The sequence below is a fragment of the Mameliella sp. LZ-28 genome, assembly GCF_012274245.1.
Taxonomy (GTDB): domain Bacteria; phylum Pseudomonadota; class Alphaproteobacteria; order Rhodobacterales; family Rhodobacteraceae; genus Antarctobacter; species Antarctobacter albus.
Window position 1 is genome coordinate 221,597 of record NZ_JAANYX010000035.1, and the last position, 54,737, is coordinate 276,333.

General features: G+C 64.5%; 53 protein-coding genes, 2 tRNA genes, 1 pseudogene and 1 riboswitch (2 of these 57 running past the window's edge). Of the genes and pseudogenes, 21 read left to right on the forward strand and 35 right to left on the reverse strand.

Annotated features, from left to right (window positions below):
• Positions 1-237: the end of an amidohydrolase family protein gene (locus G9Q80_RS23285; protein ID WP_198549991.1), read on the forward strand. Its footprint begins 600 nt before the window's first position; the window shows 237 of its 837 coding nt (coding positions 601-837); its start codon lies off the left edge, out of view; the stop codon is at positions 235-237.
• A 40-nt stretch (positions 238-277) separates the two neighbouring features.
• On the opposite strand, the pseudogene G9Q80_RS23290 reads toward G9Q80_RS23285, so the two are convergent.
• Positions 278-999: pseudogene (locus tag G9Q80_RS23290) on the reverse strand (IS5 family transposase); the annotation flags it as partial.
• A gap of 395 nt (positions 1,000-1,394) precedes the next feature.
• On the opposite strand from G9Q80_RS23290, the gene G9Q80_RS23295 reads away from it, so the two are divergent.
• The 8 genes from G9Q80_RS23295 (at position 1,395) to G9Q80_RS23330 (ending at position 12,672) form a co-directional block, all read left to right on the forward strand.
• Positions 1,395-3,641 (forward strand): helix-turn-helix transcriptional regulator, encoded by a 2,247-nt coding sequence (locus G9Q80_RS23295; protein ID WP_088715583.1) that lies wholly within the window; start codon positions 1,395-1,397, stop codon positions 3,639-3,641.
• A 105-nt stretch (positions 3,642-3,746) separates the two neighbouring features.
• Positions 3,747-4,775 (forward strand): ABC transporter permease, encoded by a 1,029-nt coding sequence (locus G9Q80_RS23300; RefSeq protein ID WP_088715582.1) that lies wholly within the window; start codon positions 3,747-3,749, stop codon positions 4,773-4,775.
• On the forward strand, positions 4,775-5,647 hold the full coding sequence (locus G9Q80_RS23305) for an ABC transporter permease (RefSeq protein WP_088715581.1): 873 nt from the start codon (positions 4,775-4,777) through the stop codon (positions 5,645-5,647). The genes G9Q80_RS23300 and G9Q80_RS23305 overlap by 1 nt, the downstream gene beginning before the upstream one ends.
• A gap of 3 nt (positions 5,648-5,650) precedes the next feature.
• Positions 5,651-7,327 (forward strand): dipeptide ABC transporter ATP-binding protein, encoded by a 1,677-nt coding sequence (locus tag G9Q80_RS23310; RefSeq protein WP_088715580.1) that lies wholly within the window; start codon positions 5,651-5,653, stop codon positions 7,325-7,327.
• Between the two features lie 16 nt (positions 7,328-7,343).
• A complete protein-coding gene (locus tag G9Q80_RS23315; protein ID WP_074623282.1) occupies positions 7,344-8,900 on the forward strand; it encodes a hydantoinase/oxoprolinase N-terminal domain-containing protein in 1,557 nt (518 codons plus the stop codon).
• Entirely contained in the window at positions 8,893-9,996 is a 1,104-nt protein-coding gene (locus G9Q80_RS23320; protein ID WP_083242191.1) for an S-methyl thiohydantoin desulfurase family protein, read from the forward strand. Before G9Q80_RS23315 ends, G9Q80_RS23320 begins: the two co-directional genes overlap by 8 nt.
• Positions 9,996-11,096: an S-methyl thiohydantoin desulfurase family protein gene (locus G9Q80_RS23325; protein ID WP_088715579.1), complete on the forward strand. Its 1,101-nt coding sequence runs from the start codon at positions 9,996-9,998 to the stop codon at positions 11,094-11,096. The genes G9Q80_RS23320 and G9Q80_RS23325 overlap by 1 nt, the downstream gene beginning before the upstream one ends.
• Positions 11,097-11,112: 16 nt before the next feature.
• Positions 11,113-12,672 carry an ABC transporter substrate-binding protein gene (locus G9Q80_RS23330; protein ID WP_088715578.1) on the forward strand — a complete coding sequence of 520 codons (1,560 nt, stop codon included), beginning with the start codon at positions 11,113-11,115 and terminating at the stop codon, positions 12,670-12,672.
• A 200-nt stretch (positions 12,673-12,872) separates the two neighbouring features.
• Here the strand turns inward: G9Q80_RS23330 and G9Q80_RS27935 are convergent, their stop codons facing one another.
• Positions 12,873-13,040, reverse strand: a complete 168-nt coding sequence (locus G9Q80_RS27935) for a zinc-binding dehydrogenase (protein ID WP_246870578.1) — start codon at positions 13,038-13,040, stop codon at positions 12,873-12,875.
• Between G9Q80_RS27935 and G9Q80_RS28785 the strand changes: the two genes are divergently transcribed.
• The gene (locus tag G9Q80_RS28785; RefSeq protein WP_210426237.1) at positions 13,039-13,302 is read left to right on the forward strand and encodes a hypothetical protein; all 264 of its coding nucleotides are present in this window, start codon (positions 13,039-13,041) and stop codon (positions 13,300-13,302) included. The two genes, G9Q80_RS27935 and G9Q80_RS28785, sit on opposite strands and share 2 nt — an antisense overlap.
• Before the next feature lie 189 nt (positions 13,303-13,491).
• Here G9Q80_RS28785 and G9Q80_RS23340 read toward each other — a convergent pair whose 3' ends face one another.
• The 3 genes from G9Q80_RS23340 to G9Q80_RS23350 form a co-directional block, all read right to left on the reverse strand.
• Positions 13,492-16,479, reverse strand: coding sequence for a DUF4214 domain-containing protein (locus tag G9Q80_RS23340; protein ID WP_133066418.1), 2,988 nt, complete (start codon positions 16,477-16,479; stop codon positions 13,492-13,494).
• A 766-nt stretch (positions 16,480-17,245) separates the two neighbouring features.
• Entirely contained in the window at positions 17,246-17,476 is a 231-nt protein-coding gene (locus G9Q80_RS23345) for a hypothetical protein (protein WP_133065734.1), read from the reverse strand.
• A gap of 16 nt (positions 17,477-17,492) precedes the next feature.
• A tRNA-Arg gene (locus tag G9Q80_RS23350) sits at positions 17,493-17,569 on the reverse strand.
• 121 nt (positions 17,570-17,690) lie between these two features.
• Here G9Q80_RS23350 and G9Q80_RS23355 point away from each other — a divergent pair.
• Positions 17,691-18,716, forward strand: coding sequence for a LacI family DNA-binding transcriptional regulator (locus G9Q80_RS23355; RefSeq protein ID WP_261394874.1), 1,026 nt, complete (start codon positions 17,691-17,693; stop codon positions 18,714-18,716).
• 33 nt (positions 18,717-18,749) lie between these two features.
• On the opposite strand, the gene G9Q80_RS23360 is transcribed toward G9Q80_RS23355, so the two are convergent.
• The 14 genes from G9Q80_RS23360 to miaB form a co-directional block, all read right to left on the reverse strand.
• Complete coding sequence (locus G9Q80_RS23360; RefSeq protein WP_043144984.1) at positions 18,750-19,364, reverse strand: (d)CMP kinase; 615 nt, start codon at positions 19,362-19,364, stop codon at positions 18,750-18,752.
• A complete protein-coding gene (locus G9Q80_RS23365; protein WP_088715576.1) occupies positions 19,361-19,780 on the reverse strand; it encodes a GFA family protein in 420 nt (139 codons plus the stop codon). Before G9Q80_RS23365 ends, G9Q80_RS23360 begins: the two co-directional genes overlap by 4 nt.
• A gap of 73 nt (positions 19,781-19,853) precedes the next feature.
• Positions 19,854-21,197 (reverse strand): 3-phosphoshikimate 1-carboxyvinyltransferase, encoded by a 1,344-nt coding sequence (gene aroA, locus G9Q80_RS23370; protein WP_069207901.1) that lies wholly within the window; start codon positions 21,195-21,197, stop codon positions 19,854-19,856.
• 90 nt (positions 21,198-21,287) lie between these two features.
• A complete protein-coding gene (trmB, locus tag G9Q80_RS23375; RefSeq protein ID WP_088715575.1) occupies positions 21,288-22,001 on the reverse strand; it encodes a tRNA (guanine(46)-N(7))-methyltransferase TrmB in 714 nt (237 codons plus the stop codon).
• A gap of 60 nt (positions 22,002-22,061) precedes the next feature.
• Entirely contained in the window at positions 22,062-22,601 is a 540-nt protein-coding gene (locus G9Q80_RS23380; RefSeq protein ID WP_088715574.1) for a histidine phosphatase family protein, read from the reverse strand.
• Positions 22,601-23,344 carry a dienelactone hydrolase family protein gene (locus G9Q80_RS23385; RefSeq protein WP_088715573.1) on the reverse strand — a complete coding sequence of 248 codons (744 nt, stop codon included), beginning with the start codon at positions 23,342-23,344 and terminating at the stop codon, positions 22,601-22,603. Before G9Q80_RS23385 ends, G9Q80_RS23380 begins: the two co-directional genes overlap by 1 nt.
• A 151-nt stretch (positions 23,345-23,495) precedes the next feature.
• Complete coding sequence (gene metK, locus G9Q80_RS23390) at positions 23,496-24,674, reverse strand: methionine adenosyltransferase (RefSeq protein ID WP_043145042.1); 1,179 nt, start codon at positions 24,672-24,674, stop codon at positions 23,496-23,498.
• Between the two features lie 7 nt (positions 24,675-24,681).
• Positions 24,682-24,728, reverse strand: a riboswitch (SAM-SAH riboswitch).
• A 40-nt stretch (positions 24,729-24,768) separates the two neighbouring features.
• Positions 24,769-26,313, reverse strand: coding sequence for an apolipoprotein N-acyltransferase (gene lnt, locus G9Q80_RS23395; RefSeq protein ID WP_232788233.1), 1,545 nt, complete (start codon positions 26,311-26,313; stop codon positions 24,769-24,771).
• Positions 26,306-27,268 carry a hemolysin family protein gene (locus tag G9Q80_RS23400; RefSeq protein ID WP_043144970.1) on the reverse strand — a complete coding sequence of 321 codons (963 nt, stop codon included), beginning with the start codon at positions 27,266-27,268 and terminating at the stop codon, positions 26,306-26,308. The genes lnt and G9Q80_RS23400 overlap by 8 nt, the downstream gene beginning before the upstream one ends.
• A 14-nt stretch (positions 27,269-27,282) precedes the next feature.
• Complete coding sequence (ybeY, locus tag G9Q80_RS23405) at positions 27,283-27,804, reverse strand: rRNA maturation RNase YbeY (protein WP_167648317.1); 522 nt, start codon at positions 27,802-27,804, stop codon at positions 27,283-27,285.
• Between the two features lie 74 nt (positions 27,805-27,878).
• Positions 27,879-28,847 carry a PhoH family protein gene (locus G9Q80_RS23410; protein ID WP_043145040.1) on the reverse strand — a complete coding sequence of 323 codons (969 nt, stop codon included), beginning with the start codon at positions 28,845-28,847 and terminating at the stop codon, positions 27,879-27,881.
• A 189-nt stretch (positions 28,848-29,036) separates the two neighbouring features.
• Positions 29,037-29,345 carry a hypothetical protein gene (locus G9Q80_RS23415; protein ID WP_043144967.1) on the reverse strand — a complete coding sequence of 103 codons (309 nt, stop codon included), beginning with the start codon at positions 29,343-29,345 and terminating at the stop codon, positions 29,037-29,039.
• Between the two features lie 19 nt (positions 29,346-29,364).
• Positions 29,365-29,961, reverse strand: coding sequence for an OmpA family protein (locus G9Q80_RS23420; protein ID WP_229754958.1), 597 nt, complete (start codon positions 29,959-29,961; stop codon positions 29,365-29,367).
• Between the two features lie 219 nt (positions 29,962-30,180).
• Positions 30,181-31,491: a tRNA (N6-isopentenyl adenosine(37)-C2)-methylthiotransferase MiaB gene (gene miaB, locus G9Q80_RS23425; protein WP_088715572.1), complete on the reverse strand. Its 1,311-nt coding sequence runs from the start codon at positions 31,489-31,491 to the stop codon at positions 30,181-30,183.
• Between the two features lie 114 nt (positions 31,492-31,605).
• On the opposite strand from miaB, the gene G9Q80_RS23430 reads away from it, so the two are divergent.
• On the forward strand, positions 31,606-32,475 hold the full coding sequence (locus tag G9Q80_RS23430) for a hypothetical protein (protein ID WP_088715571.1): 870 nt from the start codon (positions 31,606-31,608) through the stop codon (positions 32,473-32,475).
• 45 nt (positions 32,476-32,520) lie between these two features.
• Here the strand turns inward: G9Q80_RS23430 and G9Q80_RS23435 are convergent, their stop codons facing one another.
• Genes G9Q80_RS23435 through fabB form a run of 4 tightly spaced genes read right to left on the reverse strand, consistent with a single transcriptional unit; the run spans position 32,521 to position 35,622 of the window.
• Positions 32,521-33,195: an FAD-binding oxidoreductase gene (locus G9Q80_RS23435; RefSeq protein WP_088715570.1), complete on the reverse strand. Its 675-nt coding sequence runs from the start codon at positions 33,193-33,195 to the stop codon at positions 32,521-32,523.
• A 56-nt stretch (positions 33,196-33,251) separates the two neighbouring features.
• Positions 33,252-33,578 (reverse strand): hypothetical protein, encoded by a 327-nt coding sequence (locus tag G9Q80_RS23440; RefSeq protein WP_043144961.1) that lies wholly within the window; start codon positions 33,576-33,578, stop codon positions 33,252-33,254.
• Positions 33,579-33,584: 6 nt separating this feature from the next.
• Positions 33,585-34,373, reverse strand: coding sequence for an enoyl-ACP reductase FabI (locus tag G9Q80_RS23445; RefSeq protein WP_088715569.1), 789 nt, complete (start codon positions 34,371-34,373; stop codon positions 33,585-33,587).
• Positions 34,374-34,392: 19 nt separating this feature from the next.
• Entirely contained in the window at positions 34,393-35,622 is a 1,230-nt protein-coding gene (gene fabB / locus G9Q80_RS23450) for a beta-ketoacyl-ACP synthase I (RefSeq protein WP_088715568.1), read from the reverse strand.
• Between the two features lie 298 nt (positions 35,623-35,920).
• Here fabB and G9Q80_RS23455 point away from each other — a divergent pair, with 298 nt between their 5' ends.
• Positions 35,921-37,357 carry a P-loop ATPase, Sll1717 family gene (locus tag G9Q80_RS23455; protein WP_133066417.1) on the forward strand — a complete coding sequence of 479 codons (1,437 nt, stop codon included), beginning with the start codon at positions 35,921-35,923 and terminating at the stop codon, positions 37,355-37,357.
• An 852-nt stretch (positions 37,358-38,209) separates the two neighbouring features.
• Here the strand turns inward: G9Q80_RS23455 and fabA are convergent.
• Positions 38,210-38,719: a bifunctional 3-hydroxydecanoyl-ACP dehydratase/trans-2-decenoyl-ACP isomerase gene (fabA, locus tag G9Q80_RS23460; protein WP_069210334.1), complete on the reverse strand. Its 510-nt coding sequence runs from the start codon at positions 38,717-38,719 to the stop codon at positions 38,210-38,212.
• Between the two features lie 176 nt (positions 38,720-38,895).
• Here fabA and irrA point away from each other — a divergent pair, with 176 nt between their 5' ends.
• Positions 38,896-39,321, forward strand: coding sequence for an iron response transcriptional regulator IrrA (gene irrA / locus G9Q80_RS23465; RefSeq protein WP_043144954.1), 426 nt, complete (start codon positions 38,896-38,898; stop codon positions 39,319-39,321).
• Between the two features lie 7 nt (positions 39,322-39,328).
• On the opposite strand, the gene G9Q80_RS23470 is transcribed toward irrA, so the two are convergent.
• The 3 genes from G9Q80_RS23470 to G9Q80_RS23480 form a co-directional block, all read right to left on the reverse strand.
• Complete coding sequence (locus G9Q80_RS23470; RefSeq protein WP_088715566.1) at positions 39,329-41,206, reverse strand: bifunctional sugar phosphate isomerase/epimerase/4-hydroxyphenylpyruvate dioxygenase family protein; 1,878 nt, start codon at positions 41,204-41,206, stop codon at positions 39,329-39,331.
• The gene (locus G9Q80_RS23475; protein WP_088715565.1) at positions 41,203-42,051 is read right to left on the reverse strand and encodes a shikimate dehydrogenase family protein; all 849 of its coding nucleotides are present in this window, start codon (positions 42,049-42,051) and stop codon (positions 41,203-41,205) included. The genes G9Q80_RS23470 and G9Q80_RS23475 overlap by 4 nt, the downstream gene beginning before the upstream one ends.
• A 98-nt stretch (positions 42,052-42,149) precedes the next feature.
• Positions 42,150-42,234 (reverse strand) — tRNA-Leu (locus tag G9Q80_RS23480).
• 123 nt (positions 42,235-42,357) lie between these two features.
• On the opposite strand from G9Q80_RS23480, the gene G9Q80_RS23485 reads away from it, so the two are divergent.
• Positions 42,358-43,725, forward strand: a complete 1,368-nt coding sequence (locus G9Q80_RS23485; protein WP_088715564.1) for a COG3904 family protein — start codon at positions 42,358-42,360, stop codon at positions 43,723-43,725.
• 9 nt (positions 43,726-43,734) lie between these two features.
• Here G9Q80_RS23485 and G9Q80_RS23490 read toward each other — a convergent pair whose 3' ends face one another.
• Together G9Q80_RS23490 and G9Q80_RS23495 are read right to left on the reverse strand one after the other, a co-directional pair.
• Positions 43,735-44,274 (reverse strand): tetratricopeptide repeat protein, encoded by a 540-nt coding sequence (locus G9Q80_RS23490; RefSeq protein ID WP_043144950.1) that lies wholly within the window; start codon positions 44,272-44,274, stop codon positions 43,735-43,737.
• A 30-nt stretch (positions 44,275-44,304) separates the two neighbouring features.
• Complete coding sequence (locus G9Q80_RS23495; protein WP_069210339.1) at positions 44,305-44,781, reverse strand: Lrp/AsnC family transcriptional regulator; 477 nt, start codon at positions 44,779-44,781, stop codon at positions 44,305-44,307.
• Between the two features lie 161 nt (positions 44,782-44,942).
• Between G9Q80_RS23495 and putA the strand changes: the two genes are divergently transcribed.
• On the forward strand, positions 44,943-48,374 hold the full coding sequence (gene putA / locus G9Q80_RS23500; protein WP_088715563.1) for a bifunctional proline dehydrogenase/L-glutamate gamma-semialdehyde dehydrogenase PutA: 3,432 nt from the start codon (positions 44,943-44,945) through the stop codon (positions 48,372-48,374).
• Positions 48,375-48,378: 4 nt separating this feature from the next.
• Here the strand turns inward: putA and G9Q80_RS23505 are convergent, their stop codons facing one another.
• Entirely contained in the window at positions 48,379-48,774 is a 396-nt protein-coding gene (locus G9Q80_RS23505) for a lysozyme inhibitor LprI family protein (protein WP_232788231.1), read from the reverse strand.
• A 143-nt stretch (positions 48,775-48,917) separates the two neighbouring features.
• On the opposite strand from G9Q80_RS23505, the gene G9Q80_RS23510 reads away from it, so the two are divergent.
• Both G9Q80_RS23510 and G9Q80_RS23515 read left to right on the forward strand, forming a co-directional pair.
• On the forward strand, positions 48,918-49,697 hold the full coding sequence (locus G9Q80_RS23510; protein WP_074623463.1) for a rhomboid family intramembrane serine protease: 780 nt from the start codon (positions 48,918-48,920) through the stop codon (positions 49,695-49,697).
• On the forward strand, positions 49,694-50,062 hold the full coding sequence (locus tag G9Q80_RS23515) for a GFA family protein (RefSeq protein WP_043144946.1): 369 nt from the start codon (positions 49,694-49,696) through the stop codon (positions 50,060-50,062). The genes G9Q80_RS23510 and G9Q80_RS23515 overlap by 4 nt, the downstream gene beginning before the upstream one ends.
• Before the next feature lie 6 nt (positions 50,063-50,068).
• Here G9Q80_RS23515 and G9Q80_RS23520 read toward each other — a convergent pair whose 3' ends face one another.
• The 3 genes from G9Q80_RS23520 to G9Q80_RS23530 form a co-directional block, all read right to left on the reverse strand.
• Entirely contained in the window at positions 50,069-50,860 is a 792-nt protein-coding gene (locus tag G9Q80_RS23520; protein WP_043144945.1) for an inositol monophosphatase family protein, read from the reverse strand.
• Between the two features lie 85 nt (positions 50,861-50,945).
• Positions 50,946-51,236 (reverse strand): hypothetical protein, encoded by a 291-nt coding sequence (locus G9Q80_RS23525; RefSeq protein ID WP_088715561.1) that lies wholly within the window; start codon positions 51,234-51,236, stop codon positions 50,946-50,948.
• A gap of 94 nt (positions 51,237-51,330) precedes the next feature.
• Positions 51,331-51,525, reverse strand: coding sequence for a hypothetical protein (locus tag G9Q80_RS23530; RefSeq protein WP_223306275.1), 195 nt, complete (start codon positions 51,523-51,525; stop codon positions 51,331-51,333).
• A gap of 243 nt (positions 51,526-51,768) precedes the next feature.
• Between G9Q80_RS23530 and G9Q80_RS23535 the strand changes: the two genes are divergently transcribed.
• On the forward strand, positions 51,769-52,227 hold the full coding sequence (locus G9Q80_RS23535; protein WP_069210343.1) for a YHS domain-containing (seleno)protein: 459 nt from the start codon (positions 51,769-51,771) through the stop codon (positions 52,225-52,227).
• Positions 52,228-52,488: 261 nt separating this feature from the next.
• Here G9Q80_RS23535 and G9Q80_RS23540 read toward each other — a convergent pair whose 3' ends face one another.
• On the reverse strand, positions 52,489-52,890 hold the full coding sequence (locus tag G9Q80_RS23540; RefSeq protein ID WP_069210344.1) for a hypothetical protein: 402 nt from the start codon (positions 52,888-52,890) through the stop codon (positions 52,489-52,491).
• Positions 52,887-54,089: a pyridoxal phosphate-dependent aminotransferase gene (locus G9Q80_RS23545; RefSeq protein WP_088715560.1), complete on the reverse strand. Its 1,203-nt coding sequence runs from the start codon at positions 54,087-54,089 to the stop codon at positions 52,887-52,889. The genes G9Q80_RS23540 and G9Q80_RS23545 overlap by 4 nt, the downstream gene beginning before the upstream one ends.
• 88 nt (positions 54,090-54,177) lie before the next feature.
• On the opposite strand from G9Q80_RS23545, the gene G9Q80_RS23550 reads away from it, so the two are divergent.
• The gene (locus G9Q80_RS23550; RefSeq protein ID WP_043144936.1) at positions 54,178-54,570 is read left to right on the forward strand and encodes a helix-turn-helix domain-containing protein; all 393 of its coding nucleotides are present in this window, start codon (positions 54,178-54,180) and stop codon (positions 54,568-54,570) included.
• A 1-nt stretch (position 54,571) separates the two neighbouring features.
• Positions 54,572-54,737: the 5' portion of an FAD assembly factor SdhE gene (locus G9Q80_RS23555; RefSeq protein ID WP_043144934.1), read on the forward strand. It continues 107 nt past the right edge of the window; only the first 166 of its 273 coding nucleotides appear in the window; its start codon is at positions 54,572-54,574; its stop codon lies off the right edge, out of view.

Genomic DNA, 54,737 nt, shown 5'->3' on the forward strand with positions numbered 1-54,737 from the left:
GTGACCGCCTATGCGGATGCCAACTGGACGCTGGACACGCTCCGCCCCTGGGTCGAGCATGTCATCGCATGCTTTGGATGGGACCGCGTGGTCTGGGGGTCGGACAGCCCGGTCTGCACCGTGAACGCTTCGCTCGACCAATGGGTGGCGGTCACGCATAAGATTCTGTCGGAGGCCTCGGCAGAGGAAGCCCGCGCGATCGCCTCTGAAAACGCCGTTCGGATCTGGTCGCTATAGGGTCAGGACCCATTGATTTCCGTTGGGTTGCGTGATTCACGGCGAGAGCGATTGCCGAGAGAAAGACCTTCGGGCACCGGTCGTAGCGGGTGGCGACACGCCACCAATCCTTCAGCCTGCCGAACATGATCTCGATCCGATTGCGGCGCTTGTCGTATTTGACGGTTGTCTTCCGCTGTGTCCGGCCGGGGATGCAGGCGCGGATCACCTTGCCTTTCAAAGCTTCCCGGAACCAGTCGGCATCGTAGCCGCGATCTCCGAGTAGCCGGCCGCCATCCGGCAGACTGCCGCAAAGCGCCCGCGAACCGATCCAATCGCTGACTTGTCCTGCCGTGACGAACAGGTTGAGGGGGCGTCCCAGGCTGTCACAGACGGCGTGCAGCTTCGTATTCATGCCGCCCTTGGTCCGCCCGATCAGGCGACCGCCCCCCCCTTCTTGGCGCCCAGACTGGACGCAGTTCGGTGAACCTTCAGATAGGTAGCATCGATCATCACCGTCCTTTTCTCGCCGTGCTGGGCAGCCAGGCCAGCCACCATCTACGCAAAGAAGCCCTTGTCGCTCCACCGCTTCCAACGGTTGCAAAGCGTCTTGTGCGGGCTGTATTCCCCCAGCGCATCTTGGCACCTTAAACCATTGCAATTGATTAATATAATTCGGTTCGAGACTCGCCGGTTAGCAACCGGCGGCTCGCCGTGGGACTTCGGGAATCAGGGTTCCAGACGCACCATCTGCGCATCGCTCAACCAGAAAAGACCTGACATGTTCACCGCTCGTTTTCGAAAGGTGACTCACGCTCGCCCAACCAAATCAATGCGTCCTGACCATAGATTATCCGCCTGATTGCGGGTCGAACAGCACCCGCCTTCGCGTGCCGCCTTCGAGGCGCCGGGCAATCACACAAAGCTGTCATCATAAGCGCCGCCTGAAAGCTCGTTAGAAACGCGAATGTCCTCAGCCAGGCAAACGGTCCGTGGACATCAGGTGCTCAGCCGTTGACCGCCCGAGACCATGATCCGGATGGAAACCAGGCGGTTTTTGCACTAACAGGGAAAATGGCCTTGGCAGACCGGACAATTCAGATCGTCGCATCGCAAGGCTGTGCCCGGCGCCAGAACGGCCTGCTTCCGATGGCCCTCACATTCATTCCTCTGGCCGCATGAGAACAGCCGACCTTCCCTTTCTGGCCGAACACAGCGCGGATTTGGTGCTGCTGATCGATGCCTTGCCGGGAACCGGCAGGGCAGAAATCCTCACGGCGATGCGCCGCAAACTGGGCGGACCGGACGGGGGTTGCCAATGCTCCATGTTGTCGACAGAGGATCCGCCCGTCGTGATATCCGCTGCCCCGGCGGTGATATGCGCCGAGGCCGACCAGGTGGCGAACCTGTCCGCGCTACGGGACATGGGCCAAGTGCAGGAGATCGGCAACCGCGACCTGTTCCTAGGACCGGGACAGGATCCGCATTTCGCCAAAACCGGCGGCTGGCCCGCATTGTCCGACCACCTCGCCCAAGTGCCGCTGGATGACAGCGCACTGACGGAAAAAGCGCGTACCCTGTTGCGCCGAACCCCAAGGGCCATTCGCGACATCGTGGCCCGGCTCTGCCGCGCCGAAGGCGGGTTTGACGACGCCGAACTGCCGGCGGAGCAGCGCAAGTTGTTGCATTGGCTGGACCCCCTCTCGGAATGTCGCGGCGGCACTTGGCGGATCCGAACGCCGGGACTGGCAGCCGTCCTGCGCGCGGCGACCGACGCCTGGTCCGCGGCAGCGCTTGCGGCGCCACCCGCCCCCGGCGCCGCGAAAGCCGCGCGGATCGCGGCGCTGCTGCACGCCGGGGATCGCGCCGGGGCCCTCGATCTCCTGCACCGTGAAGGTGGTCAATATTTCATGCACTTGCACGGGATGGAGGCCGGGCGCCGGGTCGCGGATGCCTTCGGAGAGGATCCAGCGCCTGCGGTCATGGCCCTGCAGTTCATGATCGCCGTTAAATCCGGCGACATCGAACGGGCCGCCTATATCCTCTCGGGCTATGAAAACGGTGCGCTGCTCGACCTCGGGCGACGGATGCCGCGCGCCGGCGACGTGCCGGTGCCGCTGGCGTTCTGCCGGATCGAACTAGCGGTTTTTCGTGGCGAGGCACGGGGCTATCACATCACAGACGAGGCATCGGACCTGCTGGCCAGGACCGATCCGCGCGCGCACCTGATGCGTGGCGGCATCTACAACCTTCTGCTCGACCACCACATTCGCGGAGAACGCTTTGCCGCGGCCGAAGAGGCGGCCACGCGGGCGCTGGCGCATTACGAGGCGGCGGATGCGCCCTACCTGAGTTTCTTCATTCACCTGCACCGATCCATCATCAAGGTGCGCTCTGGAGAACCTGCCGCCGCGGCGCCGCACCTGCAGGCGGCGGAAAAGGCCCTTGCGAAAACGCCTTTTGAGATACCGCAGGACGCCCGTTTCCTGGCACTGATGCGCGCGGTCACCGCCTATGAGACGGGGGACGCGTTGCCGATGGTGGACTTTGCAGAATCCGCGTTCGAGGGGTTCGCCTACGGGGAGATCTGGCCCTCCATCGCCGCGCTGGCGCTGGCGCATGGCGCGGAGGCACTGCTTCAGGAGCGGGGGTTGCAAGCGGCGACTCATTATATCGACAGCTGGCGGGTGCCCGCCTGGCGCACGCGGAATTTCCAGGTGATGGTGGCCCAACGCAGGGTTGCCACGCTGCAAAGCGCGCGCCGTTGGCGCGAAGCTCGCCAGCAACTAGAAAGCATGGCATCGCGGATCGGGTTCCTCTGGATGGAAAGCTCCGGCGCCAATCTCGCCGATCTGCGCGCACCAGAGGACATCTCGCAAGCCCTCCTCTGGCTGCGCCAGCAGGTCTTCGAGACGCCGCGCAACCCGGCCCTGAACGAGCGGTTGGCGGCCATGATGGACAGCACGCATGTTTCGACGCGACAAAGGCTGTGCCTACGCATCTGGAAATCCTGGGTGGATCGCCGCCAGAACCGGCCCGGCCAGGCCAGACGCGGGCTGGCGGACCTGTTGCAGCTCTGCGCCAGCCGGAATTCCTTTGCGCCGGTTCTGGAAGAACGCGCGTTTGTGCTGCCCTTGCTGGAAGATCCACGGGTCATGCAACGCGAGATGATCGAGGCGCCCTTGCCGCGCAACCTGCGCCGTGGCGCTGTCATGGCGTTCGGAACCGGCCCCCTGTCAAGGCAAGAATGGCGCGCATTGCTGCTGCTGGGGGAAGGCTGTTCGAACAAGGATATTGCCCGCGAGATGGCGGTCAGCCTGCCGACGGTGAAATTCCACCTCAAGAATCTGTTCAAAAAGCTCGAGGTCAGTGATCGCCGAGAGGCCGTGGAAGAAGCCCGACAGCGCGGAATGTTGTCCGAGTAGGACAAAACCTACCCCTTTTTTCAAAAAACCTATTCCCAACCTCTATGGATCGGCCGCGGGTGCAGGCGGCAAACTGATCCAAAGCTGGATGGGAGACCCCGCAACATGACTTCTGGATTTGCAGAGTTCTTACTTCGGCGCATCGTCGGCTTTGCCGGTGTGCTGCTGGTCCTGGCTCTGATGATTTTCATTCTCGCCCGGGTGGTCCCCGGCGACCCCGCGCGGATCGCCCTGGGACCGACGGCCAGCGCCGAACAACTGGCCGAGCTGCGCGAGGAAATGGGGCTGGATGATCCGCTGCCGCTGCAATTCGTGAATTTCCTTGGCGGGGCCATACGCGGGGATTTTGGCAATTCGCTGATCTCGGGCCGGCCCGTGGCCGAGGAAATCGCCGGACTGTTGCCCGCGACGCTTGAACTGGTGCTGGCCACCTTGATCATCATGCTGGCGCTTGGCCTGCCTCTGGGGATCCTGGCGGCGCGTTATCGAAACAGCTGGTTCGACGCCGTGCTGCGGATCGTCTCGCTTGCCGGTGTGACGATGCCAAGCTTTCTCTTCGCCATTCTGCTGCAACTCGGCGCCGCCTACTACCTGACGGACTGGCCCATCCTCGGGCGCATGTCGCGCGAGTTCTCCGATTTCTCCGGCGCGACCGGGCTCCTGACCATTGACGGCCTGCTGGCCAGACGCCTGGACATCACGCTGGACGCGCTGCGGCACCTCGCCTTCCCGGCCCTGGCGCTGTCGATGTCCGGCATCGGGCAGATCATGCGGATCACCAGGTCCGCCATGATCGAACACCAGCGCCGCGACCATGTGCAAACCCTGCGCAGCTTTGGCGTGCCGGGCCGCGTAGTCACCTTCCGGTACCTGCTGAAACTCTCGGCCATCGCACCGCTGACCATCATGGGCCTCGAATTCGCGTCGCTGATCGGCAACGCCTTTGTCGTCGAGATGGTCTTTTCCTGGGGTGGGTTCGCCTCTGCCGGGCTGGAGGCCGTGATGCAGAAGGACTTGAACGCCGTGATGGCGGTGGTGCTGGTCTCGGGCTGCTTTTTCGTGGTGGCCAACCTGCTGATCGACATCCTGATCGGCCTGATCGACCCCCGCCTGCGCATGAAGGAGGCCCGCTGATGTCCGCAAGCTCCGAAGAAATCAAGGTGCTCTCCGCCCGCCGCATGGCCTGGATGCGGTTCAGCGCCAACCCCGTGGCGATCATGGGCGCGCTGATGGTCGCCTCGGTGATCCTGGCCGCCATCTTTGCCCCGGTGATCGCCCCGTTCCCGGACCACGCCGGGGCCGTGATCGACTTTCGCAACAAGCACGCGGCCCCCGACGCCACCTATCTGCTGGGGGCCGACAAGGTCGGGCGCGACATCCTGAGCCGGGTGATCTTCGGCTTTCGCGTCTCGCTCTTGCTGGTGGCCGGTGTCCTGATCGTCGCGGTGCCGATCGGCGGCGGCCTGGGCCTGTTGGCCGGCTATTTCTCGGGCAAGATCGAGGCCGTGATCACCGGCTTCACCAACGTGATGCTGGCGATCCCGCCGCTGGTGATGGCCCTTGCGGTGGGCAACGTGCTGACGCCCAGCCTGACCAACGCCATGATCGCAATCGCGCTTTTGTGGTGGACCTGGCACACGCGGCTTGTCTACCGGGTGTCGAAATCCGTCGCCGCCGAGGATTTCGTCGAGGCCGCGCGCCTGGCCGGGGCCTCGAACTGGCACATCCTGACGCGAGAGATCCTGCCCAACTGCATCGCGGTGATCTCGGTCAAGACGACGCTGGATGCGGCTTTCATCATCCTCTTCGGCGCCACGCTTTCGTTCCTTGGCCTGGGTGTGCAGCCGCCGACACCGGATCTCGGCACGATGGTCGCCGACGGGCGGCAGTTCCTGCCGGAACGCTGGTGGGGCGTGCTGGCGCCGGGCCTGGCCATTTTTTACGCAACGCTCGGGTTCAACCTGCTTGGCGACGGGCTGCGCGACATGTTCGACGTGGAGGTCTGAGACATGGATCTGCTTGAAATCCGCAACCTCGATCTCTCTTTCACCAGCTACAAGCAAACCGCCCATGTTCTGAAGGATGTCTCGCTGAAGATCGCCGAAGGCCAGCGCGTGGCGCTGATCGGCGAGACCGGGTCAGGCAAGTCGGTGACCTCGAAGGCAGTTCTGAACACATTGCCTGGCAATGCCTCGGTCGACGCGGGCCAGATCCTCTGGCGCGGCGAGAACCTGCTGGACAAGACCGAGGGTCAGCGCGAGGCGCTGAAGGGCATCGAGATGTCGGTGGTGATGCAGGACCCGCTGTCCTCCTTCAACCCGGTCTTTACCATCGGGCGGCATCTCGAAGACGTGCTCTACTGGGCCGACCGCCGGTCCGGTCGCAAATCCACGAGCAAAGACAGGCGAGAGCGCATCGCCCAGACCCTGCTGAAGGTTCAGCTGGCCGACCCGGAACGGGTGATGCGCGCCTACCCGTCGCAGCTCTCGGGCGGGATGCGGCAGCGCGTTCTGATCGCCCTCGCCCTGATGAACAAACCGGCGCTGCTGATCGCGGATGAACCGGGCACCGCGCTGGACGTGACCACCCAGGACGAGATCCTGCGCCTGATCAACGAACTGGTCGCCGAAGAGGGCCTGTCGCTGCTGATGATCACCCACAACCTGGGCGTCGTCCGCATGACCGCCGATTATGTCTACGTCATGCGAAAGGGCGAAATCGTCGAGCACGGGCCTTTGAACCAGATCTTCGACAACCCGCAGACCGACTATGCGCGGGAATTGATCGGGGCCATCCCGCCGCTCTATGGCGAGGGCGTCAAGGATCAGCCCGCCTCGTCCGAGCCGCCCATGCTGCAGCTCGAAAACGTCACCAAGACATTCACCGCCAAACATATTCTGCGGCCCGATCACGTCACCAAAGCGGTGCAGGACGTCAGCCTCGACATTCGCAAGGGCGAGATATTCGGCCTTGCCGGCGAAAGCGGGTCCGGGAAAACGACTGTCGCGCGGATGCTGATGGGCATCATGCAGGCCAGCAGCGGGCGCATCACCATCGACGGCGTGCCGCTCGAAGCGATGCAGGGCGGCCGCGTCGACCGCGCGCTGGCGCAGATCGTCTACCAGAATCCGGGCACCTCGCTGAACCCGAAACGCACGGTGGCGCAGACCCTGTCGGTGCCGCTGAACTTTTCGGGTCTGGAAAAGCGCGCACACAGCCACCGCATGGAAGAACTGCTGGAGCTGGTCGGCCTGCCCCGACATTACCAGGCGCGCTACCCGCATGAATTGTCGGGCGGGCAGAAACAGCGCGTGGCGATTGCCCGGGCGCTGGCGGCCAATCCGCGACTGCTGGTTCTGGATGAACCGACCTCGGCGCTGGATGTCTCGGTTCAGAAGCGGGTGATCAAGCTGCTGGAGGACCTGCGCGGAGAACTGGGGCTGACCTATCTGTTCATCAGCCACGACCTCTCGCTGATGCGCAACTTCTGCTCGCGCATCGCCATCATGCTGCGCGGAGAACTGGTCGAACAGGGCACCCCGCGCGAGGTCTTTGCCGACCCGCAGCACCCCTATACCCGCGCGTTGATCGCGGCGATCCCGGTCATCACCGAAGCTGAGGAAGCCGCCAAACCGCTGGTCACACCTGAAGAAAAGCAAAGGTTCCTCGTGTCCTCGGCGGCATGAGAGAAGAGGAGAAAACATGGTTTTGAGACTGGGAATCGACGTTGGCGGGACCAATACCGACGCTGTGATCCTGCGTGGCCGCGAGGTGCTGGCAGGGGTCAAGAGCGCCACCACCGAAGATGTCATGAGCGGCATTTCCAACGCGTTGGAAGCCGTGCTGGAAAAGGCGGGGGTCGCCCGCGAGGCAATCGACGTCACGATGATCGGCACCACGCATTTCACGAATGCCGTGGTCGAACGCAAGGGGCTGGACCAGGTTGCGGCCATCCGGCTGGGCCTCCCCGCGACCGCCTGCCTGCCGCCGATGGTGGACTGGCCCGAGGACCTTGTCGAAATGGTCGGCGGGCACCGCTACCTGCTGCGTGGCGGCTATGAATTCGACGGGCGCGAGATTGCCGCGCTCGATGAGGACGAGTTGATCCGCATCGCCGGGGAGATCACCGAGAAGGGGATCAAGGCCGCGGCCATCTCCTCGGTGTTCTCGCCGGTGAACCGGGACATGGAGGAACGCGCCCGCGACATCCTGCAGGAACACTGCCCCGGCCTGCCGGTGGTCCTGTCCTGCGAGATCGGCCGCCTTGGCCTTCTCGAGCGGGAAAGCGCGGCGATCATGAATGCCTCGCTTCTCAGCCTGTCGGACCGTACGGTCGAGGCCTTCGGCCGCGCGCTGTCCGAGGCAGGCCTGACCTGCCCGTTCTACGTCACCCAGAATGACGGAACATTGATGGCCGCGGACATGGTGCGCCGTTTCCCGGTGCTGACCTTTGCCTCCGGCCCCACCAACTCGATGCGCGGGGCGGCCTTCCTGACCGGCGTGAAAGAGGCCATCGTGATCGACATTGGCGGCACCACGACCGATGTCGGCTCGCTGCATCACGGCTTTCCGCGGCAGGCGGCCACCGTGGTCGACGTGGGCGGTGTGCGCACCAACTTCCGGATGCCCGACGTCTTTTCCATCGGGCTCGGCGGCGGCACGATGATTACCGGCGATGCCGATAACCTTCAGATCGGTCCGAAATCCGTCGGCTACCGCCTGCCGCAGGAGGCGCTGGTCTTTGGCGGCAAGACGCTGACCACAACCGACATCGCGGTACGGGCCGGCATGGCCGAGGTGGGCGATGCCGCCAAGGTTGCGGAAATCGACCCGGCACTGGTCGAGGCCGCAAAGGCGCAGATCGCGGAGATGCTGGAAATGGCCGTCGAACGCAGCCGTGTCAGCCCCGATCCGATCCCGGTCATCGCCGTCGGCGGTGGCTCGATCCTGGCGCCCGACCGGATCGGCGACCTGGAGGTCCTGCGGCCCGAGAACTTTGCCGTCGCCAATGCCGTCGGCGCTGCGATTGCCCAGATCTCCGGCGAGGTCGACCGGATCTATGCGCTCGAAGGCACGACCCGCGAGGAATGTCTTGCCAATGCCGAGCGCGAGGCAAGCGATGCCGCGGTCTCTGCGGGCGCCAAGCCGGAAACCCTGATCGTGATCGAACGCGAGGACGTGCCGCTGGCCTACCTGCCCGGCAATGCCACCCGCATCCATCTCAAAGTCGTCGGTGAAATGGGAGAGAACCATGCGTGACTATCAAAGCCAATGCCGGGTCTTGACCGAAGAGGACATCGACGCGCTGGAGATCGGCTCGGGCATCCTGGGCACCGGCGGCGGCGGCAATCCCTACATCGGCAAACTGCGTGCCCGCCAGGCGATCCGCGAAGGTCATGAGCTGAAGATCCTGCCCATCGAGGCGCTGGAGGATGATGCCAGGATCGTCGCGCTTGGCGGCATCGGCGCGCCGCTGGTCTCCTTCGAACGCCTCAAGGAAGGGCGTGAAGGCGTCCGTTGCCTGCGCGCGCTGGAGGAACGGCTCGGGTTCAAGGCGGACGCGATCGGCTGCGAGGAGATCGGCGGCCAGAATTCGATGGAACCGCTGATCACCGCCGCCTTTGCCGGGCTGCCTGTGGTCGACGGTGACGGCATGGGCCGCGCCTTTCCCGAGATGCAGATGACCACCTATGCGATCTACGGCCATAATTCGACGCCCTCGGTCATGTGCGACCCGCATGGAAATGCGGTCTGCTTTGAACATGCCATCACCGAGAAATGGCATGAAACCATGGCGCGGGCCTGTGTCATTGCACAGGGCGGGGCCTCGGTTCTGGCCTCGGCCCCGATGAGCGGGGCCTTCTTCAAGGCGCACGCGATCCCGCACAGCTATACGCAGGCCATCGGCCTTGGCCAGGCGGTGCTGGACGCGCGCCGGGCGCATGAGGATCCGATCAAGGCGATCTGCGAACGCGAGGGCGGCAAGCATGTCTTCTCGGGCAAGATCAACGACCTCAAGCGGCACTTCGAACGCGGCTTCAACGTCGGCGTGGCCAGCATCGAGGGGCTGGACGATTGCCGCGGATCCGTGGGTGAGATCACCATTCAGAACGAATTCCTGATCTTCCGCCGCGACGGAGAGATGCAGGCCTGCGTGCCCGACCTGGTGGTTGTCCTTGACCTGGATAGCGGCCTGCCGATCACCACAGAGGTTCTGCGCTACGGCCAGCGGGTCGCGGTCCTCGCCCTGCCCTGCCACGAGCTCTTGCGCACGCAGCAGGCGCTCGACGTGATCGGCCCCGCGGCCTTCGGCTTTCCGGAACTGGTCTACCGCCCACTTGCGGAAACCGCGTGATGGGGTTCACGGTATCCTCTGCCGACATGGAGGCCATCGCCCTTGGCGGTGCCTTCCTCGGCACCGGGGGCGGTGGTGATCCCTACATCGGCAAGCTGATGGCGCAGGCCGCGCTGGACGCGCACGGCCCGGTCACCGTTACCGACGTGGCGGAAGTGCCGGACGATGCGGTTTGCGTGCCTGTCTGCATGATGGGCGCGCCGACCGTCATGGTCGAGAAACTGCCCAACGGTGAAGAGGCCGCTGCCGCGCTTACCGCGCTCGAAGCGTATCTCGGAACCAAGGTCGATTACCTGATCTGCATCGAGGCGGGCGGCCTCAACTCGACCATTCCCTTTGCGGTCGCCGCGGCGACGGGGCTGCCGCTGCTGAACGGTGACGGCATGGGCCGCGCCTTTCCCGAATTGCAGATGGTCAGCTTTACCCTGCATGACATCAAGGCCTCGCCGATGGCACTGGCCGATGACAAGGGCAACACCTCGATCCTGAACGCGATCAGCAACCAATGGACCGAACGTCTTGCCCGCGCGCAGACGGTCGAGATGGGCGGTGCCGCGCTGGTGGCGCTCTATCCGATGACCGGGGCGCAGGCGAAACAGGGGCTTCTGCGCGGCACCCTGGGCCTGATCCGCGAACTGGGCGAGAGCATCGCCGCCGAACGGCAGGCCAACCGCCACCCGGGTGACGCGCTGATCCGCCGCTGCGGCGGGATGCAGCTGTGTACGGCGCGCGTGGTGGACATCGAACGCCACACCACCGGCGGTTTCGCCCGCGGACGGGCGGTTCTTAAGGGGCTGGACGAGGACCAGGGCCGCAGCTTCACCCTGGATTTCCAGAACGAATTCCTGTGCCTCGAAGACGGAGAGGGCCAGCCGATGGCCCTGACCCCCGACCTGATCTGCGCACTGGATGCGGACGGGGGCCTGCCGGTCACCACCGAAAAGCTGCACTACGGCCTTGGCCTGCGGCTGATCGGCCTGCCAGCGGATCCCCACTGGCGCAGCGCGGGTGGGCTGGATCTCGTTGGTCCCGGCTACTTTGGCTACAGCCACGCCTTCGCACCACTCGAAACACTCAACCCAACAAATACCAACACCTGAACAGGAGGTCTCTGACATGAAAAACCTACTTGCAGCAACGGCGCTGGCCGCGCTGACCGCCCTTCCGGCGGCGGCCCAGGACGACAAGGTGGCGATCACCGTCAATGCCGTGCAGATTTTCGGCACGATCGACCCGGCCAAGATCAACGACTACACGGAATACATGGCCGCCGTGAACCTGTACGACGCGCTGACCACCGTGGATGCGGCGGGCAACGTGATCCCGCAGCTTGCCGAAAGCTGGGACATCTCGGACGACAGTCTGACCTATACCTTCCACCTCAAGGACGGGGCGGCCTTCTCCGATGGGACGCCGGTCGACGCGCAGGACATCCTCTATTCGATCCGCCGCCTGCTGGCGATCAACGAGGGTCCGTCCTACCTGTTCTCGGACCTGATCGACGCAGAGTCCGTGACCGCCCCCGATGACCGGACCGTGGTCATCACGCTCAACAAGGTCTATGCGCCCTTCATCTCGATCACCCCGCTGCTGCTGGCGGTGAACGAGGAAGCGGTCCAGACCAATAGCGACGACCCCTGGGGCGAGACTTTCCTCGCGGCGACCCCGGCCGGCGCCGGCCCCTACACCCTGTCCAGCTGGGACCGCGGCGCGCAGATGACCCTGGCCCGCAATGAGGCCTATCACGGCGGCTGGCCCAACGCGCGGCCAATCGACGAAGTGCGCTTTGTCGTGACCCGCGACGAGGCCACGGTGCGCGCATTGGCACAACGCGGCAATCTGGGCATCTCCTCGCAGTACCAGTCGACCGAAACCTACGAGGGCATCGCCAAGCTCGACGACTACGTCACGCTGACCACGCCGACCGCGACCGGCCTCTACATCAAGCTGAACAACCAGGTCCCGCCGACCGATGACGTCCATGTGCGCCGTGCCATCGCGATGGCGATGGATTATGCCACCGTGCGCGAAGTGATCTATCCGGGGGCGCCGCTGCGTGGGCCGCTGTCGGACATCTTTGCCGCCGCCGTGCCCGAAGACGCCGCAGAGCCGGTCTTTGACATCGCCGCGGCGCAGGCGGAACTGGCCAAGTCGAAATACGCGGGCCAGGGGCCGATTCAGCTGACCCATACCTATGTGGCCAAGACCGCCTTCGAGGAAGAAATCGCACTGCTGCTGAAATCGACGTTGGACATGATCGGCTTTGACGTGACCATTCAGCCGGAACCCTGGAACCGGATCACGGATCTGGCCACCTCGGTCGAGACCACGCCGCATACCACACAGGTGTTCTACGGGCCGACCTACCCCTCCCCGGACTCGGTTTTCTACGTCCAATACGCCTCCAGCGCCGCAGGCAACTGGGCCAGCATGGACTGGGTGCAGGACCCCGAGATCGACCGCTTGATCGAGGTGTCGCGCGCGGAAACCGACACCGCCAAGCGCAACGGCATCTACCAGGACATCTACCGCAAGCTGGTGGACGACCAGCGCTCTGTCTGGCTGCTGGCACAAGAGCGCCGCTTCTCCGTTCACAAGTGCCTGAAGGGCTATGAATGGGTGCCGATGCAGAGCTGGGACTTCGACTTTTCGCGGATGAGCTGGTCCTGCGAGTGATCCCCAAGGTCTGCCCGGTCGCCAGTGAAATGCGTGACCGGGCAGAGCCGTGACACGGCATCCGCCCCAGGGCCGAAGCCTGTGAGATCCGGTCGGCGCGAATGGCCCTTTCGCTAACAAGCGCCGCCCGGCCCCGGTCGCTGCTGCTAAGCCCCCCGCCGTGGCAAGGGGCCGCCAATGGGCAGCGACTCTGGGTCGCGTCAAACCGTCAGGACGATCTTCCCGATATGTGCGCCCTTGTCCATCCGGGCATGTGCCGCCCGAACGTCATGCAATGCGAAGGTCGAATCGATCACCGGGATCGCCTTCCTGTCACGCAGCAATGGCAAGACATGCTGTTCAAGTTCCGCGGCCAGTTCGGCCTTCATGCTCACCGGTCGGGCCCGCAGCGTCGATCCGATCAGCGCCAGCCGTTTGACCAGGATGGGGCGCAGGTCGAACGAACCTTTCGATCCGCTGAAAAACGGCGATCCGGCCATCAACCGCCACCACTACCGCGAGAGCCCCGGCAACATCACGCCCGCCGACGTCTATCGCGGAAGGGCTGAAACCATCCTCAAACGACGAAAGGAAATCAAAGCCAAGACCATCGAGAAGCGCCGCTTGTTGCATCGCCAGACTGCGTCATAGACTGAAATCCAAACGAGCCAGGCCCTCCGCTCCAGATCAGGCCATCTTGTCCCGAATCATCTGACGACGGACACGCCTTTGTAGCATGAGCAGAATTCCGCTTTGTCGAAGAATGCGCGCAAGCGATGGCGCGCAAAACGTCTCGAACTGGCTTTGCGTGGGGGTTCGCCGGGTCTGGATCGACAGCATTCAGGCAACGTCGATCATTTCCAGCGTGATTTCTGACAGCTCTGTGTTGGCGAAGACGACCATCTCGCCATCCAACGACAGGACAACGTCCCGCCCCTGCTGGACCAACGCATCAAAGATCTGCTGCTTTGTCGCCCCAAACCCCCGGAAGGAAAGCGTATCCCAGGCTTCCAGGTCCGTAACCGTTACCGTGCTGGCCTCTCCATCGCTGCTAAAGATGAAGGTGTCCATGTAAAGCCCTCCGGCAACCAGACCGCCATCCGCACCCGCATCAAGAACATCATCTGCGCCGCGGGCCGCGATGTATGCCAGGAAATCGGGCTCCATGTTGCTGACGAATTCGGGCGACTCCATGAAGAACCTGACCAAGGTTGCGCGTTCCATCCCGTTGTCCAGCGCCTCGACCCATCCGGCCAGCCCGCCCGGGTCCGGATTGCGTTTGAGCACGTTGTTATACAGAAGCGTGACAAATGCATCGTTGGTCGTATCGCTGTAGGTGGCCTGAAATTCGGGCGAGTTCATGAAGTTCTCGATCACGTCCGGCAAGGACGTGCTGCCGCTTGCCAGCGCGCGCACCCAGCCCTCAAAGCCGCCCGGCTCGGGCTCGCGATCAAAGATCGTGCGATACAGGCGATAGACGTCGTCGGCCCAGGTCGTGATGTCTCGCGTATCTTCGAAGTCATGCAGAGCCACGGCGGTCTTGGCCCGATGTTCCGGCCCTTCGGAAAAGAGCAGCAATACTCTTTCGCGCGTCAAATCTGTCGACAGCCGATCCACCCAGTAGTCAAGGTCCTCTGTAGTGGGCGCCCGGTTCAGGACGTTCATGTACAGCAAGGTCACGAAAGCCGCGTCGGTGGTATTGCCATAGGTTCTCTGGAACTCCGGCGAGGCGACGAAAGCCGCCGCCACGTGTTGCAGCGTCTGCTCGCCCGAAGACAATCGTGCCAACCATCCCTGATGTCCGTTCACCCCGGGTTCGCGATCAAAGACGCTATCGTAAAGCCGATAGACCTCTGCGGAATGTGCCGTGTGAAAAATCCCGGTTCCGTCGCCGACCAGCATGTCGAACCCGGCGCCCCCCTCGAGGATTTCCGCCGCTCCGGTCGAGCCCGTGAGACTGTCATTGTCCGTTCCGCCACACACATGTTCGATGCTGGTCAGTTCGTGCCGGAATTGTTCCCCCAGGTAAGAGCCCGTGGCACTGCCCTGTTCCAGATTGACAAGAACCCCGCCATCCTGAGCCAGGCGGTCATACAGCACCAGGTCGGTGCCTCCTCGCCGGTCGACCGAGTCGTTCCCGCCGCGAGGGACGAACCGGTCATCGAATGCGCTGCCCAGCAGGCTGTCGGCATGTCGTGTCGCATTGATCTGGAGGCGCACAACCCCGACCCCGGAAATGACATCCTGGCCGCACGTGCCATCGTCCAGGACACGTCCGGCAGCCAGGTCGATCCGAATGCCGCCGGGCGCCTGCTCCGAGGCCTCGGTGCCACGAAAGAACAGGTCCACCAGGCCGTCGGACGGCGCAAGATCAAAGAAATCATTTCCTCGCCCGCCGTTCAGAACGACGGTCCCGCCAGGTGCGGCCGTGACGTGAAACGTGTCGTCCATCGCGGTGCCGAAGATGCCCAGGAACCCTTCGTTCATCGCCGCAACGGCTCCAAGCACTGTCGTTGTACCAGAGGCCCCCTTGTCGATCTGTACCGTATCGGACATGCCATCGACCCAGACTGTGACCGGGTCGGGGATGAACCGATTGGTGATATAGGTATATCCCGGCGTGCCAGCGCCAACCATGACCGTATCGTTTCCCGGTCCCGGATCGACACCATCGGACTCGGCATAGGCCAGGGCGCCCCCGGTATCGATCAGGTCGTCGCCGGGGCCGCCTTCGATCAGGTCGGCGCCCAGCCCGCCCCGGATCGTGTCATTGCCTTCATCGCCAAATAGCCGATCGTCCCCTTCGCGCCCGACGATCAGATCGTCGCCGAAACTGCCTTCCAGAAAGTCGTCCAGCGGTCCCCCGTACAGTTCGTCATCCGCGGAGGACCCGGCCACGATCTCGAAATTGCTGAGCGTGTAGTTCAGCGGACTGCCGTTCCATGTTCCCGCAGCGGTGCCCGCCGCCAGATCCACAACCAGGTTCTCATAGGTTCCAAAGCGGAACAGCAGGCGGTCGCGGCCACCGCCGGCGTCAACGGTGTCGTCTCCGCTGTAGAGCAGAAAGCTCTCGTGACGGTGGGACCCGATGATATGGTCGGACAGGAAGGCTGCCGAAATTTCCACGCCTGTATCACTGTCCGTCAGGTAGTTAATCTGATCCCTGGACCCGAACCCGTCGTTCAGAACCTCTCCGCTACGTAGGTCGATCTGGACGCCGAAACTTGGCGGTGCCGTGATCCAGTAGTTGAACTCCAGCGTCGCAAGGGAGCCCAACGTCAGATTGAAGACATCATTCCCTTCGAAACCGGCAAGGAGGACGTGCTGGCCGTTGGCCAAGGAGACGTTGAAGACGTCGTCGCCGCTGGAGGCCAGGATGCCCACGCCGTCCGCCCACATCGCCCCGGCGATCCCGGTTATGGTGTGATTGATTTGCGGTCCAAGAATACCGCCCGTGTCGTTGATCCCGTCCGCGTTGAATTCCATCGGAACGGCCATCTGGCGGAAATCCAGCATGTAATAGGCCAATGGACTCGTGCGTGTAAAACTGTACCAGTCCTCCCCCAAAGAGCCGAGGATCACCGTAAAGGAATAGTCGTCCTGATCCGCCGCGACTGCCAAAAAATCGTCGCCTGCAGCGCCCAAGTACACCCCGGGAAGACCCCGTGAGTTGACGGTGATCGGATTTTCATAGTCGCGCAGGATACCGCCCCAATCCTCCGACATGTCGAAGGGATGTTCGCCTTGCACACGAACACGAAACTCGTCGCCATGATAAGACTCGTCTCCGGCCAGCCAGGCCCCCAATCTCTCCGGATTCGATCCCAAGGCGTCCAGGGCCCGTTCCAGTCCTGCGATGTCAATACGCCCTCGATCCGGGCCTGCACGACACCGTCCTGTTCGAATGTCATGGACGTGATCTCGCCCTCGGCAAAATAGCCGTACCGATTATGCGGATCCAACCGGTAGAGCAGGCCGGTCCCCTCGACCCGCAAAGTCATGTCCGAAAACAGATTGTGAAGAACAACCAGGGTTGGTCGTTGGCTGATCAATTCCACCGGGGACCGAGAATCGCCAAAAGGGTAGACGAACATATCGCTGAAAAATGAACTGTTCGTACCGTAGAAATAAAGCCTCATCGCAAATGATTTCCCTTTCCGGCGGTGCTCCGGCAAATGCGCCTGCGGACACCCTACTCAATACTCATTCGACGGGCTTCCTCCGACATTCCCCAAGTGAAACGCCGTCCCGTTCAACTTGACGTCAGTGTTTAGGCTGATCAAGCTTTCAGTGCCTGTTACTCCGTGTTCCGACAGCTCGCGCCCAGGCTCAGGACTGAATAGCCCCGTCTATCGTGGACGCCTTCTTTGCTAATTTTGAGGTAAGGAGGCCATGATGAGTGGCTCGAAGTCCAGCGGCGAGTTCTAGCGGGATGCAGTCGCGCAGATCGCCGTGAGAGGTTGCCCGGTCAGGGAAGTGGCGGAGTGCTTGGGTGTCAGCCCATACCTAGGCGCGCAGTTCAGGACCAACAGACAATAGATGAAAGTGTATCATCAGGTCTTGACCCAAGATGCCCTGCTGCTGCCTAGAGGCATCAAAACTTGAGCGTTTCGGCGGCAAGCTTGACCCGCGCCTTCAGTAGAAATGGCTGCAAAGCTTGTAAAGAATTGCTTGGAAGTACTGTCTCCGCTTGAGCCGATTTTGGGCAGACGCGCCGCAAACAGCTGAAAGGAATCGACAAATCCGCAAACAGAAAATGTCGATGGCGAAAACCAACGGCAACCAGAACAAAAGCATGACAGAAAGAATTGTCAAAATTATCCATTTAAACAATTTCTTATTGGCGACCCCGGCAGGATTCGAACCTGCAACCTGCCCCTTAGGAGGGGGCTGCTCTATCCAGTTGAGCCACGGGGCCGTCCGCGCCTCCTTACCCTGCCGCGCGGGGCTTGTCATCCCGGATGGTTGCAGAGCATACCGCTCTTGCGCAGCGCCCTGATTGCGGTAACGTATCCCCATCTCACGAAAAGGATTTGCCCTTGGCCGCCGACGACTCCCGCCCGCTTACCCTTCGCGATGTCTCAGAGGCGTCCGGCGTCTCGGAAATGACCGTCAGCCGCGTGTTGCGCAACCGCGGCGACGTCAGCCAGGCGACCCGGGAAAAGGTGCTCGAAGCGGCCAAGACGCTGGGCTATGTCCCCAACAAGATCGCAGGCGCCTTGGCCAGCCAGCGGGTGAACCTGGTGGCGGTCATCATCCCCAGCTTGCGCAACATGGTCTTCCCAGAGGTGCTCTCGGGCATTTCCAGCGTCCTGGAAGAGACCGAGCTGCAGCCCGTCGTCGGTGTCACCGACTACCTGCCCGAAAAAGAAGAGCGTGTTCTCTACGAAATGCTCTCGTGGCGGCCCTCCGGCGTGATCGTCGCGGGCCTCGAACATACAGAGGCCGCGCGCGCCATGCTCAAGGCCAGCGGCATCCCGGTGGTCGAGATCATGGACACCGACGGCAAGCCGATCGATTGCGCCGTGGGCATCAGCCACCGTCGCGCCGGGCGCGAAATGGCCCGCGCGATCCTGAAACAGGGCTATCGCAACATCGGTTTCATGGGCACCAAGATGCCGCTGGATCACCGCGCGCGCAAACGTTTCGAGGGCTTCACCGAGGCGCTGGCCAAGGAAGGCGTCGAGGTCATCGACCAGGAGTTCTATTCCGGCGGGTCGGCCCTGGCCAAGGGCCGCGAGATGACCAAGGCCATGCTGGAGCGTGAGCCGGAGCTCGATTTCCTCTATTATTCCAATGACATGATCGCGGCGGGCGGACTCTTGCACCTGTTGGACGCGGGCATCGACATCCCCGGCCAGATCGGGCTTGCCGGGTTCAACGGGGTCGAGCTGCTGGACGGGCTGCCGCGCAAGCTGGCGACGATGGATGCCTGCCGGGCCGAAATCGGGCGCAAGGCGGCGCAGATCATCGCGGGCCGCGTCGACAACCCGGAGGCCGAGTTCGAACCGATCATCGAACTGGCGCCCAAGCTGGATTACGGCGACACGCTGAAACGGCGCTGACCCCGTCCCGGACCTGCTCCGGGACCCCGCGCCCTAGCCCGATGCGCCCGCCCGTTCCACGATGGCGATGGCCTCGGCCACAGCATCCGCGATGGCCATTTTCGACGTGTCCAGCGTCACCGCATCCTCGGCCGGTTTCAGCGGCGCGTCGGCGCGGTTCATGTCCCGCGCGTCGCGCGCCAGCACATCCGCCAGCACCTCGTCCTGCGTGACCTCATGACCAGAGGCGACCAGCTCGCGCCAGCGCCGCTCGGCCCGCACCTCGGCGCCGGCAATGACAAACAGCTTGGCCTCCGCCTCGGGGCAGATCACCGTGCCGATGTCGCGCCCGTCCAGTACCGCGCCGCCCGACCGCCGGGCAAAGGCGCGCTGCACGTCGACCAGCGCCGCGCGCACCTCGGGCAGCGCCGCCACCTTCGAGGCCGCCTGCGCCACCTCCGGCCCGCGCAGCGCCTGCGCGTCCAGCCCGGTCACGTCCAGCCCCTGCGCTGCCTCCAGCGGCGGCACGCCCAGCAGCATCTGCCGCCCAACCGCCCGGTACAGCAACCCTGTGTCCAGATGCGCAAATCCGAAATGCGCCGCCAACTGGCGCGCGATGGTGCCCTTGCCGCTGGCGGCGGGGCCGTCGATGGCGATGGTAAAGCTCACGCGATCACCTGTGTCGTCAATGCGGGGTCGGCGCCTTCGGCCCGGGGCACTCCCACGCCGATGTCATAGTAATCCCTCTTGTCCGCGCAGAAAATGTGTCCGGTCAGGCGCAGCCCGGTCGGCCCGTCGATGGTTCCGGCAAAGATCGACAGATGCGTGCCCGGCCCGTCCCAGAACAGGTTGCTGCCGCAGGTCCCGCAGAACCCCCGCCGCGCCGTGTCGGACGATCCGTACCAGGTCACCTCACCCGTCACCTCCACGGTCTCACGCAGGGCAGAGGTCGCCGCCACGTGATGCCCCGAGGTCTTGCGGCACTGGCTGCAATGGCAGGCGATCACCGGGCGCAGCGCGCCGCTCACGCGGTACGTCACCGCCTTGCAGAGGCATCGCCCCGTCACTCCAGCCGCAGCCTGCATCGCACACTCCCTCTCGATCCCTCCCGAGGCCTAGCAAGAGCGCGCCCCGGGGGAAAGCCCCAGCCGCTCTGGCTCAGTCGCGGGTGATCTCGGCCCCGAGGGTGCCCATCAGGGTTTCGAAGATCGGGAAGGACGTGGCAATCGGCCCGCCGTCATCCACGCGCATCGGCCTGGTCGAGGCAAAGCCCATGACGAGGAAGGACATGGCAATACGGTGATCGAGATGGCTTTCCACGGTCACGCCGCCCGCAACGTTGCCATGCCCGCGGCCCTCGACCGTCCACCAGTCCTCGCCCTCCTCGACGTGGACACCGGCGGCGCGCAGCCCCGTCGCCATCGCGTCGATCCGGTCGCTTTCCTTGACCCGCAGCTCCTTGACGCCCGGCATATGCGTGCGCCCCTGGGCAAAGCTCGCCACCACGGACAGCACCGGGTACTCGTCGATCATGCTGGCAGCACGTTCGGCAGGCACCTCGATCCCCTTGAGGTCAGGAGAGAAGCGCGCCCGCAGGTCGGCCACCGGCTCGCCCCCCTCTTCGCGCATGTTCTCGAAGGTCAGATCGGCGCCCATCTCCTGCAAGGTGAAAAACAGCCCCGCCCGCGTCGGGTTCAACCCGATGTTCGGCACCAGCACATCCGACCCTTCGGTGATGATCGCCGCGCAGACCGGGAAGGCCGCAGAGGACGGATCGCGCGGCACGACGATGGTCTGCGGCTTCAGCTCGGGGCGGCCCTGCAGGGTGATGACCCGGCCCTCCTCCGTGACCTCGGTCGAGATCGTGGCGCCGAAACCGGCCAGCATCCGTTCCGAATGGTCGCGCGTCGCCTCGCGCTCGATCACCACGGTCTCGCCCGGCGCGTTCAGCCCGGCCAGCAGCACCGCGGATTTCACCTGCGCCGAGGGCACCGGCACCTCGTAGCGCACCGGCAGCGGCTCGGCGGCGCCGACGATGGTCATCGGCAGCCGCCCGCCCGACCGGCCGTAGGCCCGCGTCCCGAACAGGGCCAGCGGATCGGTCACGCGGGCCATCGGGCGCTTGTTCAGGCTGGCGTCACCGGTGAATGTCGCCACGATGGGCGAGGTCGCCATCGCCCCCATGATCAGCCGCACCCCCGTGCCCGAGTTGCCGCAATCGATGACGTTCTCCGGCTCGCCAAAACCGCCGACCCCCACGCCATGCACATGCCAGGTGTCGCCGATCTTCTCGACCTGCGCGCCAAAAGCCTGCATCGCCTTAGCCGTGTCCAGAACGTCCTGCCCTTCCAGCAAGCCGGTCACTTTCGTCTCTCCCACCGCCATCGCGCCCAGGATCAGCGAGCGGTGAGAGATCGACTTGTCGCCGGGCACATGCGCCTCGCCCACCAGGGGGCCGGAGGCACGCGAAGTCATCGGGATCGGGGCGCCGTGGGCGGACATGGGGGCTCTCCTGCAAAATCGTCGCCGCCTGATAGCAAGCGGCACTGGCAAGGTCCATCGCGCTCGTGCAGCGCCGCGCCCCCTGCCCGCTCACCGCCTGTGGAAGGTCAGGTAGTGCGGCACGCGCCCCTCGCGCAGGGCCTTCTGCTCGTAGCGGGTCGAATACCAGTCGTCCCAGGGCTTCCGCCAGTCCTCTGGCCCTTCGGCGGCCCATGTGAACCCGGCCTTCGGCACCTCGACCAGTGTCTGCCGGACATAGTCGGGAATGTCGGTGGCCACGCGGAACTCTGCCCCCGGTTTCAGCACCCGGTGCAGCGGCTCCAGGTGCTCCTGCGTCACAAAGCGCCGCCGGTGGTGTTTCTTCTTCGGCCAGGGGTCCGGATACAGCAGAAAGGCCTTCGAGATCGACTCGTCCGGCAGCACGTCGAACAGGTTGCGCGCATCGCCGGGGTAGACCCGAAGGTTCCCGGCCCCCGCCTCCCGGATCTTGCCCAGGAGCATCGCCACGCCGTTTATGAAGGGCTCGGCCCCGATGATGCCCACGCCCGGATTCCCGACCGCCTGGTGCACCATGTGCTCGCCCCCGCCAAAGCCGATTTCCAGCCAGACCGGCGCGCCATCAAACAACGCCTCCAGGTCCAGGGGCACCCGGTCCGGGTTCTCCTCCCAGTCGACCGCACCGGGCGACAGCCGGTCCAGGTCCTCCTGCAGGTACTCTTCCTGTTTCGGCCGCAGGGTCTTGCCCTTCACGCGGCCGTAGAAATTGCGCCAGGGGGCGCCGGGGTGCTTGTTCGACGTGGTCATGGCCCGGGCGCTTAGCCTCCGGGAACGGATCGCGCAAGGCTCCTGCGGCCTCGCGGGCGCTCAAGGGGCGATCAGGATGCTGCCCAGCACCTCCAGCCCGTCGCCATTGCGGCGCACAATCAGCACCTCGCCCGACCGCGTGCCGCGTCCGGTCAGCGCGCTGATGTTGACCTGGTGCGTGACGACGATGGGCCGGCCACCCCGCGCCTCAAGCAGGTCCAGCGCCGCGACGGTCCGCGGGCCGCGCTGATCGAAATCGCGAAAGAAGGAATTGAACGCGGGTGCCGGCGTCACCTCGCCCAGATTCATCAGGGCGGCGGTCTCAAGGCAGCGGCACCACTGGCTGCTCAGCACCGCGTCAAAGCGCATCCCGCGGGCGCGAAAGGCGGCCCCGATGGCCCGCGCCTGCGCCTTGCCCCGCGCGTCGAGGGTGCGCTGCGTGGCGCAGTCATCCAGCACGAACCCCGAAGGATCCCCCGTGCCCGGCGCCAGCGCATGGCGCATCAGGGCAAAGGCACCGGGCCGCTCCAGCGCATCCCAGTCATTGGCCCACAGCACCCCCGGCCACAACAGGCCGAGGGCAAGGATCAGGAACCGCATCACAGCCGGTCGTCGAGGAACCGCAGCAGCCCCTCCCAGGCGCCCTGGTCGGCGGTCAGGTCATAATCGTTCGACCCGTGGACGGTAAAGCTGTGCCGCGCGCCGCCAAAGACCTGCGCCCCATGTTCGACACCCGCGCCCTGCAACTGGTCCAGCAGCGCGGCCAGGTCGCCCATGCCGGACACCGGGTCGGCACTGCCATGAAACAGCATCACCGGCGCCGTGGTCGCGCTGTAATCCTGCCCGTCGGGCGTGCCCAGCCCGCCGTGAAAGCTGACGAAGCCTTCAAGCTCCGCCCCGGCCCGCGCTGCCTCCAGAACCGCCGCGCCGCCAAAGCAGTAACCCATGATGACGATGTCATCCGTCGCCCCGGCGATATTGGCCGCCTCCATGATCGAGCCCATCAGCCGTGCGCGGAATTCCTCTCGGTCGCCATACAGCGCCCCGGACAGCGCCCGGTTCTCGTCCACGGTCTTGGGGTCCTCGTCGGCGCCGTAGACGTCGATGGCAAAGGCGGTATAACCCAGCGCCGCCAGCATCTCGGCGCGGCGCTCCTCGTAGGCGGTCATCCCGTCCCAGTCGTGCACGATCAGGACCGTCCCCTTGGGCGTGATCGCGGTGTTGGTGGCGACATAGCCCTCGTAGGTGCGGTCGCCGACGGTGTATTGGTGATAGCCGGCCTGGATCTCGGCCTGGGCTGCGCCCGCCAGCATCACGGCGGCGGCGAAAACGGTGCGGATCATCACGGAACCTCCCTGTTCACATTCCACACCGCAAAGATAGCGGCCCCCGGCAAAAGGAAAGGCGCCCCCGCGACGGGAGCGCCTGTGGTTCTTCTTGGCAGAAATACCCCGGGGGGAGACGACCGCAGGGAGACGGGGGCACAGCCCCCTCTCAGACCTCTTTCTTCAGCGCCTCGGCCAGGTCCGTCCGCTCCCAGGAAAAGCCGCCGTCCGCCTCGGGGGCGCGGCCGAAATGGCCATAGGCAGCGGTGCGCGAATAGATCGGCTTGTTCAGGTCCAGGTGGGTGCGGATGCCGCGCGGGGTCAGGTCGATCACCTTGGGGATCGCCGCCTCGATGGCGCGCGCCTCGATCTGGCCGGTCTGGTGCGTGTCGACGTAGATCGACAGCGGCTTGGCCACGCCGATGGCATAGGACAGCTGCACGGTGCAGCGTTCCGCCATGCCCGCGGCCACCACGTTCTTGGCCAGGTAACGCGCGACATAGGCCGCCGAGCGGTCCACCTTGGTCGGGTCCTTGCCGGAAAACGCGCCGCCGCCATGCGGTGCCGCGCCGCCGTAGGTGTCGACGATGATCTTGCGGCCCGTCAGGCCCGCGTCGCCGTCAGGCCCGCCGATGACGAACTTGCCGGTCGGGTTCACCCACCATTCGGTGTCATCGGAAATCCAGCCCTCGGGCAGGGTCTCGCGGATGTAGGGTTCCACCAGCGCGCGGACGTCTGCGCTGGTCATGGTCTCGTCCAGGTGCTGCGTCGACAGCACGATCGAGGTCACGCCCACCGGCTTGCCGCCCTCGTAGCGGACCGACAGCTGCGACTTGGCATCCGGGCCCAGCCTGGGCTCGGTGCCGTCCTTGCGCACCTCGGCGAGACGGCGCAGGATCGCGTGGCTGAACTGGATCGGCGCCGGCATCAAAGCGTCGGTCTCGTCCGTGGCATAGCCGAACATGATGCCCTGGTCGCCGGCGCCCTCGTCGCCCTGCTGGCCGGTCACGCCCTGCGCGATATGAGCGGACTGTTCGTGCAGCAGGTTTGTGATCTCCACGGTCTCGTGGTGGAACTTGTCCTGCTCATAGCCGATATCCTTGATGCAGGCACGGGCGATGTCGGGAATGCTGGCCATGTATTCGGCCAGCTTGTCCTGGTCGGTCAGGCCCACCTCGCCCCCGATGACCACGCGGTTGGTGGTGGCGAAGGTCTCGCAGGCGACGCGCGCAAGCGGGTCTTCGGCCAGGAATGCGTCCAGGATCGCGTCGGAAATCCGGTCGCAGACCTTGTCCGGGTGCCCCTCCGAGACAGACTCGGAGGTGAAAGTGTAGTTCTGTCGGGACATGATGGGGTGCTCCATTGATGACGCCGTCACGCCAGGAAGCCGTTGTGACGGGTTTTTGCTGTCCAAATGCGGGTACGCGGCGCAGCGCGCGGGGTCAATCGCTTTCTGGCGTCCTGCGACGGCGGGACCCCGCCCAAAGCGCCGCAATTGCCACGAACATGAGCAATCCCGCGGGCAGATCCCCGGTGCGGCTGTAAGGCGTGTGACGCATCGGCGGCGGCAGCGGCGCATCGGCGAACCCGGCCTCGCCCAGCGGAATGGTGACCAGGACCCGCCCGGCCCCGTCGATCACCGCCGAGACGCCGGTATTGGCCGCCCGCAGCATCGGCAGTCCCTGTTCGATGGCCCGGATTCGGGCCTGGGCCAGGTGTTGATACGGCCCCGACCAGGTGCCGAACCAGGCGTCATTGGTGATCTGGATCAGCATATCGGGCCGCAAGGGCGCGCCGTTCACATCCTGCGGAAAGACCGCCTCGTAGCAGATCAGCGGCAGCGCGCTGCCCAGCGGCCCCATGTCGATCACCTGCGGCCCCGGCCCGGGCGTGTATCCACCCTCGGCCCGCGCCGCCAGCCCGGCGATGTTCCACCGCGCAAAGAGCGCGGCAGCCGGCATGTATTCCCCGAAGGGCACCAGGTGATGCTTGTCGTAAAGCGCCTGCACCCCGCCACCGGGCGCCAGCACGATCAGCGAGTTGTAATAGCCCGCCTGGTCTGCACGCTGGACCCCCAGCAGGACCGGCGTCCCCCCCGCCGCCTCGGTGATCCGGTCCAGCGTCGGCCCCGCGCGGTGCAGCAGGTTGGGCACGCTGGTTTCCGGCCAGACGATCAGCGCGGGCGCCGCCCCGCCCTCGGCGGGCGCAGCGCGGGTGAACTCCAGCTTGCGCTGCATGAAGACGGGGATCTTTTGCGGGTCCCACTTCTCGTGCTGGGGGGCATTGGGCTGGACCAGCCGCACCACCGGACGCGCTGCAAGGTCCTGCGCGGCAGGGGTCAGGAGAACGCCGCCACCGAACAGCGCCGCCAGCAGGGTAAGGCCCGCCAGACCCGCCCGCGCCCCACCGGGCCGCAGCGCCAGCGCACACAGCGCCGCCGCCGCCAGCGTCAACAGCGTCAGCCCATGTGGCCCGACCACGGAAACCCACTGGATCACCGGCACCGGCAGCCAGAAATAGGGCACCAGCGCCCAGGGAAAGCCGGTAAAGACATAGGCGCGCGCCAGTTCCGCCAGGCTCCACGCCAGGACCAGCCCGAGCACCGGGTAGCGCCCCTGCGAAGACAGCCGGAACGCCAGCCCCCAGAACAGCGCCAGACCGCCCGCAAGGCCGATCAGCGCAAAGGGCGCCATCCAGCCCGTCACCGCAGCGTCGACGAAAAAGGGCTCGACGATCCAGCCCATCGAAAAGCCGAAATAGCCCAGCCCCACGGCCCAGCCCGTGCCCGCCGAATGCAAGCCGCCCGGCGTCACCAGGAACAGCCAGACCGCCGCGGCATAGCCCGCAAAGCCCAGGTACCACAGGTCATAGGGCGGCTGGCCCAGGCCGATGACGACACCCGCCAGCACCGCCAGCGGCAGGCGCATCCAGCCCGGCACGGGGCCCGCGACCCTGCGGCCGTCACCGGCCGCAAACCTGTCAGGCATGGCCCGCGTCGGCCTTGACCGCCGGGGCCTCTGCCACCGGTGCAGGCGCCGTGGCGGCGGTTTCGGCACGCGCCGCGTTCGACGGGCGCACACGCAGCCGCTTGATCCGGCGCGGGTCCGCATCGACCACCTCGAAGTCCAGCCCCGCCGGATGCGGCACCACTTCGCCCCGCGCGGGCACGCGGCCCGCCAGCATGAAGACCAGCCCGCCCAGCGTGTCGATCTCTTCCTCGTCGATGTCGTCGTGGTCGGTCAGCGCAAGGCCCAGCTCCCCTTCGAAATCGCTCAGCGGGGTCTTGGCCTGCACCAGGTAGCAGCCGGTCTTTTCGCGGGTCCAGTACTGGTCCTCGTCGGTGTCGTGCTCGTCCTCGATCTCGCCGATGACCTGTTCGATCAGGTCCTCGATCGTCACCAGCCCGTCGACCCCGCCGTATTCGTCGATCACCAGCGCCATGTGCCGGCGTTCGGTCTGCATCTTGGTCAGCAGCACGCCAATCGGCATCGACGGCGGCACGAAGAGCAGGGGCCGCAGCATCCGTTTCAGGTTGAACCGCCCGCCGGTGCCGTTGAACCCCTGCTGCAGCGCGAAATCCTTGAGGTGGGCCATGCCCACGGGCGTGTCCAGCGTGCCCTCGTAGACCGGCAACCGCGTCATGCCGCTTTCGCGGAACACGGTGACCAGGTCCTCTTTGGTGATCGTGTTGGGCACGGCGATGATCTCGGCCTTGGGAATGGCCACGTCCTCGACCCGCATCCGGCGCAGGTTTATCATGCCGTGAACCGGCCGGTCCGGCGCCCGAGGCGCGCTCTCGGCCGCAGAGCCGCGCAGCGAGCTTCCCTCGCCGCCCCGGCCGAACAACCGCTGCCAGAAACTGCGCCGCGGCCCGTGTCCGTTCATTTTTCCCGTCAGTGGCGCGCTTTGCGCTGCCTTAGACGAGTCGTCGCTATCGCCCATCTTTCCTGTTCCAGTCATGCCCCATCGGGGCCATCATCCTCACCATATGGGTTCGGCAGGCCGAGATTGCCAAGTATCTCTGCCTCCAGCCGTTCCATCAGCGTGGCGTCCGCGTCACGCATATGGTCATACCCCAATAGATGTAACACGCCATGAACAATCAGATGTGTGACATGTTGCTCGAAAGCGATACCCTGCTCGGCGGCTTCCCGCCCGCAGGTTTCCCAGGCCAGCGCGATGTCGCCCAGGTGGTGGGGCTCGTCGTCCTCGGGTTCGGGCGGCCAGGGCGTCGCGCCCGGTGCCTCGGCTGCAAGGTCCTCGGAGGGCCAGCTCAGCACGTTGGTGGCGGTGGGCTTGTCGCGGAAATCGCCGTTCAGCGTGGCGATGCGGGCATCATCGCAGCCCAGCACGGCGATCTCGTACTCTGCGGGCTCCAGGCCCAGGTGCGCCAGCGCCGCCACCGCGCCGCGTTCGGACAGGGCCGCCAGCCCGGCGGCCTGCCAACGGTCGTCCTCGAAAATCGTATCGGTCAGCATGTGGTCCAGTGCCGGGGGCTCTGCCCCCGGACCCCCGAGGTATTTTTCAAACCAAAGAAGCAGGAGGCGGGGTCTCAGCCCTCCGCGTCCGCCTCATAGGCCTCGATGATGGCCGCGACAAGCGGATGGCGCACCACGTCCTTGCCGGTGAAATAGTTGAACGAGATGCCGGGGACATGGTTCAGCAGGCGTTCCGCGTCTGCCAGCCCCGATGGCACGCCGCGCGGCAGGTCGATCTGCGTCCGGTCCCCGGTGATCACCATGCGCGAACCTTCGCCCAGGCGGGTCAGGAACATCTTCATCTGCATGGTGGTCGCGTTCTGCGCCTCGTCCAGCACGACAAAGGCATTCGACAGCGTGCGCCCGCGCATGAAGGCCAGCGGCGCGATCTCGACCGACTTTTCCTCGCGCATCTTGGCAAGCTGCTTGCCCGGCAGGAAATCGTTCAGCGCATCCATCAAGGGCTGCATGTAGGGGTCGACCTTTTCCTCCTGCGTCCCGGGCAGAAAGCCCAGCCGTTCGCCCGCCTCGACGGCCGGGCGGCATAGGATGATCTTGTCGACCTCGCCGGTGATCAGCATGTTCACGCCCACCGCCACCGCCAGGTAGGTCTTGCCGGTGCCCGCCGGACCGATGCCAAAGGCCATTTCATTGGCGTAAAGCGACTGCACGTAGGCTTTTTGTGCGTCGGTGCGCGGTTCGATCAGCTTCTTGCGGGTCTTGATCTCGACCTTGCCGCCGCTGAACATCTCCAGTTGTTCGTCAGGCTCGTCGTCTTCCATGCGAAAGGCGCGGTCGATGTCGCCGCGGTCCACCTCGCGGCCCTGTTCCAGCCGTTCGTAGAGCAGGCGCAGAACCTCGGCCGCCTCGGGCACCGCGTCCTCGGGGCCGTGAATGGCCAGCTGGTTGCCGCGGCGCAGGATCTGCACCCCGGTGCGGGCCTCGATGTCGGTCAGGTTGCGATCGAACTCTCCACAAAGATCGATCAGCAGTCGATTGTCTGGAAATTCAACGATGGCTTCGGTCAAGGTGCCCGCTGTCAAACCCGTCTCCTGCACAGGGCCGTCCGAATCCGGACGCATGTTTCTGCTAGATATGGTGCACCCGGCGGCGCGATGGCGCAAGTCTCGGTCGCGGCCTTGGGCGGAATGTCATTCAAGTGCCACAAAAACAGACCGCGCGGCAGATGCCGCGCGGCCCATTGTTACCCTGCGTGCCTGTCAGGGTCGAGATTACAGCGGGTCGCCGATGACCGAGGTCGAGCCGCCCTTGAAGTCGCCCGTGGCGATGGTCGGAGGCGCGATGCCCGAGCAGACCGGCTTGCCGTACTTGTCCAGGCGCTGCGAGAGATAGCCCTCGACGCCGTCGTCGATGATCCAGTGGTCGCAACCGTTCGGATCGACCCAGATGCCGGCCTTCATGCCGGTCAGGTCGTCACGGTCGATGGACTGGCGGTCGCGGCTCTTGTCCGGGCCGACCGGGTCGCAGGCGGCGAGGCCGACGGCAGCGACAACCAGAAGGATCGGTTTCACGAAGTTCATAATCCTGGTCCCCTCTGGATTACCGGAAGCAGAGAATTTCGACACGGCGGTTCTTGGCCATGCCCTGTGCGGTCTTGTTGGAGGCCACGGGCATGCGTTCGCCATAGCCGCGCACGTCGGTGATGTTGGCCCCGACGGAGCGGGCAACCTTGGCCACGGCCAGCGCGCGGTTGTAGCTCAACTTGATGTTGTACTCATCCGAGGCGCGACTGTCGGTGTGGCCTGCGATCACGTAGCCCACGGCAGAGGCGCTGCGGAAGAATTCCGCGATGCGGGCCTGCCCGTGCTTGGAGATCCTGTAGCTGTCGGTGGCAAAGAACTGGTCGGTGTTCATCACGCCGCAGGTGTTGGCACGGCGGCAGACCGGGATGCCCTTGCGGGTGACGTGGGGGCTCATGTAGCCCTCGACACCGTCGTCCATCACCCAGTGTTCGCAACCGTCCGGATCGACCCAGATGCCCGGGATATACTGTTCACCCTTGATGGTGCGGGTGTTCTGCGTGGAAATGAAAGGTGTCTTCTCTGCGTCCTCGGCGACTGCCGGCGCGGCGGCCGACAGACCAGCGAGAGCCGCAAGCGCCATCGCGCCGATGGCCTTGGTAATGCGATACGCCACAGCCTGGTCCCTTGGTTATAGTTTCCCCTGATGCCTGCGCTCGGTTTGGCAGCGCGCGCAGGCAAATTTACTATAATCAACACATTAGCAAAGTTGCCTTCCCTGTGAAGAGAAAAGCTATGCATACTGTCCCAAAATCGGAAACAGTTCCCGCAACCACCTTATTTTACTGTGGATAATCCGAACCTTTTTTTTGAAACAACGGGTTCGGAGGCAGCTCTAGAGCGGGTGCATCACCCCTTTGAGAGAATTGGGCCCGCTGGATTCGATTCGGATTCGCGCCAGGTCGCCCGGCACGATGCCGCTGGTCTCGACATGGACCGCGTGCAGGTATTCCGACTTGCCGACCATCTGGCCGGGCAGCCGTCCGGGCTTTTCGAACAGCACATGCACGTCCCGGCCGACCATCGCATCCTGCAGGCGGCGCTGCTGTTTGGTCAGCAGGGCCTGCAGCCGCTGCAGCCGGTCGTCCTTTTCGTCCTCGGGCACCTGGGGCCGTTCCGCGGCCGGGGTGCCGGGGCGTTCGGAGTACTTGAAGGAAAACGCGCTGCCGTATTCCACCGCTTCGATCAGGTCCAGCGTGGCCTGGAAATCGGCCTCGGTCTCTTCGGGGAAGCCGACGATGAAATCGCCCGACAGGTGCAGGTCCGGCCGCGCCGCGCGCAGCCGTTCGATCAACCGCAGATATTGCTCCGCCGTGTGCTGGCGGTTCATCCGCTTCAGGATCTTGTCGCTGCCCGCCTGCACCGGCAGGTGCAGGTAGGGCATCAGCTTGTCGCAGGTCCCATGCGCCTCGATCAGCGCCTCGTCCATGTCGTTCGGGTGCGAGGTGGTGAAGCGGATACGCTCCAGCCCATCGACCTCGGCCAGGGCATGGATCAGCCCGGCCAGCCCGCCGTCATGGCCATGGTAGGCATTCACGTTCTGGCCCAGCAGGGTGATCTCGCGCACGCCGCGCTCCACCAGGTCGCGCGCCTCGGTCAGCACGCGCTCCGCCGGGCGCGACACCTCGGCCCCTCGGGTATAGGGCACCACACAAAAGGCACAGAACTTGTCACAGCCCTCCTGCACGGTCAGGAACGCCGTCGGCCCGCGTTTCGCCTTGGGCCGCCCCTTGAGGTGGTCAAACTTGTCCTCCTCGGGGAAATCCGTGTCCAGCGCCTTGCCGCCGGAGCGCACCTTGGCCTCCATCTCGGGCAGGCGGTGATAGCTTTGCGGCCCCACAACCAGGTCCACCATCGGCTGGCGGCGCATGATCTCTTCGCCCTCGGCCTGGGCGACGCAGCCCGCCACGCCGATCTTCAGGTCCGGGCGCGCGGCCTTCAGCCCCTTGTAGCGGCCCAGTTCGCTGTAAACCTTCTCCGCCGCCTTCTCGCGGATGTGGCAGGTGTTCAGCAGGATCATGTCCGCGTCTTCGGGGCGTTCGGTGGTCTCATAGCCCTCGCCGCCCATCGCCTCGGCCATGCGCTCGCTGTCATAGACATTCATCTGGCAGCCGTAGGTCTTGATATAAAGCTTCTTCGGGGCCATCGCGCGCGCTCCTGCTCTCGGGTACGAGGGCTGCGGATACCGCAGAATCCCCCCATCTTGCAATGCACCAGATTTTCACCGATTCTGCCGCAAAAGCCCCGCCAGAGGCCGAACATGTTTTACACGGACATAGATCACTTCCTGTCCCGCGGCACCGAGGCGCTACAACGCGGGCCGATCGCGCTGATCTTTGCCGAGGACGGGACCGAGCTGAACACCACCCTGCGCCATCACCGGCATTGCGGTTTCCGCAGCGTGGTCCTCTTCGGCGAGGCCGAGCTTGCCGTGCCCGATGATCTGCGCGGCAAGGTCCATCACGTTGCCCATGACATGCGCAGGGACGGCGCCGTGCAGACGGCGGTCAACCGCCTGATGCCCCGGGCCGCGGGCCAATGGCTCTATTACTGCTATAATGCCGAATACCTGTTCTTTCCCTTCTCGGAAAACCGCACGGTCGGAGAGATGCTGGCCTTCCACGCCGAGGAACGGCGCGACGCCATGCTGACCTATGTCGTCGATCTCTACGCCGGTGATCTCAATCGGCACCCGGATGCGGTATCGCTGGATGACGCCTGGCTGGACCGGTCGGGCTATTACGCGCTGGCCCGGCCCGATCCGACACACCACAACCACCCCAAGGAACGGCAACTGGATTTCTTCGGGGGGCTGCGCTGGCGGTTCGAGGAACACGTCCCCGAAACCCGGCGCAAGATCGACCGCATCGGCATCTTCCGCGCCAAGCCGGGGCTGACCCTGCGCGACGATCACACCTTTTCCGACGAGGAATACAACACCTACGCCTGCCCCTGGCACAACAACCTGACCGCCGCCATCGTCAGTTTCCGCACCGCCAAGGCGCTGAAACGCAACCCCGGCTCCACTTTCGACATCCGCAGCTTCCGCTGGCACAATTCAACCCCGTTCGAGTGGCACTCGCGGCAATTGCTGGATCTCGGCCTGATAGAGCCGGGGCAATGGTTCTGACGACCCCTGCGTAGGGCGGGGGTCACCCCGCCGGCGGCACGCGGATCAGCCGAAATCCTCGGTCACGATCCGGTCTTCGGGAACGCCGATCTTCTTCAACTCTTCCGGCATCGCCTCGACCATCGGGTCGGGCCCGCAGACATAGCAGACGTCCCGGTCCGGATCGACAAAGTCGTCCAGCATCCCGGCGTCGATCATGCCGCGCGCCAACGGGCTGCCCTTTTCCTCCGTCACGGTCCAGTGACAGCGCAGTCCCGGCATGGCCTCGAAGGTGTTGCGCATCACGATGTCCCGCTCGCACTGGTTGGAAAACAGCAGCGTGTTGCCCTCCAGCGTGCCCTTCTCGGCCAGCTTCTTGCGCAGGATAGAGATAAAGGGCGTCACACCCGCGCCCCCGGCGATAAAGACGCCGTCACCCTTGTCCTCGATCGCGCCCCAGGGGTCTCCGATCAGCACGTTTTCCCCCGGCTGCAAATCGGCGATCTGCTCGGTCACGCCGTCATGTTCCGGGTAGGACTTGATGACAAATTCCAGCCGCTCCTCGTCGGGCAGGCTGGTAAAGGTAAAGGGCCGCTGCTCCTCGCGCCAGCCATCACGGTCGAGCGCGAAATCCGTGGCCTGTCCGGGCGCATAGTCATAGCCCGCGGGCTTTTCAAAGGTCAGGCGACGCACGTCATGGGTCAGCCGGTCAACGCTTTGCAGTTCGATCTTGTATGTCATGGAAACCTCCAATCTCTTGGAGGGTCAACGCCCGATCCGGCGCCGGGTTCCGGGGATTACAGCGCGGCGCCGTAGGTGCAGATCGCGCCGTGCCCGTCCGTCGCGCGCACCAGCCGGTCATTTCGATAGACCGCGTGGACGTAGCGCGCACCGCCGTCATAGGCGTAGCTGATGCAGGCCTCGTCCCAGTTCGCCGGGTTGCGCTCGTATCCCGCATCGAGACCAAAGACACCCTCGGCCTGTGCCGGGGACATGCCGCTGGACAGCTTGCGCGCCTCGGGGCCCTGCCCGCCGCCCGTGCTGCCGCCGACGGCGGTCGCGCCTTCCATGCAGCCACCCAAGGCTAGCAGCGTCCCAAGGATCAAGACAAAACGCAACATCATCGCCCCTTACAGGTTTTCCAGCTGCGGCATCCCGATCGTGTGATAGCCGCCGTCCACCATGATGATCTCGCCCGTGGTATAGGCGCCCGCGTCCGAAATCAGCCAGACCGCCGTGCCGCCCACCGCCTCCAGCGTCGCGTTCGACCGCAGGGGAGCGTTCATGCCCGTATGCTTGTAAGTCCGCCGCGCGCCGCCGATGGCCGCGCCCGCCAGCGTCTTCATCGGTCCGGGGGAAATCGCGTTCACCCGGATGCCCTCGGGACCCAGGTCGTTCGCCAGGTAGCGCGTCGTACTCTCCAGCGCCGCCTTGGCCACGCCCATGACGTTGTAATTCGGCACGACGCGCTGGCTGCCCAGATAGGTCAGCGTCAGCATCGTCCCGCCCTCCGTCATCAGCGGATGCACCCGCCGCGCCACCTCGATGAAGGAATAGACGGAAATATCCATCGAATTCTTGAAGTTGGCGCGCGAGGTGTTCAGGAACCGCCCCGCCAGTTCCGTCTTGTCCGAATAGGCAATCGCGTGGACAAGGAAATCCACCCGGTCCCAGCGCTGCCCCAGCGCGTCAAAGGCCGCATCCAGCGAGGCATCGTCGGTCACGTCCACGTCGACCATGAAATCCGACCCGACGCTCTGCGCCAGCGGCTCCAGCCGCTTGCCGAACGCCTCCCCCTGGTAGGTAAAGGCCAGTTCCGCGCCCGCCTCATGGCAAGCCTTGGCAATTCCCCAGGCGATGGAACGATCGTTCGCAACGCCCATGACAAGCCCGCGCTTGCCTTCGAGACTAATGGTCATCCCACTCTATCCGCGCATATCAGTCATTAAATCGCGACAGCACCATCGAACCGTTGGTGCCGCCAAAGCCAAAGGAATTCGTCATCACCGAGTCGAGCCCCGCGTTCTCCACCAACCCCGTGGCGATCTCGGCGGGTTTCAACGCCGGGTCCAGCGTCTCGACGTTGATGGACGGAATGATGAAATCATGTTGCAGCGCCAGCAGGCAATAGATCGCCTCCTGCGCACCGGTCGCGCCCTGGCTGTGGCCGGTCATCGACTTGGTCGACGACACCGGCGGGGTCGTCCCTTCGCCAAAGACGCGCCGCACCGCCTCGATCTCGCCCACGTCGCCCACGGGGGTCGAGGTGCCATGCGCGTTGATGTAGCTGACCTTGCGGCCCTCCGGCAGGGTGGACAGCGCGATCCGCATCGCCCGCTCGCCGCCTTCGCCCGAGGGGGCCACCATGTCCGCCCCGTCGCTCGTCGCGCCGTAGCCGGTGACTTCCGCGTAGATCTTGGCGCCCCGGGCCTTGGCGTGCTCCAGCTCCTCCAGCACGAGGATGCCGCCACCGCCCGAGATCACGAAGCCATCCCGGTCCTTGTCGAAGGCCCGGCTGGCGCGCTCCGGCGTGTCGTTGAACTTCGACGACATGGCACCCATCGCGTCGAAGAGGCAGCTCAGCGTCCAGTCCAGCTCCTCGCCGCCGCCCGCGAACATCACGTCCTGCTTGCCCAGCATGATCTGCTCGGCGGCGTTACCGATACAATGCAAGCTTGTCGAACAGGCCGAGGTGATCGAGTAGTTGATGCCCTTGATCTTGTAGGCGGTCGAGAGGTTCGCGCTCACCGTCGAGCACATGCATTTCGGCACCGCGAAAGGCCCGACCCGCTTGGTCGCGCCGGTTTTCAGCACCGTCTCATGCGCCGTCAGCATCGCGCTGGTCGACGGCCCACCAGAGCCCGCCACGAGGCCGGTGCGCGGGTTGACGATATCGCTTTCTTCAAGGCCCGCATCCGCAATCGCCTGCCCCATCGCGATATGGGCATAGGCCGCCCCCGGCCCCATAAAGCGCAGCGTCCGCTTGTCGATATGCTGGGAAACGTCCAAGTCGATGGCCCCGGCGATCTGGCTGCGGAACCCGTGTTCCTTCATCTGCTCGTTGGCAGTGATGCCCGAACGGCCCGCCTTGAGCGAGGCAAGGACCTCTTCGGCAGTGTTGCCGATGCTCGAGACGATCCCGAGCCCGGTGACGACGACGCGGCGCATGGAGCCTCCTCCTGATGTGTCAGGGTCTTAGTAGGTTAGAAGAGGGGGGAGGCGCAAGGAGGGAGGGCTTTGCAAACTCGGCGCAACGTCACCAAGCCGCAGGCTGGACCGGCCCAAACCGGCCCTTGATCTGATGCCGCAGCGCGGCTCGTCAATCCGGTCGTTCGCTGCGCCTGCAAGGTCCTTTCAGTGCGAACACGCATTAGCATGCTCCTTGAGGGCAGCCTGACAATGCTGTATTCAACCCACATAACCCGATTAAAAAAAACCAAACCACATGGCATGAGGCGACACATTGTTGAATGACACGTTCTTAGAGATCGCATCTTGGCCAATTGAGGCACGAGAAGAGAGCGGCAGCGACTATTTCTTTCATTTCAACGATGTATCTTTCATTGAAAAGGGGATAAAAAATTATGTTATAGGCAGGAAGGGGACAGGAAAAACTGCGATTGCTGACTATTTGCACTCACGTCGGTCATACAACAAATTTTCGAGACTCCTTTCTTTCAAGAACTTTCCCTTCAATGCTCTATACAGCTTCGCTGACGAGAGTTACAATCGCCCAAACCAATACATCACAATATGGACATATGTTATATACCATTACATCTGCTCCATGATGGCGGAAAATGAAAAAGTTTTATCAAGATGCAAGTTCGACCTGAAAGAAGCGTTTCAGTTTGAGGTCAAAGGGGCGCTTTCGCAGTCGGTGAAAAACATCACCTCCAGAAACTACGGCTTAACAATACTTGGAACAGGGGTGAATTTTGCCGAAGAGACAGGTGAAGATCAGTTTGATTTCATAAGAGCGAATGAAGCCCTAAAAGGATTCATTGAAGAGCACATAGATGACAGCGATTACTTTATCATTTTTGATGAACTTGACGAGGATTATCGGGATATTTTAAGCCCTGACCGCAAAGATGGCTACTTTGAGCTACTAATCAGCCTTTTTAAGGCAGTACAGAATATTCGAGCTGAATTCTCGGGATCGCATGCTAAGATAAGGCCAGTCATATTCTTGCGAGATGATATCTTCGATTTGTGCCGGGATGTCGACAAGAATAAATGGCTCGATAGAGCCGTCACCTTGAAATGGGATGAAAGTCAACTTCGGCAAATGACAAAATACAGGCTCTCTCAGGCCCTATATAGAACTGGATCGCCTGTTGAACCCGATGAGGCTTGGGATGCCGTTTTTTCCGTCAATAAAACTCGCTTTGGAACTAGTGGGAAAAACTCATCGGACACGTTTCGCTTTATACTCGGAAGGACTTTTCTCAGGCCGCGCGACGTTGTGAGCTACATAAGAGAATGCGCGAAGATTGGGATGTCGCTGGATGGAAGTCGCAGGATCAGCAATCAGGTAATTAAGGGTGCTATCGAGGGACACTCCTCATATATGAGGAGAGAAATAATTGACGAGGTCTTCCCGGTTATGGAAGACATATCAGAGACCCTTGATGTTCTTGCCAAGATAAGAAAGCAGGTCTTTTCAAGAAAGGAATTCAATGATCGATACAGAGAGTATCAAAATCAGCTTCCTGACCAAGACCGCAGCAAGATATCAGAAAGTCAGGTCTTGAAGATACTCTACCATTTCAATGTGATAGGAAACGTAACTTCCGGTGGGCATCGGATTTTTGCTTACAATAGCCAAGTTAAAGTTTTAAATATGGACGAGAGTCTCTGTGTTCACGGAGGGCTCATCAGGAGCCTAGGCATTTCCTGATTTCGCATCACTCAGTAAATATTCACACGATAACGATCTGGCGCTTTCAAAAGCATTTTCTTGACTTTCGCATCTTCTAAAAGGGTGGCTACTTATCGGACTTTTGCGTCCAGCGCAGTGAACGTCCGAAATCCGCCCTCTGTGTGGACCGCCCCATGCCCGGCAGCTTGAGCCAGACTGAAAGCCCGCGTCCGTGTTTGAAGCAAAGAGTGTTCGCACATGCAAAGAATGTCCGAAAACCGCCCAACCTGCAGGAAATAGGAGAGCCGAGTTGGATTGGGAGAGTCCCAACTGGCCCAACCCAGACTCATACGTTACTGCTACCGCACCCTGTAGCGGAACAAGCCCGAAGGGCGCCGCGCCATCATGCCAGCGGTATGTCTCCGACATGACGGGCCGCCCCGTCGCACCGAAGGTGCGCCGCGTATATTGACTCGCCTCCGGCGAGGCGGCACGGCGATTGGTCGGGCCAGCGCATCCGTGTCGATCTTCTTCGGACATGGCGCGGATAAACCAAGAGGCTCCCCGCTCTGGATCGCCGCACCGCGGCCCGTCAATGGCGCGGCTTGCGCTCTGCCCCAGCGACAACTCCTTGGGCCGGGCGTCAAATCGGCAAAGCCGTAGGGCGGGGGTCTCCCCGCCGCCACACCTCGTCACACGCGCCGCACCAGCCCCTCAAACCCACCCGCAAGGCACGCCGGAACGGAGGTCTTAACAAACCGCTACCGCTTTGTACAAAATGCTGGAATCGATGTACGATTTGTACAAAACGTACAGACTGATCGGTTCACTTTTGCCCCTCGGGAGGGGGATTTTCACCCCACCCGGTCGGAGTACGCAGGGTCCCCGAAATCAGCTCTCGGACAGGGCCACCTTCATGTCCTTGACCTCGTAGATGACCTCTCCATCGGCCTCCACGATCCCGTCCGCGACGCCCATCGTCAGCCGCCGGGTCTGCACCGCCTTGGTGAAATCCACCTTGTAGGTCAACATCTTGCGGTCCGGGCGCACCATGCCCTTGAGCTTGACTTCACCCACGCCCAGCGCATAGCCCCGCCCCGGCCAGCCGCGCCAGCCCAGGTTGAAACCGGTCAGCTGCCACAGCCCGTCCAGCCCCAGGCAGCCCGGCATGATCGGGTTGCCCGGAAAATGGCACTCGAAGAACCACAGGTTGGGGTCGATGTCGAACTCGGCCACAACATGTCCCTTCCCGTGCAGGCCCGCGTCCCCGGAAATATCCGTGATCCGGTCCATCATCAGCATCGGCGGTTCCGGCAGCTGGGCATTGCCCGGCCCGAACAATTCGCCCCGGGCGCATTTCAGAAGGTCTTCCTTGCCGAAGCTGGTGGGATAATCGGCCATGCAGGCGGGCCCTCTCTTTGTTGCACAGTCAAAACCTTGCCCCGTCTAGCACCGCGTTTGCAAGCCATGCAAGGGCGCCACCGCCGCAGGCGCCGCGTCCGACGGCAGGAAACCCATTGAATTTCCCCACCATGCGGCTTTATATATGCTCTGCAATGCAACGCCCACAGCGAGAGATGATGTCCGAGGCGATCGAGCGCGGCAAGACATGGCTGGGACGCAGCGACCTGCGCCCCACACGACAGCGCGTCGCGCTGGCGGCTTTGCTTGTCGGCGACGGAAACAACCGTCACGTCACCGCCGAAAGCCTTTTCGCCGCCGCCAAGGACAGCGGCGAGCAGGTGTCTCTTGCCACCGTCTACAACACGCTCAAGGCCTTCTGCGACGCGGGCCTGATGCAGGAAGTCACGGTGGACGGGTCACGCAGCTACTTCGACACCAACACCCACGATCACCCGCATTTCTTCTGGGAAGATCGTGGCGCGCTGACCGATGCACCGGCGGACCAGCTGGAAATCACCCGCCTGCCAGAAGCGCCCGAGGGCTCGGAAATCGCCTCTGTCGAGGTGGTCATCCGCCTGCGACGCAAGACCACGGACTGACTTCCCCCTAGACGCTCGGCATTCCCTTGCCCCGCATCAGGCGTTTCTGTGCCGCGATCCGGAAGGGGGCATTGGACGCGCCATAGCCAGCGTAACCATCGCGCCGCTCCAGGATCTCGATGAACATGCCCCCCGCGAAGGGGCGCGAGTACAGCTGGAAGAAGGCGCCGTTTTCGTCACGGTCGTAAAGGATGTTGAACCGGCGCAGCGCCTCCAGCATCCCCTCGTCGATGTCGAAACGGGACATGAGGTCGGCGTAGTAATTCTCTGTCATCGGCAAGGGGTCGAAGCCGCGTGCGGCCAGCGCCTTGGCCGTGGCGAAGATATCCGCGCTTTCCAGCGCCAGGTGCTGCACCGGGGCGCCAAAACTCTCTGCCAGAAAAGCCCCGGCAAAGGTGCGGTGCGTTTCCGCCCCGTTCAGCGTGATACGCAGCCCGCCCGCCTGCAATGCCTGGCTGCGCACCAACCCGTCCGGGTCGGTCACGTCCACCATCGGCGCCTTGGCCATCTCGAAGAGCGATGTATAGAAGAGCGACCAGCTGAGCATCTCGTCATAGGTCATGGTCTGGGCAATGTGGTCGACACGCCGCAGGCCCGCACCTTCGCCCGCCTCGGCCAGGGTTTCGAACTCCGCCGACCAGACATCGGCCTGCCCGCTGTCGAGGAAATGCAGCAGGCTGCCGCCCAGACCGCGGATCGCGGGAATGGCCAGCTGCCCGGGGCTGGCCGGTTGCGCGAAAGGCTCGCCCCCCAGCGCGCTTGCCCGCGCAACCGTATCCCTGCCTGACCCCACGCGCAGCCCGATATCGCAGACGCTGGTGCCGCGCGCATTGTAGACCGACCCGGCAAAATCGCCCGGTTCCTCGTTGATCAGCACGCGGATTTCGCCCTGCTGCCAGAGCGTCAGCGCCTTGGACAGGTGCCGCCCGACGCGCGTGAACCCCAGCGCCGCCAGCAGCGCGCCAAGGTCCTCGGCCTCTTTCCCGCGCGAGGCGAACTCGACAAAGCTGACCCCGTCGACCGTCACACGCGCCGGAAACTCCGGCAGGTCCACGCCAGTCGAAGGTTCGGCCCGGCGCAAGTCATCCATCAGCGCCACCAGCGAACGAAAGCCGTCCCGCGCCACGCTGCCCGGCAAGCCCCCCCGGAACTGGTCGTTGAAGATTTCCAGGCTGACCGGCCCCGCGTAGCCCGCCGCCATGACCGCCCGCATGAAGCCTGTCATGTCCAGGTCGCCCTCGCCCGGCATGTTGCGGAAATGGCGTGACCAGTACAGCAGGTCCATGTCGATCCGCGGCGCATCCGCCAGCTGGACAAAAAAGATCCGGTCACCGGGAATACGCCGGATCGTCTCCGGGTCGATGCCCCTCGCCAGGGTGTGAAAACTGTCCAGGATCAGGCCGATGTTGGGATGATCGGCACGGCGCACGATCTCCCAGGCGTCGCGGTGGTCGTTGACGTGCCGCCCCCAGGCCAAGGCCTCGTAGCCGACGCGAATGCCACGATCGGCGGCGATCTCTCCCAGCTCTGCGAAATCCTCTGCCGCGCGGTCGATGCCGCCCAGGGCCTCGGGGTGGACCGACGAACAGAACAGCACCAGGTCTGCGCCCAGCTCTTGCATCAGGTCGAACTTGCGCCGCGCCCGGTCAAAGGCCTTGTCCCGCAGCGGGCCCTGCGGCAAGCCCTCGAAATCGCGGAACGGCTGGAACAGGGTGATCTCCAGCCCGTGATCGCGGATCAGGGCGCCCACCTCGCGCGGGCTGCCCGCATCTGCGATGAAATCCTGTTCGAAGATCTCGACCCCGTCGAAACCGGCGGCGGCGATGGCCTCCAGCTTTTCGCGCAGGTTGCCAGAAACAGAGACGGTGGCAATCGAGGTCTTCATGCCGCGTCCTCGGCCTGCAGCGCCGCGCGCAGCGCAGGTTCGTCCAGCGGCAGACCGGCGAAATGCGCCCAGGCATGCACGCCCTGGTAAAAGAACAGCTCCCAGCCCGAAATGACGTCCAGCCCCTCGGCGCCAGCGTCGGTCAGGAACTGGGTGTCCACGGGCGTATAGACCGCGTCGAAGGCCCAGACCGCCCCCGCCATCGCAGCGCGGGGCAGCGGCGTACCCTCGTACCCCACCATGCCGACCGGGGTGCAGTTGACCAGCCCGCCCGCGGCTGCAGCCAGGGCCGCGGCGTCCGTGCCCGTCACCACCTTCATCTCGGGGGCGGCCTCGCGCAGGGCCTCTGCCAGCGCCTCGGCCTTGGCCAGATCACGGTCCACCAGTCGCAGTTCGGGCGCGCCATGCCGCGCCAGCCCAAACGCCACGGCCCGGCCAACACCTCCGGTGCCGATCATCAGCACCGGCCCTGTGGGTGCCTTGCCCCGCACCCGTTCATAGGCCGCGATGAAGCCCGAGAAATCGGTGTTGAATCCGCGTGGCCCGTCCGGCTCGAAGATCACCGTGTTGCAGGCGCCCATCGCCTGCACCAGCGGGTCATCCACCCGCAGCCGCGCCGTGACGCGCTCCTTGTAGGGGTAGGTCACGTTGATGCCGCGGTATCCCCCCGCGACACATCGGTCGAAGACCTGCTCGAAATCCTCGCCCAAATCCCTGGGAACCAGCCTGTCGTATTGCACCGCAATCCCGTTCTGGGCACCTGCCAGCCGGTGCAGCACCGGAGCCCGCGACCGGGCGATATTGTCACCGATCAGCCCCAGAAGCAGCGTATCACTATCGGTCATGGCAGGCCCTTTCCCGTCTGCGCGTGGCGTGATCATGGCACGGCAGCCCCTCCGCTCCAAGCGGCACGCATACCTCTGCCCCTGCCGGAAGATCCGACTGGTACCCGCGGCCGGACTCGAACCGGCACGGCATAAAGCCTGGGGATTTTAAGTCCCCTGTGTCTACCATTCCACCACGCGGGCCAGTGGCGCGAACATAGCCGCCCTGCGGGCCGTGTAAACCGGAACCAGTCCCGGCAGAGGCATCGCTTGTCCGCTCTGGCCCTGACGATATGCTGGCACTGCCAAACCAGCAAAGGGCACTCCATGCGCCATCCGTTTCTCCTGTGTCGCTTTCTTGCAATCCTCGCACTTTGGCTGGCTGGCAGCGCGACCCTGGCTGCGGATTTCAGCAGGGGCGGCAACAGCGTCATGGGGTGCGACGTTACGCTGAGCGGCCAGATCACCAGCGGGGATGCCGCCAGGATGGACAGCTACCTCGACGCGATCGACCTCCCCTCTGGCTATATCCGCACGTCGGTGCTCTGCCTGGACAGCCCTGGTGGCGGATATTCCGAGGGCATCAAGCTGGCCGAGATCATCAGCCGTCGCGGCCTGGCGACCGCCGTCGGACCCGGCCAACGCTGCGAAAGCGCCTGCGCGCTGGCCTTCATGGCCGGGCGCATTCTGGCAGGGGATGGCTACTCCGAGGCGAAACGCCGTTTGCATCCCGCGGGTCAACTTGGGTTTCACGCGCCGGGCCTGACCGTCGACAACGGCACCTACACAGAGCAATCCGTGGCCCGGGCCTACGAGGTCGCGGTGCTCAGCGTGCGTGAATTGATCGAGTTCCGGAAGCGCGCCAGCCTCAATTTCCCCGAAACCCTGCTACTCGAGATGCTGGGCACTCCACCCAGCCGGATGCGGCGGATCGAAACCGTGGGGGATGCCGCCCTCTGGAAAGTCGAGATCTTTCCCGTGGGCAATCCCCGGTCCGGCGCCGCCGAGATGGTCTGGAACGCCTGCTCGAACCTGCAAGGTTATGTCCAGGGGTCCCGGCCACGCAAAGAACCGGTGCCCGCCGACACCATCGGCGACATCCGCAGACAAGGGACCACCGTCACGATCCGGTCGGGCATCGGGTTCCTGGGCGAAGGTCAGCCCCGATGCCAGATCACCCTGGGCGGCACGGGCTACGTCGACAAAGACGCCATCGGCTATATCGACTTTCCCGAAGCCGGCATCCCCGGGTCCTTTACCGCGCTCTACAAGACCATGCTCTTTGCGCCCGACACACGCATCTCCGACCTCCCGGCACCGCAGCAACGCGACAGGGAAAACTTGCTGGCCCGGTTTACCACACCGCGCCACTCCCGGGGCGGCGCATCCTGCGGGCTGACCGGGCAGCGGGCGCGCGTGACCAACGTCCGGGAATACGTGAACATGCGTCAAATGCCGGACTTCGACGCGCCGGTTATGCGTCGGCTACTACTGGGGGCAACCGTACAGGTTTTCGGCAATCCGATCATCACCAACCTGGGCGGAATGCGCGCCGCCTGTGCCGACGCCTGCCGACCGGCCGGAACCGGCAATCTGCAGATGATCCGGCGCTGCATCGACAGCAACAGTATCTGGATCAACATCATGGACAGCCGCGGCGTCCGCGGCTTTGTCAGCCGGCAGTTCCTGGACTAGCAGGCGGCGTCACAGGTCTTCCCCCGGCAGCGGCTTCAGCAGGGCGCGTTCCGCGAGCCAGGGATTGATCGCCAGCGCCGCACGCAGGGCGACCTGCGCCTCTTCCTCGCGGCCCAGGGCAAACAGCGTCACTGCCTTGCCCGACAGGGCGCCGATGTGCCGCGGGTTCAGTTCCAGTGCGCGATCCAGATCGGGCAGCGCCGCCGCGAAATCCTCACGCAGGAAATTGACAAAGGCGCGCTGGTTGTACCCCTCGGCGTAGAAGGGGCAGTAGCCCACTAGCGTGTCCAGCCGGTCCAGCGCGCGCAGGAAGTCATAGCGCGCGCGGGCGCGCATCGCCTCGTCCAGCATGGCCTGGCTGGCCTCGTCCGGGGCGTTGTCCCAGTACCCCCACATCCGGTTGGTGATGAGCCGCGCGGTGGTTTCGTCGGGCGCGACCAGCAGCGCCTCGTACAGTGGATCCATCTCTTCGCTGTGATCCGGCGCGGTGGGGCAGCCATCCGCCAGGACAGGCGCGGCCAGACAAGTCAGGGCAAGGGCGAGTCTCATACACAAAGGGTGGCACGGGCTGCCCAAGGGTCAAGTCACATCCGCGACACCCTCTTCCTTGACCGCTTCCATTGCCACGAAGGTCGAGGTCGAGGCCACTCCTGGCAGGGTCGAGACCTTTTCCGCCAGCACCCGGCGATAGCTGGGCATGTCCTGCGTCCGCACCTTCAACAGGTAGTCGAAGTTGCCCGCGATCAGATGCGCCTGTTCGATCTCGGGGATCGTGGTGATCGCCGCGTTGAACCGGGCCAGCGTGCCCTCGCGCGTATCGACCATGCGCACCTCGACAAAGGCGACATGATCCAGCCCCAGCCGGATCGGATCCAGCACCGCGCGATAGCCCCGGATGTACCCGGCCTCTTCCAGCCGCTTCAGGCGCGTCTGCGTGGGCGATTTCGACAGGCCGATGCGCCGCGCCAGTTCCGTGACCGAAATGCGCGCCTCGCCCGCCAGTTCCGCCAGGATCGCCCGATCAAAGCGATCAAGGTCCGAGATTCCCGATTCCATCGCATTTCCCCGAAAACTTGGGCCAAACATCAAGTCCACCCAGAAAAAACAGTCAAACGTCCCGCGACTCTCCGGGTATCTTACACCAAAGTCCGGTGTGCTGGTATCCATTCCGCACCCCGTCCCCACTTATCTTACCCGAAATCCAGAAAGGCACGAGCATGCCGAAGGACCAGATGACAGACCTGCGCGCGCGCATCGACGCGCTGACCTATGCCGGTGAGGCCGAAACCCTGGCCCGGCTGAAAGACGATGCCGCGCTGGATAGCTCTGCCCGCGCCGCGATCTCTGGCAGCGCGGCGCAGCTCGTGCGGGACATCCGCGGCGCCACCCGCCCCGGTCTGATGGAGGTCTTCCTGGCCGAATACGGGTTGTCGACCGAAGAGGGCGTCGCGCTGATGTGCCTGGCAGAGGCGTTGCTGCGCGTGCCCGACAGCGCCACCATCGACGCGTTGATCGAGGACAAGATCGCACCCTCCGACTGGTCGCGCCACCTGGGCCATTCCACCTCGCCGCTGGTCAATGCCTCGACCTGGGCGCTGATGCTGACAGGCAAGGTGCTGGAAGACCAGCAGCCCGGCCCCGTCGGCCACCTGCGCGGCGCCATCAAGCGGCTCGGTGAACCGGTGATCCGCACCGCCGTCGGCCGCGCCATGCGCGAGATGGGCGCGCAGTTCGTCCTGGGCGAAAGCATCGAGGCCGCGATGAAACGCGGCAAGGCGCAAGAGGCCAAGGGCTATACCTACTCCTACGACATGCTGGGCGAAGCGGCCCGGACAGAGGCCGACGCCCAGCGTTATTTCGACGCCTATGCCCAGGCAATCCGCGCCATCGCCAACAATGCCCCGCACGAGGCGACCCGCGACAACCCCGGTATCTCGGTCAAGCTTTCGGCCCTGCATCCGCGCTATGACGAGTTGCAGGCCGAAACCGCCCGCGCCGCGCTGATCCCGCGGCTGCGTGCCCTGGCCCTGCAGGCTCGCAACGCCAAGATCGGGCTGAACATCGACGCGGAAGAGGCCGACCGCCTCTCGCTCTCGCTGGACGTGATCGAGGAGGTCCTTTCCGATCCGGGCCTTGCCGGCTGGGAAGGGTTCGGCGTGGTCGTGCAGGCCTACGGCCAGCGCGCGGGCGCGGTGATCGACTGGCTCTACGCGCTGTCGGAAAAGCTCGATCGCCGGATCATGGTCCGGCTTGTCAAAGGCGCCTATTGGGACACCGAGATCAAGCGCGCCCAGGTCGCCGGCCTGCCCGCGTTCCCGGTCTTCACCTCGAAACCCGCCACCGATGTCTCCTACATCGCCAATGCGCGCAAGCTGCTGTCGATGACGGACCGCATCTACCCGCAGTTCGCCACGCACAACGCACATACGGTGTCGGCGATCCTGCACATGGCGCAGGACAAAAACGCATTTGAATTCCAGCGCCTGCACGGCATGGGAGAGACCCTGCACCGGCTGGTCATGGACCAGAACAAGACCCGCTGCCGGATCTATGCGCCTGTCGGCGCGCACCGCGACCTGCTGGCCTATCTCGTCCGTCGCCTCCTCGAAAACGGCGCCAACTCCAGCTTCGTCAACCAGATCGTGGACGAGGACGTGGCCCCTGAAACCGTTGCCGCCGACCCGTTCGAGGCACCCGCAGGCCGTGCCCTGACCACCGGCCCCGACCTCTTCCAGCCCGAGCGCCGCAACTCCGAGGGGCTGGACCTGCGCCACCGGCCCAGCTTTGCCGCGCTCGACAATGGGCGCGCAGCCTTCCGCAATGCGCAATGGCAGGCCGCCCCCCTGACCGTGGCCGAGGCCGCGCCCGGCGACACCGAGGAAGTCCTGAACCCCGCCAACCTCGACGACGTTCTGGGACAGATCACCTGGGCCAGTCCCGAGCAGGCGCGCGCCGCCGCCGCCGCCGCGCAGCCCTGGCAGGCCAGCCCGGCAGAGCGTGCGCGCATCCTGAATGCCGCTGCCGACCTCTACGAGGCCAACCAGGCCGAGATCTTTGCCATCCTGCACCGCGAGGCGGGCAAGTCGCTGATGGATGCCCTGGCCGAACTGCGCGAGGCGGTGGATTTCCTGCGCTACTACGCCGCCCGCTGCCAGGAGGGTGCCGACAGCCCGCTGGGCACCTTCGCCTGCATCTCGCCCTGGAACTTCCCCTTGGCGATCTTCACCGGCCAGCTCTCCGCCGCGCTTGCTGCGGGCAACGCGGTTCTGGCGAAACCGGCGGAACAGACGCCGCTGATCGCCCATTTCGCCACCCGCCTGCTGCACGAGGCCGGGGTGCCCCATGCCGCCCTGCAACTGCTGCCCGGTGCCGGGGACGTCGGCGCGGTGCTGACCTCCTGCCCGGACGTGGACGGCGTCGCCTTTACCGGCGGCACCGAGACCGCCCAGATCATCCACCGCAGCATGGCGCAGCACCTTGCCCCAGGCGCGCCCTTCATCGCGGAAACCGGCGGGCTGAACGCGATGATCGTCGACAGCACCGCCCTGCCAGAACAGGCCGTGCAGGCGATCATCGAATCCGCCTTCCAATCCGCCGGGCAACGCTGTTCCGCGCTGCGCTGCCTCTATGTCCAAGAGGACGTGGCCGAAGGTTTCCTCGAAATGCTCAAGGGCGCCATGCAAAGCCTCAGCGTCGGCGATCCCTGGGAGGCGGCCACCGATGTCGGCCCGGTGATCGACGCCGAGGCGCAGGACGGCATCCTCGACCACGTCGCCCAGGCCTCTCGCGAGGGACGGGTGCTGCAACAGGTCAGCGTGCCCGCGTCCGGGCATTTCGTGCCGCCAACGCTAATCCGCATCGGCGGGATCGAGGATCTGGAACGTGAGATCTTCGGCCCCGTGCTGCATGTCGCCACCTACAAGGCGCGCAACCTGACCCGCGTCATCGAGGCGATCAACGGCACAGGCTACGGGCTGACCTTCGGCTTGATGACGCGGATCGACGAGCGCGTGCAGCAGATCACCGAAAGCATCGAGGCGGGCAATATCTACGTCAACCGCAACCAGATCGGCGCCATCGTCGGCAGCCAGCCCTTCGGCGGCGAGGGCCTCTCGGGCACCGGCCCCAAGGCGGGCGGCCCGCTCTACCTGGATCGGTTCCGCGCCCATCCCGCGCCCGACAGCACGGGCGACGAAACCGGCGCACCTGTCCCGGACCTGGGCAAGCGGCTGGCGGAGGCTGCCCAGAGCGATCCCGCGCCCAGCCGCATGGAACTGCCCGGCCCGACGGGCGAGGCCAACGTGCTGCACCAGCACGCCCGCCCGCCGCTGCTCTGCCTCGGACCGGGGCAGGACACGGCCGAGGCGCAGGCACAGGCCATCCACGCCCTTGGCGGGCGTGCGGTGGTAGCTCCCGGCCTGCCGCCGGAAACCCTGCAGGACACGCAGGGCATCGCCGGGGCCGTCTGGTGGGGGGATGCGGACCGCGCCCGTACCTACCGGCAGGCGCTGGCCGATCGTCCTGGCCCAATCCTGACGCTGATCACCGGCAGCCCGGATGCGGGTCACGCCCGCGCCGAACGGCATGTCTGTATCGACACCACCGCGGCAGGCGGCAACGCCGCCCTGCTGGCCGGGCAGGAGGGCTGAGCCCCTACTGGGTGTATTGCATCAGCTCGGCAATCCGGGCGCGGCCCAGTTCGACCCGGCAAGAGCGCACCGCGATTCCGGTGCCCGAGCCGCCGCCATAGGTCGACCCCACGAAATCGCAGTGGGCATCGCGGTAGGCCGCCCATGCGGCCTGCCCGCTTTCCAGCGCGGGCAGCGACACCTCGCGCCGCGTGATCTCGTCCAGGTCCTTGGCTGCATCGCTGGCAAAGCGCAGCGCGATGCCAAGCGCCTCGTCCACCGCCGTCTCGGCCTGGGCGACGCATTCGGCGATTTCCACCTGGCTACCGGCAGACACGCTGCATTCCAGCGACGGATCGGCGCTGGCGGCAAGGGGCAGAAAACCCAACATCGCCACGGTCAAGGATCTCTTGAGGGTCACTGTCCCGTCTCCCACTGTGTCATCGGATCGGAATGTTCGGCCAAGGCCACGCTCAAGGCAAGCCCGGACAGCCGCGACCCACCCGGCATCCACCGGGCCCAAGGCACCTTGACCTCCCCCCCTGGCATGCCAATCTCCACCCCATGTTTCCGATCCGCGATCACAACCCGTCTGGGCGTACCCCCTTCGTCACTTACACCCTGGTCGCGATCAACATCGTCGTGTTCCTGGCCTCGCTGCAATACGAGGGCTCACCCCGCGCGATGATGGCCTTTTACGCCGATTACGCGCTGATCCCCCGCTTTCTGTCCGAAGGCTACGGATTCTCCGGGCTCTTCACCTCGATGTTCCTGCACGGGGGGTGGATGCATATCGCGGGCAACATGCTGTTCCTCTACATCTTCGGCGACAACCTCGAAGACGAGATGGGACATGTCGGCTACTTGTTGTTCTACCTGGCCGCAGGGCTGGGCGCGGGGCTGATCCACTGGCTGTCGGCGCCCCTGTCCACCGTGCCCACCGTGGGCGCCTCGGGCGCCATTGCCGGGGTCATGGGGGGCTACCTGCTGCTGTTCCCCAAGGCGCGGGTCGACATCCTGATCATCCTGATCGTCATCTTCCGCGTCATCCCGGTCCCCGCCTGGCTGATGCTGGCGCTCTGGTTCGCGATGCAGCTTTTCGGCGGGTGGAGCGCCCCCGCCGACCAGGGCGGCGTTGCCTACTGGGCGCATGTGGGCGGCTTCGTGATCGGGCTGGTTCTGACGGTGCCGGTCTGGCTGCGGCGCGGTGGCGCCCGCTTCTGGAACCGCACCGACGGGCATCCGCCCCACCCGGAAACCGAATACGCCTTTGAACGCAGCCGCGTGCCCCGCGTCCAGAGCCGCAAACACCACACACAAGTTCCAAGGATTCGCAGAAAATGACAGAGATCCACACCGCCACCTGCCATTGTGGCGCCGTAGAACTGCGGGTGCGCCTGTCAGACGGGACCGCCACGGCCCGGCGCTGCGACTGTTCTTACTGCCGCCGCCGCAGCGCCGCGGTCGTCAGTGCGCCGCTGGACGGGATCGAGGTGGTCAAGGGGACGGAAAACCTGGCGCTCTACAGCTTTGGCACGCACACGGCGCAGCACCATTTCTGCAAGACCTGCGGCATCTACATGTACCATCGCCGCCGGTCGAACCCGAACGAATACGGGGTCAACCTCTATTGCATCGAGGGGATGGAACCCAAGGACTTCGAGCCGCTGGGCTGGAACGACGGCGTCAATCACCCCTCGGACCGCTGAACACCCTCACTCGGCGCGCAGGATCCGGGTGAAGCCGCTGAAGATCTCGTTGTTGGCGCAAATGATGCTGCCGCTTTCCAGGGGGTCCTGCCCCTCGCGGACGCCATCGACCAGCGCCCCGGCCTCCTTGGCGATCAGGTAGCCTGCGGCCATGTCCCAGAGGTTCAGCTCGCGCTCCCAGTAACCCTCGAAGCGGCCCGCGGCCACATAGGCCATGTCCAGCGAGGACGAGCCGAGGTGGCGCACACCGGCGCATTCCGGCATCACGCGGGCAAGATCCTTGAGCGTCGCGGGCAGGGTGCGTTTCGCGGCAAAGGGGATGCCAGTGGCGAAGACCGCCTCGACCATGCGGCGCCGACCGGACACGCGCAGACGCTTGGAATCGTTCAGCCAGGCACCCGCGCCGCGTTCGGCATAGAACATCTCGTCCTTGGCGGCGTCGAAGACCACCGCCGACACGATCTGCCCCTTGTGTTCCAGAGCGATGGAAATTGCCCAATGCGGCAGCGCGTGCAGGAAATTGGTGCCGCCGTCCAGCGGATCGACGATCCAGCGCCGGGTGGGGTCGCTGCCCGCCTCCTCGCCGCCTTCCTCGCCCAGCCAGCCATAGTTCGGCCGCGCGCCCATCAGCTCTTCCTTGAGGATGCGCTCGGCCTCGATATCGGCCTTCGACACGAAGTCGCCCGCGCCCTTCATGGAGACCTGGAGGTTCTCGACCTCGCGGAAGTCCTTGACCAGCGAGCGGCCCGCCTTGCGCGCCGCCTTCATCATGATGTTCAGATTCGCGCTGCCCTGCATGGCCCGGCCTTTCCCGCGTGGTCACAAATGAAATCAGGCCGCGCGTATACGCGGCCTGACAGGCAATGCCAAGGGGCGCGGCGCCTCAGCGGTAGACGGCGCCCTTTTCGCCCGGCACGAACTTCGGCGAATAGGACCTGGTGTGGCCCAGATGGTTGTAATAGGCACCTGCGTTCGGCTTGCCGCAGCAGACGACACCGCCCGCCAGAACCGGCTGCAACCCCTGCGGGCAATAGTTCGGCGCATTGTAGCTGTGGACCAGGAAATTCGAATTCGGATCGTTGGTCGCGTCGCCCATGTACATGTCGCCCCAGGCAAAGGCCGAGGTCGCGCTGAGAGCGAGCGCCGTGGCAGCGGCGGTCAAAGTCAGTTTCATAATGTCCCCCAAAAGACGGTGCAATTGTCCACAAGCTACCAGCACGGCAGCGTGAGTCAATTTTTTCGTGTCATTTCCGGAAGATTCTCCCGCTTCAGGCAGGATCTCCGCGCCCCAGATCCTGCCAGTGTTCGCCCATCGCGACGATGCAGGACTGACCGGAAGCGTAGCTGATGATCATGGTCCAGTCGCCCTGATCATCGGTCCAGATCTCGACCACTTCCTCGGGGCTGCGCAGCCCGGTGGCGCGACGCGCGGTGCCGAACTGTTCCACCAGCTTGCGTGTCATCTGTTCGGAAGGGGCGCATATGACTTCGGCAATCGGGCTGCCGACGGCCGGTCCGATCGGCAACCCGAGGCATAGCAAGATTGGGAGGACTGATCTTGTCATGCATCGAATGTAACAGGTTTATGACGACCGGGCGAGAAATTTTGCCGGCACACGCCTCGTCACGTCCCCGTGTCGGGGGCTTTTGCCCGCCCGCCGGTCGTCCCATCCTGAAGACACCCGCCACACCCACCGGAGGTCGCCATGACGAACCTGACACGCCGCGCCACGTTTGGCCTTGCCCTTGCCGCCCCTGCCCTGCTGTTCACCACGCGCCGCGCCCTGGCCGCCGAACCAGAGATCTACGCCGAAAACGGGATCGCCATCGACGGATCCGACCCGGTGGCCTATTTCGCCGGAAACGGACCAGTGGCCGGCGGTGCCGCTGCGCTCAGCTGGAAAGGCGCCTCATGGCAATTCTCCGACGCCGGGAACGCCGCCGCCTTCGAGGCCGACCCCAAGGCCTATGCGCCGCAATTCGGGGGCTATTGCGCCTATGCCGCCTCGCGCGGCTACCTCGCGCCGACCATCCCCGAGGCCTGGACGATCCACGATGGCCAGCTTTTCCTCAACGCCAGCCTGCGCGCCCGCACGCTGTGGCTGCGAGACATAGAGGGAAACATCGCCAAGGGCCGTGCCAACTGGCCGGGCATCCTGGGATAATCGCCTTGCGCGGCCTGCTCAGCCCTGCCGGGCGAGCAGCGCCCGCACGTCATCCGGAGACAGGGGAAACAGGGGCCGGCCAAGATCGAACGGCCCACCTGTATCGCGTTGCATCAGTGTCGTCTGGTTCTGTGGCATGGATCGAACATAGGGCCCAAGACCCAAGGAATGAAGAGGTCGCCCGCTGCATTCGTTAACTTCGGCAACGACCTGCCCGATTTACAGGCAAATCGCCACCTCGATGCCCAACAGGAGGGCGTGTCAGCCCTTCATCACCCGGTCCGCCTTCTTGCGGACCAGGACGCTGCGCAGGTCATGCATCGCCAAAAGCAGCGCATCCGTCACCTCTTCGAGCTGTTCCGGCGTCGCGCGGGCCTGCGCCCATTGCGCGGTCAGGTTCAGGTGGTCGATGGCCCGATGGATGTCGTCCATCTCGCGCAGCGCCAGCAGCCGCTGGCGGTCTTCCATCCAGGCGCGGATCTCTTCCAGTTCGCCCGGCGTCAGCTCACGGTCGCCATGCGGCTTGATCTCACCCTTGTTGACGTTGACCACGGCGATCTGGTCCATCTCGATCCGCCGCTGCCGGTTCTCGGTGTCGACGCGATAGACCAAGGCGCCGTTTTCGCGCACCCGGAAATAGAACTCGGGCAGGTCTGCGGTCATGTCAGCCCCGCGCAGAACCGTTCGATCCTGTCGCAGGCACCGGTCAGTTGCGCGTCCGAGGCGGCATAGCTGACGCGGAAATGCGGGCTGAGGCCGAAGGCCGCGCCAAAGACCACCGCAACCCCCTCTTCTTCCAGCAGGGCGGTGCAGAAATCCTCGTCCGTGTCGATCCGGCGCCCGCCTTTCGACGTCTTGCCAAGGCAGCCCGCCACGGACGGATAGACATAGAATGCCCCCTCGGGCGTGGCGCAGGTGATCCCGGCGCAGGCATTCAGCCGTGCGACCACCATGTCGCGCCGCCTGGCGAAGACCGCCGCACGCTCTGCCAGGAAATCCTGCGGCCCGTTCAGCGCCTCGACCGCGGCCCACTGGCTGATCGAACAGGGGTTGGTCGTGGACTGGCCCTGCACCTTGCGCATCGCACCGATCAGTTCCTCCGGGCCGCCGGCGTAGCCGATCCGCCAACCGGTCATCGCGTAGGCCTTGCTGACGCCATTGACGGTCAGCGTGCGGTCATACAGCCCCGGTTCGACCTGCGCCGGGCTGACGAATGCGAACCCGTCATAGGCCAGGTGTTCGTACATGTCGTCCGACATGACCCAGACATGCGGGTGGCGCATCAGCACATCGGTCAACGCCTTCAGCGCCGCGCGGTCGTAGCCGGCGCCCGTCGGGTTGGACGGCGAGTTGAAGATGAACCACTTGGTCCTTGGCGTGATCGCCGCCTCAAGTTGTTCGGGCGTAATCCGGAAGCCCTCGGCCTCGGCGCCTTCGACGATCACCGGCTCACCGCCGCCCAGGCGCACCATGTCCGGGTAGCTGACCCAGTAGGGCGCCGGAATGATGACCTCGTCACCCGGGTTCAGCGTCGCCATCAGCGCGTTGTACAGCACCTGCTTGCCACCGGTGCTGACGCTGATCTGGGCAGGCGTGTAGGTCAGCCCGTTTTCGCGGGCGAACTTATCACAGACCGCCTGCTTGAGTTCGGGGATTCCGTCCGGCGCAGTGTATTTCGTTTTCCCCGCTTCGATTGCCGCAATTGCCGCAGCCTTGATATTGTCCGGTGTGTCAAAGTCCGGCTCGCCGGCGCCGAGTCCGATGATATCGCGCCCTGCGGCCGCCAATTCGCGCGCAAGTTGCGTGACGGCGACCGTCGGGGAGGGTTTCACGCGGGACAGCGTCTGCGACAGAAAGGGCATAAGGGGGCTCGTCGTTTGAAAATTGGCCAGCCCTGTCATAGTTTGCGCCCAAACGGCGTTCAAGCGGCTTCACCGGAAAGGTAAGATCATGGACAACTCGAAAGACTGGTACGGGCCCGAATCCGCCACCTTCGGCGACCGGCTCGCTGCTGCCCGCGAGGCAGCCAACATGACCCAGGAGGTCCTGGCCAAGCGCCTGGGCGTCAAGCTCAAGACCCTGCAGGCCTGGGAAGACGACATCAACGAACCCCGCGCCAACCGCCTGTCCACGCTGGCCGGTGTGCTGAACGTGTCGATCGTCTGGCTGATCACCGGCGAAGGCGATGGCGTGCCGGATCCCGACCAGGACGATACCCTCGCGCCCGACGTCAACGCCATCCTGATCGAGATCCGCGCGCTCCGCGGCCAGTTCAAGGCCAAGGCGGACAAGCTGGGACGGCTGGAAAAGCGCCTGCGCTCCCTGCTGACAGAGGCCCAGTGACATGACCACCGGCCCCGGCGAATCCCGCGAAACCCGTCTCCGCCGCCTGCGCATGCGTTCCATGCGCCGCGGCACCAAGGAGATGGACATCCTGCTGATCCGCTTCGCCGAGGCCCGTCTGGACGCCCTGGATGCCGCCGAACTGGATGCCTACGAGGCCTTGTTGG

Excerpts from the sequence above, each read along its gene's own strand:
- G9Q80_RS23295 (WP_088715583.1), top strand. The coding sequence starts at position 1,395 with ATGAGAACAGCCGACCTTCCCTTTCTGGCCGAACACAGCGCGGATTTG.
- G9Q80_RS23300 (WP_088715582.1), top strand. The coding sequence starts at position 3,747 with ATGACTTCTGGATTTGCAGAGTTCTTACTTCGGCGCATCGTCGGCTTT.
- G9Q80_RS23305 (WP_088715581.1), top strand. The coding sequence starts at position 4,775 with ATGTCCGCAAGCTCCGAAGAAATCAAGGTGCTCTCCGCCCGCCGCATG.
- G9Q80_RS23310 (WP_088715580.1), top strand. The coding sequence starts at position 5,651 with ATGGATCTGCTTGAAATCCGCAACCTCGATCTCTCTTTCACCAGCTAC.
- G9Q80_RS23315 (WP_074623282.1), top strand. The coding sequence starts at position 7,344 with ATGGTTTTGAGACTGGGAATCGACGTTGGCGGGACCAATACCGACGCT.
- G9Q80_RS23320 (WP_083242191.1), top strand. The coding sequence starts at position 8,893 with ATGCGTGACTATCAAAGCCAATGCCGGGTCTTGACCGAAGAGGACATC.
- G9Q80_RS23325 (WP_088715579.1), top strand. The coding sequence starts at position 9,996 with ATGGGGTTCACGGTATCCTCTGCCGACATGGAGGCCATCGCCCTTGGC.
- G9Q80_RS23330 (WP_088715578.1), top strand. The coding sequence starts at position 11,113 with ATGAAAAACCTACTTGCAGCAACGGCGCTGGCCGCGCTGACCGCCCTT.
- G9Q80_RS28785 (WP_210426237.1), top strand. The coding sequence starts at position 13,039 with ATGCTCACCGGTCGGGCCCGCAGCGTCGATCCGATCAGCGCCAGCCGT.
- G9Q80_RS27935 (WP_246870578.1), bottom strand. The coding sequence starts at position 13,040 with ATGAAGGCCGAACTGGCCGCGGAACTTGAACAGCATGTCTTGCCATTG.
- G9Q80_RS23345 (WP_133065734.1), bottom strand. The coding sequence starts at position 17,476 with ATGGATAATTTTGACAATTCTTTCTGTCATGCTTTTGTTCTGGTTGCC.
- G9Q80_RS23365 (WP_088715576.1), bottom strand. The coding sequence starts at position 19,780 with ATGCAGGCTGCGGCTGGAGTGACGGGGCGATGCCTCTGCAAGGCGGTG.
- aroA (WP_069207901.1), bottom strand. The coding sequence starts at position 21,197 with ATGTCCGCCCACGGCGCCCCGATCCCGATGACTTCGCGTGCCTCCGGC.
- trmB (WP_088715575.1), bottom strand. The coding sequence starts at position 22,001 with ATGACCACGTCGAACAAGCACCCCGGCGCCCCCTGGCGCAATTTCTAC.
- G9Q80_RS23380 (WP_088715574.1), bottom strand. The coding sequence starts at position 22,601 with ATGCGGTTCCTGATCCTTGCCCTCGGCCTGTTGTGGCCGGGGGTGCTG.
- G9Q80_RS23385 (WP_088715573.1), bottom strand. The coding sequence starts at position 23,344 with ATGATCCGCACCGTTTTCGCCGCCGCCGTGATGCTGGCGGGCGCAGCC.
- metK (WP_043145042.1), bottom strand. The coding sequence starts at position 24,674 with ATGTCCCGACAGAACTACACTTTCACCTCCGAGTCTGTCTCGGAGGGG.
- lnt (WP_232788233.1), bottom strand. The coding sequence starts at position 26,313 with ATGCCTGACAGGTTTGCGGCCGGTGACGGCCGCAGGGTCGCGGGCCCC.
- G9Q80_RS23400 (WP_043144970.1), bottom strand. The coding sequence starts at position 27,268 with ATGGGCGATAGCGACGACTCGTCTAAGGCAGCGCAAAGCGCGCCACTG.
- ybeY (WP_167648317.1), bottom strand. The coding sequence starts at position 27,804 with ATGCTGACCGATACGATTTTCGAGGACGACCGTTGGCAGGCCGCCGGG.
- G9Q80_RS23415 (WP_043144967.1), bottom strand. The coding sequence starts at position 29,345 with ATGAACTTCGTGAAACCGATCCTTCTGGTTGTCGCTGCCGTCGGCCTC.
- miaB (WP_088715572.1), bottom strand. The coding sequence starts at position 31,491 with ATGGCCCCGAAGAAGCTTTATATCAAGACCTACGGCTGCCAGATGAAT.
- G9Q80_RS23430 (WP_088715571.1), top strand. The coding sequence starts at position 31,606 with ATGTTTTACACGGACATAGATCACTTCCTGTCCCGCGGCACCGAGGCG.
- G9Q80_RS23435 (WP_088715570.1), bottom strand. The coding sequence starts at position 33,195 with ATGACATACAAGATCGAACTGCAAAGCGTTGACCGGCTGACCCATGAC.
- G9Q80_RS23440 (WP_043144961.1), bottom strand. The coding sequence starts at position 33,578 with ATGATGTTGCGTTTTGTCTTGATCCTTGGGACGCTGCTAGCCTTGGGT.
- G9Q80_RS23445 (WP_088715569.1), bottom strand. The coding sequence starts at position 34,373 with ATGACCATTAGTCTCGAAGGCAAGCGCGGGCTTGTCATGGGCGTTGCG.
- fabB (WP_088715568.1), bottom strand. The coding sequence starts at position 35,622 with ATGCGCCGCGTCGTCGTCACCGGGCTCGGGATCGTCTCGAGCATCGGC.
- fabA (WP_069210334.1), bottom strand. The coding sequence starts at position 38,719 with ATGGCCGATTATCCCACCAGCTTCGGCAAGGAAGACCTTCTGAAATGC.
- irrA (WP_043144954.1), top strand. The coding sequence starts at position 38,896 with ATGATGTCCGAGGCGATCGAGCGCGGCAAGACATGGCTGGGACGCAGC.
- G9Q80_RS23470 (WP_088715566.1), bottom strand. The coding sequence starts at position 41,206 with ATGAAGACCTCGATTGCCACCGTCTCTGTTTCTGGCAACCTGCGCGAA.
- G9Q80_RS23475 (WP_088715565.1), bottom strand. The coding sequence starts at position 42,051 with ATGACCGATAGTGATACGCTGCTTCTGGGGCTGATCGGTGACAATATC.
- G9Q80_RS23485 (WP_088715564.1), top strand. The coding sequence starts at position 42,358 with ATGCGCCATCCGTTTCTCCTGTGTCGCTTTCTTGCAATCCTCGCACTT.
- G9Q80_RS23490 (WP_043144950.1), bottom strand. The coding sequence starts at position 44,274 with ATGAGACTCGCCCTTGCCCTGACTTGTCTGGCCGCGCCTGTCCTGGCG.
- G9Q80_RS23495 (WP_069210339.1), bottom strand. The coding sequence starts at position 44,781 with ATGGAATCGGGAATCTCGGACCTTGATCGCTTTGATCGGGCGATCCTG.
- putA (WP_088715563.1), top strand. The coding sequence starts at position 44,943 with ATGCCGAAGGACCAGATGACAGACCTGCGCGCGCGCATCGACGCGCTG.
- G9Q80_RS23510 (WP_074623463.1), top strand. The coding sequence starts at position 48,918 with ATGTTTCCGATCCGCGATCACAACCCGTCTGGGCGTACCCCCTTCGTC.
- G9Q80_RS23515 (WP_043144946.1), top strand. The coding sequence starts at position 49,694 with ATGACAGAGATCCACACCGCCACCTGCCATTGTGGCGCCGTAGAACTG.
- G9Q80_RS23520 (WP_043144945.1), bottom strand. The coding sequence starts at position 50,860 with ATGCAGGGCAGCGCGAATCTGAACATCATGATGAAGGCGGCGCGCAAG.
- G9Q80_RS23525 (WP_088715561.1), bottom strand. The coding sequence starts at position 51,236 with ATGAAACTGACTTTGACCGCCGCTGCCACGGCGCTCGCTCTCAGCGCG.
- G9Q80_RS23530 (WP_223306275.1), bottom strand. The coding sequence starts at position 51,525 with ATGACACGCAAGCTGGTGGAACAGTTCGGCACCGCGCGTCGCGCCACC.
- G9Q80_RS23535 (WP_069210343.1), top strand. The coding sequence starts at position 51,769 with ATGACGAACCTGACACGCCGCGCCACGTTTGGCCTTGCCCTTGCCGCC.
- G9Q80_RS23540 (WP_069210344.1), bottom strand. The coding sequence starts at position 52,890 with ATGACCGCAGACCTGCCCGAGTTCTATTTCCGGGTGCGCGAAAACGGC.
- G9Q80_RS23545 (WP_088715560.1), bottom strand. The coding sequence starts at position 54,089 with ATGCCCTTTCTGTCGCAGACGCTGTCCCGCGTGAAACCCTCCCCGACG.
- G9Q80_RS23550 (WP_043144936.1), top strand. The coding sequence starts at position 54,178 with ATGGACAACTCGAAAGACTGGTACGGGCCCGAATCCGCCACCTTCGGC.